Annotated in this window: 47 protein-coding genes and 1 tRNA gene (1 of these 48 cut by a window edge); 31 read left to right on the forward strand and 17 right to left on the reverse strand. The window is 62.2% G+C overall.

Going from position 1 to position 48,125, the window contains the following annotated elements:
* Window positions 1-248: the 3' portion of a hotdog family protein gene (locus DOD19_RS13190; protein ID WP_112185920.1), read on the forward strand. It extends 214 nt beyond the left edge of the window; only the last 248 of its 462 coding nucleotides appear in the window; the start codon falls outside the window, past its left edge; it ends in the stop codon at window positions 246-248.
* Window positions 245-532 carry a hypothetical protein gene (locus DOD19_RS13195; RefSeq protein ID WP_239498000.1) on the forward strand — a complete coding sequence of 96 codons (288 nt, stop codon included), beginning with the start codon at window positions 245-247 and terminating at the stop codon, window positions 530-532. Before DOD19_RS13190 ends, DOD19_RS13195 begins: the two co-directional genes overlap by 4 nt.
* Before the next feature lie 174 nt (window positions 533-706).
* Here DOD19_RS13195 and DOD19_RS27930 read toward each other — a convergent pair whose 3' ends face one another.
* The gene (locus tag DOD19_RS27930) at window positions 707-976 is read right to left on the reverse strand and encodes a DUF6471 domain-containing protein (protein WP_112185922.1); all 270 of its coding nucleotides are present in this window, start codon (window positions 974-976) and stop codon (window positions 707-709) included.
* Window positions 977-1,685: 709 nt separating this feature from the next.
* Between DOD19_RS27930 and DOD19_RS27935 the strand changes: the two genes are divergently transcribed.
* Both DOD19_RS27935 and DOD19_RS13210 read left to right on the forward strand, forming a co-directional pair.
* A complete protein-coding gene (locus DOD19_RS27935; RefSeq protein WP_112185924.1) occupies window positions 1,686-2,933 on the forward strand; it encodes a site-specific integrase in 1,248 nt (415 codons plus the stop codon).
* Window positions 2,930-3,469: a hypothetical protein gene (locus tag DOD19_RS13210; protein ID WP_112185926.1), complete on the forward strand. Its 540-nt coding sequence runs from the start codon at window positions 2,930-2,932 to the stop codon at window positions 3,467-3,469. Before DOD19_RS27935 ends, DOD19_RS13210 begins: the two co-directional genes overlap by 4 nt.
* Window positions 3,470-3,803: 334 nt before the next feature.
* Here DOD19_RS13210 and DOD19_RS28235 read toward each other — a convergent pair whose 3' ends face one another.
* The 4 genes from DOD19_RS28235 to DOD19_RS13230 all read right to left on the reverse strand — a co-directional run bounded on the left by DOD19_RS28235 (window position 3,804) and on the right by DOD19_RS13230 (window position 9,099).
* Window positions 3,804-4,145, reverse strand: a complete 342-nt coding sequence (locus tag DOD19_RS28235) for a hypothetical protein (RefSeq protein ID WP_343226175.1) — start codon at window positions 4,143-4,145, stop codon at window positions 3,804-3,806.
* A gap of 381 nt (window positions 4,146-4,526) precedes the next feature.
* Window positions 4,527-6,920, reverse strand: a complete 2,394-nt coding sequence (locus tag DOD19_RS13220) for a hypothetical protein (RefSeq protein WP_112185928.1) — start codon at window positions 6,918-6,920, stop codon at window positions 4,527-4,529.
* 407 nt (window positions 6,921-7,327) lie between these two features.
* Window positions 7,328-7,885 carry a single-stranded DNA-binding protein gene (locus DOD19_RS13225; RefSeq protein WP_112185929.1) on the reverse strand — a complete coding sequence of 186 codons (558 nt, stop codon included), beginning with the start codon at window positions 7,883-7,885 and terminating at the stop codon, window positions 7,328-7,330.
* Window positions 7,886-7,935: 50 nt separating this feature from the next.
* A complete protein-coding gene (locus DOD19_RS13230) occupies window positions 7,936-9,099 on the reverse strand; it encodes an MFS transporter (protein ID WP_204360061.1) in 1,164 nt (387 codons plus the stop codon).
* 243 nt (window positions 9,100-9,342) lie between these two features.
* Between DOD19_RS13230 and uvrA the strand changes: the two genes are divergently transcribed.
* Entirely contained in the window at window positions 9,343-12,207 is a 2,865-nt protein-coding gene (uvrA, locus tag DOD19_RS13235) for an excinuclease ABC subunit UvrA (RefSeq protein WP_112185933.1), read from the forward strand.
* A gap of 64 nt (window positions 12,208-12,271) precedes the next feature.
* Here the strand turns inward: uvrA and DOD19_RS13240 are convergent, their stop codons facing one another.
* From DOD19_RS13240 to DOD19_RS13250, 3 genes are all read right to left on the reverse strand, one after another.
* Window positions 12,272-13,948, reverse strand: coding sequence for a Na/Pi cotransporter family protein (locus tag DOD19_RS13240; RefSeq protein ID WP_024976703.1), 1,677 nt, complete (start codon window positions 13,946-13,948; stop codon window positions 12,272-12,274).
* A 19-nt stretch (window positions 13,949-13,967) separates the two neighbouring features.
* Window positions 13,968-14,588 (reverse strand): LysE family translocator, encoded by a 621-nt coding sequence (locus tag DOD19_RS13245; protein WP_112185935.1) that lies wholly within the window; start codon window positions 14,586-14,588, stop codon window positions 13,968-13,970.
* A 124-nt stretch (window positions 14,589-14,712) separates the two neighbouring features.
* Window positions 14,713-15,321, reverse strand: coding sequence for an adenine phosphoribosyltransferase (locus DOD19_RS13250; RefSeq protein WP_045202521.1), 609 nt, complete (start codon window positions 15,319-15,321; stop codon window positions 14,713-14,715).
* Between the two features lie 107 nt (window positions 15,322-15,428).
* Here DOD19_RS13250 and DOD19_RS13255 point away from each other — a divergent pair, with 107 nt between their 5' ends.
* Together DOD19_RS13255 and DOD19_RS13260 are read left to right on the forward strand one after the other, a co-directional pair.
* Window positions 15,429-16,007 (forward strand): DJ-1/PfpI family protein, encoded by a 579-nt coding sequence (locus DOD19_RS13255; RefSeq protein WP_024976706.1) that lies wholly within the window; start codon window positions 15,429-15,431, stop codon window positions 16,005-16,007.
* A 41-nt stretch (window positions 16,008-16,048) separates the two neighbouring features.
* Entirely contained in the window at window positions 16,049-16,453 is a 405-nt protein-coding gene (locus DOD19_RS13260; RefSeq protein ID WP_024976707.1) for a ribbon-helix-helix domain-containing protein, read from the forward strand.
* A gap of 9 nt (window positions 16,454-16,462) precedes the next feature.
* On the opposite strand, the gene DOD19_RS13265 is transcribed toward DOD19_RS13260, so the two are convergent.
* Window positions 16,463-18,442: a monovalent cation:proton antiporter family protein gene (locus tag DOD19_RS13265; RefSeq protein WP_024976708.1), complete on the reverse strand. Its 1,980-nt coding sequence runs from the start codon at window positions 18,440-18,442 to the stop codon at window positions 16,463-16,465.
* A 310-nt stretch (window positions 18,443-18,752) separates the two neighbouring features.
* Between DOD19_RS13265 and DOD19_RS13270 the strand changes: the two genes are divergently transcribed.
* The 12 genes from DOD19_RS13270 to DOD19_RS13325 all read left to right on the forward strand — a co-directional run bounded on the left by DOD19_RS13270 (window position 18,753) and on the right by DOD19_RS13325 (window position 28,582).
* On the forward strand, window positions 18,753-19,736 hold the full coding sequence (locus DOD19_RS13270; protein WP_112185937.1) for a KpsF/GutQ family sugar-phosphate isomerase: 984 nt from the start codon (window positions 18,753-18,755) through the stop codon (window positions 19,734-19,736).
* A 16-nt stretch (window positions 19,737-19,752) separates the two neighbouring features.
* Complete coding sequence (locus DOD19_RS13275; protein ID WP_112185939.1) at window positions 19,753-20,349, forward strand: HAD family hydrolase; 597 nt, start codon at window positions 19,753-19,755, stop codon at window positions 20,347-20,349.
* 4 nt (window positions 20,350-20,353) lie between these two features.
* The gene (lptC, locus tag DOD19_RS13280) at window positions 20,354-20,986 is read left to right on the forward strand and encodes an LPS export ABC transporter periplasmic protein LptC (RefSeq protein WP_024976711.1); all 633 of its coding nucleotides are present in this window, start codon (window positions 20,354-20,356) and stop codon (window positions 20,984-20,986) included.
* 58 nt (window positions 20,987-21,044) lie between these two features.
* Entirely contained in the window at window positions 21,045-21,632 is a 588-nt protein-coding gene (gene lptA / locus DOD19_RS13285; RefSeq protein WP_112185941.1) for a lipopolysaccharide transport periplasmic protein LptA, read from the forward strand.
* Window positions 21,633-21,662: 30 nt separating this feature from the next.
* The gene (gene lptB, locus DOD19_RS13290; protein ID WP_004633384.1) at window positions 21,663-22,451 is read left to right on the forward strand and encodes an LPS export ABC transporter ATP-binding protein; all 789 of its coding nucleotides are present in this window, start codon (window positions 21,663-21,665) and stop codon (window positions 22,449-22,451) included.
* 96 nt (window positions 22,452-22,547) lie between these two features.
* Complete coding sequence (locus DOD19_RS13295) at window positions 22,548-24,059, forward strand: RNA polymerase factor sigma-54 (protein WP_024976713.1); 1,512 nt, start codon at window positions 22,548-22,550, stop codon at window positions 24,057-24,059.
* A 50-nt stretch (window positions 24,060-24,109) separates the two neighbouring features.
* The gene (gene raiA, locus DOD19_RS13300) at window positions 24,110-24,463 is read left to right on the forward strand and encodes a ribosome-associated translation inhibitor RaiA (protein WP_024976714.1); all 354 of its coding nucleotides are present in this window, start codon (window positions 24,110-24,112) and stop codon (window positions 24,461-24,463) included.
* Window positions 24,464-24,809: 346 nt separating this feature from the next.
* Entirely contained in the window at window positions 24,810-25,265 is a 456-nt protein-coding gene (gene ptsN, locus DOD19_RS13305; protein WP_024976715.1) for a PTS IIA-like nitrogen regulatory protein PtsN, read from the forward strand.
* Window positions 25,266-25,338: 73 nt separating this feature from the next.
* On the forward strand, window positions 25,339-26,313 hold the full coding sequence (gene hprK, locus DOD19_RS13310) for an HPr(Ser) kinase/phosphatase (RefSeq protein WP_004633393.1): 975 nt from the start codon (window positions 25,339-25,341) through the stop codon (window positions 26,311-26,313).
* Window positions 26,314-26,498: 185 nt separating this feature from the next.
* Entirely contained in the window at window positions 26,499-26,840 is a 342-nt protein-coding gene (locus DOD19_RS13315; RefSeq protein ID WP_112185943.1) for a PsiF family protein, read from the forward strand.
* A gap of 93 nt (window positions 26,841-26,933) precedes the next feature.
* Window positions 26,934-27,827: an RNase adapter RapZ gene (gene rapZ / locus DOD19_RS13320; RefSeq protein ID WP_024976717.1), complete on the forward strand. Its 894-nt coding sequence runs from the start codon at window positions 26,934-26,936 to the stop codon at window positions 27,825-27,827.
* A 101-nt stretch (window positions 27,828-27,928) separates the two neighbouring features.
* Window positions 27,929-28,582, forward strand: coding sequence for an LON peptidase substrate-binding domain-containing protein (locus DOD19_RS13325; protein ID WP_024976718.1), 654 nt, complete (start codon window positions 27,929-27,931; stop codon window positions 28,580-28,582).
* Between the two features lie 30 nt (window positions 28,583-28,612).
* On the opposite strand, the gene mutY is transcribed toward DOD19_RS13325, so the two are convergent.
* The 3 genes from mutY to mutM all read right to left on the reverse strand — a co-directional run bounded on the left by mutY (window position 28,613) and on the right by mutM (window position 32,970).
* Window positions 28,613-29,761 carry an A/G-specific adenine glycosylase gene (mutY, locus tag DOD19_RS13330; RefSeq protein WP_112185945.1) on the reverse strand — a complete coding sequence of 383 codons (1,149 nt, stop codon included), beginning with the start codon at window positions 29,759-29,761 and terminating at the stop codon, window positions 28,613-28,615.
* A 103-nt stretch (window positions 29,762-29,864) separates the two neighbouring features.
* The gene (locus DOD19_RS13335) at window positions 29,865-31,808 is read right to left on the reverse strand and encodes a dynamin-like GTPase family protein (RefSeq protein ID WP_112185947.1); all 1,944 of its coding nucleotides are present in this window, start codon (window positions 31,806-31,808) and stop codon (window positions 29,865-29,867) included.
* Between the two features lie 286 nt (window positions 31,809-32,094).
* A complete protein-coding gene (mutM, locus tag DOD19_RS13340; RefSeq protein WP_112185949.1) occupies window positions 32,095-32,970 on the reverse strand; it encodes a bifunctional DNA-formamidopyrimidine glycosylase/DNA-(apurinic or apyrimidinic site) lyase in 876 nt (291 codons plus the stop codon).
* A gap of 101 nt (window positions 32,971-33,071) precedes the next feature.
* On the opposite strand from mutM, the gene DOD19_RS13345 reads away from it, so the two are divergent.
* From DOD19_RS13345 to DOD19_RS13380, 8 genes are all read left to right on the forward strand, one after another.
* On the forward strand, window positions 33,072-35,009 hold the full coding sequence (locus DOD19_RS13345) for a tetratricopeptide repeat protein (RefSeq protein WP_112185951.1): 1,938 nt from the start codon (window positions 33,072-33,074) through the stop codon (window positions 35,007-35,009).
* Window positions 35,009-35,632: a lipoprotein insertase outer membrane protein LolB gene (lolB, locus tag DOD19_RS13350; RefSeq protein ID WP_112185953.1), complete on the forward strand. Its 624-nt coding sequence runs from the start codon at window positions 35,009-35,011 to the stop codon at window positions 35,630-35,632. The genes DOD19_RS13345 and lolB overlap by 1 nt, the downstream gene beginning before the upstream one ends.
* 13 nt (window positions 35,633-35,645) lie before the next feature.
* Window positions 35,646-36,515 (forward strand): 4-(cytidine 5'-diphospho)-2-C-methyl-D-erythritol kinase, encoded by an 870-nt coding sequence (gene ispE / locus DOD19_RS13355; RefSeq protein WP_112185955.1) that lies wholly within the window; start codon window positions 35,646-35,648, stop codon window positions 36,513-36,515.
* Window positions 36,516-36,565: 50 nt separating this feature from the next.
* A tRNA-Gln gene (locus DOD19_RS13360) sits at window positions 36,566-36,642 on the forward strand.
* Between the two features lie 82 nt (window positions 36,643-36,724).
* Complete coding sequence (locus DOD19_RS13365; protein WP_004633415.1) at window positions 36,725-37,675, forward strand: ribose-phosphate pyrophosphokinase; 951 nt, start codon at window positions 36,725-36,727, stop codon at window positions 37,673-37,675.
* A gap of 152 nt (window positions 37,676-37,827) precedes the next feature.
* Complete coding sequence (locus DOD19_RS13370) at window positions 37,828-38,451, forward strand: 50S ribosomal protein L25/general stress protein Ctc (protein ID WP_024976725.1); 624 nt, start codon at window positions 37,828-37,830, stop codon at window positions 38,449-38,451.
* 169 nt (window positions 38,452-38,620) lie between these two features.
* On the forward strand, window positions 38,621-39,223 hold the full coding sequence (gene pth, locus DOD19_RS13375; protein WP_012761087.1) for an aminoacyl-tRNA hydrolase: 603 nt from the start codon (window positions 38,621-38,623) through the stop codon (window positions 39,221-39,223).
* Between the two features lie 24 nt (window positions 39,224-39,247).
* Window positions 39,248-39,895, forward strand: coding sequence for a DUF4124 domain-containing protein (locus tag DOD19_RS13380; protein ID WP_112185957.1), 648 nt, complete (start codon window positions 39,248-39,250; stop codon window positions 39,893-39,895).
* A 67-nt stretch (window positions 39,896-39,962) separates the two neighbouring features.
* Here DOD19_RS13380 and DOD19_RS13385 read toward each other — a convergent pair whose 3' ends face one another.
* From DOD19_RS13385 to DOD19_RS13405, 5 genes are all read right to left on the reverse strand, one after another.
* Window positions 39,963-40,226, reverse strand: a complete 264-nt coding sequence (locus DOD19_RS13385; protein ID WP_004633424.1) for a YfhL family 4Fe-4S dicluster ferredoxin — start codon at window positions 40,224-40,226, stop codon at window positions 39,963-39,965.
* 50 nt (window positions 40,227-40,276) lie between these two features.
* The gene (coaD, locus tag DOD19_RS13390; RefSeq protein ID WP_004633426.1) at window positions 40,277-40,780 is read right to left on the reverse strand and encodes a pantetheine-phosphate adenylyltransferase; all 504 of its coding nucleotides are present in this window, start codon (window positions 40,778-40,780) and stop codon (window positions 40,277-40,279) included.
* 197 nt (window positions 40,781-40,977) lie between these two features.
* Window positions 40,978-41,628, reverse strand: coding sequence for a 16S rRNA (guanine(966)-N(2))-methyltransferase RsmD (gene rsmD, locus DOD19_RS13395; protein ID WP_112185959.1), 651 nt, complete (start codon window positions 41,626-41,628; stop codon window positions 40,978-40,980).
* 76 nt (window positions 41,629-41,704) lie between these two features.
* Window positions 41,705-43,057 carry a pitrilysin family protein gene (locus tag DOD19_RS13400; protein ID WP_112185961.1) on the reverse strand — a complete coding sequence of 451 codons (1,353 nt, stop codon included), beginning with the start codon at window positions 43,055-43,057 and terminating at the stop codon, window positions 41,705-41,707.
* A complete protein-coding gene (locus DOD19_RS13405) occupies window positions 43,057-44,553 on the reverse strand; it encodes a pitrilysin family protein (RefSeq protein WP_204360054.1) in 1,497 nt (498 codons plus the stop codon). Before DOD19_RS13405 ends, DOD19_RS13400 begins: the two co-directional genes overlap by 1 nt.
* A gap of 60 nt (window positions 44,554-44,613) precedes the next feature.
* On the opposite strand from DOD19_RS13405, the gene ftsY reads away from it, so the two are divergent.
* The 4 genes from ftsY to DOD19_RS13425 all read left to right on the forward strand — a co-directional run bounded on the left by ftsY (window position 44,614) and on the right by DOD19_RS13425 (window position 47,833).
* Entirely contained in the window at window positions 44,614-45,798 is a 1,185-nt protein-coding gene (gene ftsY / locus DOD19_RS13410) for a signal recognition particle-docking protein FtsY (protein ID WP_112185965.1), read from the forward strand.
* A gap of 253 nt (window positions 45,799-46,051) precedes the next feature.
* Window positions 46,052-46,414, forward strand: coding sequence for a PAAR domain-containing protein (locus DOD19_RS13415; protein WP_112185967.1), 363 nt, complete (start codon window positions 46,052-46,054; stop codon window positions 46,412-46,414).
* An 11-nt stretch (window positions 46,415-46,425) separates the two neighbouring features.
* On the forward strand, window positions 46,426-47,418 hold the full coding sequence (locus DOD19_RS13420) for a M35 family metallo-endopeptidase (RefSeq protein ID WP_239498001.1): 993 nt from the start codon (window positions 46,426-46,428) through the stop codon (window positions 47,416-47,418).
* Window positions 47,399-47,833 (forward strand): hypothetical protein, encoded by a 435-nt coding sequence (locus DOD19_RS13425; protein WP_162634368.1) that lies wholly within the window; start codon window positions 47,399-47,401, stop codon window positions 47,831-47,833. Before DOD19_RS13420 ends, DOD19_RS13425 begins: the two co-directional genes overlap by 20 nt.
* Window positions 47,834-48,125: the final 292 nt, after the last annotated feature.

The raw sequence follows: 48,125 nt of genomic DNA on the forward strand, positions 1-48,125 counted from the left end.
CGATGGCCGTGCATGGCGCCCTGTGCGATGCTGCGCAAGCCCGGCCGCGCGCCGGTTTTCTCGCCAGCGTGCGCAGCGTTGAAGCGCACGTCCCGCGCCTCGACACCATCGACTCGCCGCTCGACATCGAAGCCGAACGCATTGGCGGCGACGGCAACAACGTGCTGTACCGATTCACCGTGCGCAGTGGCGCACGCATCCTGTTGACCGGCCGCGCCGCTGTGGTGCTCGACGCGTCCGTTGCATGAACCTGTTTGTGAGGATTCCCACCGTGAAAGGTCGTCTACTTTTGATCCCTGCGCTGCTGCTGGCGCTGCTCAGCCCCCTGGCCCATGCCGACTTGTCCGAGACCAAGGAGAACATCAAGCAGGACACGAAGGAAGCGGCGCGCAAGACCGGCCATGCGGCGAAGGAAGCCGGGCATGCGACGGCCAACGCAGCACGAGCGGTTGGCCATGGCGTTAAGAATGCGGCGCATGCAACCAAATGCGGCGTGAAACACGTCTTCAAGAAGCCGTGTGGGAGTAACTAGAACGGCCGCATGTCTGCGCGCTGAAGGCAGCAAAAAACCCGGCATCCTTGGCGGACTGCCGGGTTTTTGTTGTCTGGTGAGACGGACTTAGAAGGGTCAAAAAGGAAGCGGGCACCTGTGAGATGGGAAGTTCGCAGAGGAAGATTTCCTCGCGAAGCCCCGTACCGTAAGGCTCTACGCCCCATTCCCCAGCAAGGTCCGGACCGATACTGTAACCGTATCCGCCCCCATGGCCTCCAAGCACTCGAACAGGAACGCGGCCTGAAACGAGCCGCGCCCCATCTTCAGTTTGATTGTTGTCTCGGTCTCCGCACCCGGACGACGCTCATTCAACAGCTCGGCAAGCGCCTTATAAGTGAGCCCTCGTTGAGCGAGCTCAGAACGCAGCAACGCTGAGGCGGCGCGTCGGTAGCGGTCCTTTGACGCAGAACTTGCATCCGGCATGTTCTTCCTGTAGCTTAGGTATCGTGTGAAGATACTTATGTATCGTATGACGAAGCCTTTGAATCAAGATGGATGTGCTGATATGTGGGTTGGCCACCATCACACGCGGAGTATAGCAACGGGCCCGCGCTCGTCTGGTGCCGTTGGCGTGACCAAGGGCGGGCGGTTCTGCACTCGCGCCGCAGGGTGCTCGGCACCTTGCCATCAGGGAGCCGCTCATGGCGCGGCCAAGGTGCGGCCTCTTGCGCGTAGCCATCAGTTGGTTCAACTGACGACTCTCGATGAGTTGTCAAAGCGCTTTAACGAGAAATTCTCTTTTCTATTTAATAGAAAAATTTCTAATTCCGCCCAATACAGCCAATCTGTTTTCAATTCATTCGAACCCCAAATCCTATTGCAACACGGAATTTCCGTGTTAGGATTCGCATCAATCTAAATTGCTCATCTCATTTAACGAGGAGGCATCTCACTAAGACGCATACGCAAACGACAAACATCTACGGGGAATCCCGTTAGCGTCCAACAAAAAAACAAGGGCGCTAACGGGATTCCCCCGATAGCGCCCTTGCGCCGACAGCCCATAGGACCGACGGACCTCAGAAACCGCAGTGTCCTATGGAACTCCCCCGGTGTCAAGGCTGACTTCATTCGCCCATCGTTTTTGCGAGGGGCGAATGAATAACATCGCCCATATCAGCAGACTCGCGGAATGAGTGACATTAAAAGCGGCACCTCAGAACAAATCCCACATCAGGCTGGTACGCCCCCTTCCACCGAGCAGGAACGGTACCACGTTAAGCAGTTTATTCTGCAGCGAGGCGCCAATCATGGGGAGCGCATATCCATACTCATCGACAGAAACACGGGGGTCCCGGTGACCCTACCGAACGAGCATATGCTATGCGGCAAACGCTTAATGCTCTCCCCCAATAGTTATTTCAACAACCTATCCGGAATAGCAATTATATACAGGTGGGCTGAAAAAAACGGAAAACTGGTATCCGAGAGATTATTCGGAGGCACTGGCTTTGCTGACCATGAGGTGGCTTCCATTTTCACAACCGCCCGTCGACGTCAAAGACGGAGCCGGAAAGGCGCCACTATTGTCGGAAAGTCAGAGCTGCGGGCCCGCATGACTGCCATTAAGGATTTCGTGATTGACGGCATGCGGAGTGCGGCTTTTAAACTCGACCCGCGAACCGACGCCGATAAGTTGAATGCGCTCGAGTATCGCATTGAAACAACGCGTGCGCTATTTGAGCAAAACACCCCGAAAAAGGAATCTGGGTCGATGAGGAAGGGCCTCACTCCCAAGGACGTACAGCTCCTGGTGGAAACGATTGCCCCTGAAAGTGAGAAGAACCCCTGGAAGGAGCCACTCGTCCGGCACCGAAACGCCATCCTTGTCCTCCTTTTTCTTGTTACCGGTGGTCGGCGAGGGGATTTGGGCAAACTCAAGGTGTCAGACATTGTCGGTGGCCCAGCGCCATATGTCCGTTTTTGCGCGCACGTTAACGACCCGAAGGACAGGCGGGTCGCCGAGCCCCGGCTGAAAACCCTACCGCGCGACTATCCCGTCCATCCAGCGATTGCTGCTGCTGTTACTCGATACGTTGAGGGGCACCGCGCAGCAATCCCTAACGCAGACCGCAGCGAGTATTTGTTTCTTGAGACCGGCGAGGGACGCGAGTTGGCCTTGCGGACAATCAACGCAATTTTCGAGACCCTGCAGCGGGTCATTCCTGAGCTGACACCCCACGTCCTGCGTCACACCGAAACGGAAGAAGTGCTGCAAAACGCGGAGGCACTTGGACTGACCGATGCCCAAATTCTCTCGACCGTCATGTGGCTTAACGGCTGGCGTACTGACAACGTGAGGACGTACACGGCGCGCAAGCGCGAACAAACGGCGCGTACGGTAGCAACCGCTCGACAAGAGGAGTTCTTCACTAAATGACCAATCAGGCCAACCTCCGCGACGTCTATGGCAACCCAGTTATCGTCGAGCCTCATCGATGGGTCATCGCTACCTCAAGTGGCACTAAGGAGTTGCGATGGAACGCGTTTGATAGCGCTGGCGAGCTCCTCGCCTCACTCTGTCGGGAATATGTGAGCAATCGCCTGCTCACGGCGTCCCCCATCGAGGCGTACAACGCGTACTCGGACCTCCTCGGCTTCGCTCGGTTCCATGGGTCCACGCATGGTGCGTCAGTGCACACGTCGGTACTGGCATATCTCGCACGCCACACATCCAAAGGCTCTCGCTGGCGCTGGGCTCGAGTGCGCGCGTTCTACAATTTTTTTGCTGAACGGCGGCATCCGGCGTTTGACCAGAGAGTTCTGGTCGACATCAATCGGATGGTTATCAGTGGCAACCCTAAAGGCCTCGCGGTTAGGACCGGCGACCCAGTCAAAAGGCGTATGGCGCGCAAGCGCGAAGAAGCGGCACGCACTGTTGCCATGGCCCGACAAGAGGAGCGTCTGCCCAAATGACCAATCAAGCCGACCTTCTCGACGTCTATGGCAACCGAGTTATCGTCGAGCCCCATCGATGGGTCATCGCTACGTCAAGTGGGATTCAAGAGCTGCCTTGGAAAACGATTGATAGCGCTGGGGAGCTCCTCGCCTCGCTCTGTCGGGAATACGTACGAAATCGTCTGCTCATGGAGTCCCCCATTGAGGCGTACAACCTGCACAAAGACCTCGTCGCGTTCGCTCGGTTCTATGCCTCTATGCCCGGCGCGGCGATGCATCTGGTGGTACTGGCATATCTTGCACGCCTCACATCCAAGGGCCACCGCTGGCGCTGGGCACGGATTCGCGGCTTTTATAGATTTTTTGCAGAACGACGGCACCCGCATTTCGACCAACGAGCTCTGGCCGACATCAATCGGGTAGTCGTGGGCGGCAACCCTAAAGGGGTGGCGGTCAAAACCGGCGACCCTATCAAAGGGCCTATGTCGCGCGAGGAAACCGGTTTATGGAGGGACGCAATCCTTGGCGACGACGACGATAGGACCACTTCAACGCTTGGGTACGGCTCAAGCAGTCCATTGAGGACGGCTGCGTATTCGAACAACTGAATGTGGCCGGGGTCGCTGCTGACAATGCCCTTGTGCGTCCGATACGCATCCCCTCGATGCAACACCCCGTCATAGTCGACAAACACGACGCAGCGTGTTGATGTCCACGGCCGCTCTATCCGGGAAGGCGGTGGCTCAGATGGTGTAGCACGGACACTCAACGTTTAGATTCCAGCGTCATCGAACGACTTGGATACGGACGTTGTGGACATATTGGGGCACGCCGTTGTCACGGAACACACACGTTGCTCGAATTTCGTCGCCATCGAGAACCGTTGTCTGTGTGACAGGCCTGGTTGCGTCACACACGTAGGGCACCAATGCCGCCACCAAATCAGGACTCTGCGGGAATATTTGCAAGGTCGCGCCAGCGCCACACGAATAGTCCTGCCCTTGTGGGTTTCTACCGCCTGAAACCAATAAACCCTCATAGCCCGGTTTGGAGTGAACGAAACATTGGCTCTTGTTCACTCCGACAGCAGATTGCTCTCCGCAGTGAGCAAAGCAGTGATGTAGCCCGCTGCGACATTAGCGTCGTTGAGATTGCACCGGAATAGTCGATACAACCGGCGCATGCCCAGTGCGGCGTCGCCATACTGCAGCTCAGCCAGGGCCACCCTTCGAACCACTTGAGGAGCGCCGCTCAGCTCCAAAGGAGCCTCGCTGAATGCCCTCCGGAGTTCTGCAGGTCTCAGCGTCCGCAAGGCCACGTGGTACCAAAAGTCCCAAGCACTCGCACTAGTCGGACGACGGTCCCTATGTCGTAAGGCAAGCGGCTCCAACCGGGGCCAATCATTCGCCTGCTGCGCCGCGAAGATTGCTGTGGCGACGAACGCATCGTCGTCAAACCAGGAAGGTGGCGCACCGTCGACAATAGCCCGCGCTTTTGCTCGATAGCCGCCTTTGGCATAGGCATCTAGCAGACGCGTTTGCAACTCTCGGCTCTGTCCGATGCCAGGAATGGATACCAGCAGAGCGATTGCCGCCGGGTAGTCTTTAAGCGTGGCGAACGTGTCAGCCGCTTGAATCTTCAAAGGTGTCGCCGATGAGGCCGTCACGATTGTTGCAATCTTTGCTCCAATCGCCGCCGCCTTCTCCACGCTCCCTATCGCTTGGTATATCCGTGCAGCGGTGTTGAGCACGACCAGCGTAGCTTCGGACTCGAAATCATATGCATCGAGGGATGCAGTCACAGCAGCAATTTCGCCTTTTCCGCGAAGCGCAACCCACGTCAACGCCTGTAGAGTGCCCTTCGCTTCAAGGTCAGTGGCAACAGAGGGCAGTTCCGCGACGTGGCCTACCAAGTCCACCCTTCCAAGGATAGCCGCCGCCTCCGCCACCATCATCTGCGCCGAGATGTGCATGTCCGCCAAATGCGGTGCCCCGACGTCTACGACATGTTGGTGGTCATTCAACGCGTGGTATGCGTACACGCGCGGCATGGTGAAATTCTTTGACGAGTCGCCGTGAGCCTCAGCTTCGTCGCAAATGGCTAAGCAGGCATATGCGTCTCCCAGCAACAAGCGTCCTACGGCCAGGTTCACAGCTACATCGCCGACAATCGGGCCGCCCTCCACGGGCCACAGTTTCTCGTCACGAGGCTCGAAGCGTCCACACGCCTCGCTGAGCGTGTACTTAACTTCAGGCGGCAGCAGCTCTAAGGAGGCTAGAAACGGAACTTTGCCAGCGAAGTCCGTTGCTATGAACAGCACGTTGCTCCAGGCGTAAAAGCCAGCGCCGTCAGCGCAGAGGGCGCGGTCCGCATAGGCAAGCGACAGCGCTTGGTCACCAGCATCGTGAAAATTGACAGCCATCATCTGCAAGGCGTCGGCATCAGCCTGGAACTTCGATGGCAAATCGGTTTCTACGAGATACCGTGCGAGCTTGATTTTCGTGTTGGCCCAAGCGAGCCACACCTGAATAGAATCCGGGAAACGCGATATCGCTCTCTCAGCGATATCGAATGCTTGGTCAGCATGGTTAGCAAGCAACAACCCCCGTATTTTTCCGGCACAGATTCTGTCGTCTTCTGGGTAAGTATCGTAGGCAGTATCAAACTTCCGCACCGCACTACTCGCGTCCCCCGTATGCCAATCAACAATACCAGAGAGCAAATACCATCTTGCTTGCTGATGTGCGTCTAAAGTAGAAAACTCATCAAAAACCACGGACAGCAGTGCCTTCGCACGTGAAAAACCCATCTCCTTGACGAACTGAACGACCTTGTCCAGCTGCCTAGATATTACCGAGCTCTCATTTGTAGACAGCGAGGCAATAAAACCAGGCCCACCAACTTGCGAGGCCAACGAGTCAATTTTCGCTGCAAGCGCACTTACTCGCTCAAGAGCCGCTACCGAATTAGCTCGAGTTTCCTCTGTTGACGTCCTGACTTCGTCAAAAACGCCGCCCGGAGCATTGGGGCTATATTTCTGCTGGAGAATCGAGTAGCGATTAATCTGATTACAGATATCATTCCAGAACTCGATACTCACTTTAAATTTGCCAGTTTCAGCGCGGGAATCCGACAAATCCTGAACATACTTTACAAGCTTAGAATCGCTCGGAGTAGTCGTTGCGACAATGAGCTCGTTAATGCTCCAGCCCGCCGCATCAGCGGCCTTGACCTCGTCACTAACGAGACTCTCGGTAATTTTAGTTTCATAGTAGCGCTTGCATTGAATGCCTTTGCGCCCACCTGAACGAGGCTCAACAAAGATATCAACCCCGCCCTGAGACTGCCCACTGCGGCCATTTTTTTTGGGCGTGGGGTCTTCAAAAACCACCGAGTAAATCTCGGCGCAATAGTCTTCGAAATCCTCAGCATCTTTCGGCTTCGAGATTTCCAAGGTGAAGGTGCGCATATTGAGTGCTTTTTCGTTATCCGAAACTGCTACGCGAAACTGGCAAGCTGGCAACGCCAATGCAGGCGACCTCAGTAACCAGCGGACCCGAACTGAAAAATTCTAACGTGAAGCCAATGTGGAGCGGCGCTACCCCTCTACCAGAGCATTATCGCCGCCCACCGAACCCGTGAAGGAAGAGGAAGATGCAGTACTTTCCCCAGGGAGCAAGAGGCAGCGCCTGAGAAGTTTTTTCTCTTCTTGCTCAAAGGCTTAGCTGCTCTCTGCTGCTGCCAATCTTCCTGCTTCACAACACTAAACTGCTGCATGAAAAAGGGCGTCCCTAGAGGACGCCCTAAAATCAACTTTTTCTCTTACCCATCAAGGAGTTAGGTGAAGAATCTTCCTTCCTCTAATGGGTATGCTCACTAGAACGGAATATCGTCGTCCATATCCTCAAAGCCATTCGACGGGGCTGGCTGACGACGTGCGCCACCGCCCTGGCCACCGCCACCTTCGCCGCCGCGCGAGTAACCGCCGCCTTGGCCTTGGCCTTGGCTTTGACCTTGGCTGCGGCCACCGCCGTAGCCACCGCCGCCTTCACCGCCGCGCGAGTAGCCAGCACCACCGCCACCGCTGCCGGCGCCCTCACCACCGCGGCCGCCGAGCATCTGCATTTGTTCTGCGACGATTTCGGTGCTGTATTGCTTCTGGCCGTCCTTTTCCCATTGGCGGGTCTTGAGGCGACCTTCGATGTAGACCGACGAGCCTTTCTTCAGGTATTCGCCGGCGATTTCAGCCAGGCGGCCGAAGAAGGCGATGCGGTGCCACTCGGTGGCTTCCTTCATTTCGCCGCTGGCCTTGTCCTTGTAGCGGTCGGTGGTTGCCACGCGAATGTTGGTGACAGCGTCGCCGCTGGGCATGTAACGCGTTTCAGGATCGGCGCCGAGATTGCCGACGATGATGACTTTGTTGACGGACGCCATGATGAGTTTCCGAAGGTAAAAAATGAAGTGATGCCGCCGTGTTGCCCGGATTAGTGTCGGCGCAGCGCCGGCATTTGCATGGGGCTCGCAATTATAAGCCAGGCAAAAACCAGCGCAGCGCAGCTTAGGAATACCGCATGCTGCCCCGCGTGCAGCAGAATCCAACCGCCGCCAGCCCCGCCCGTAAACAGGCCCAGCGCCTGCGTCGTGTTGTACACGCCCATGGCCGCGCCCTTGCGCACGCCCGGCGCGTACTTCGATACCAGCGACGGCTGCGACGCCTCCAGCACATTGAAACCGAGGAAGTAGACCAGCAGCGCAATCGCCAGCGCGGCGAGCGTCGGATTGACCTCGCCCAGCGCCAGTTGCGCCACCATCACCAGCGCCACAGCCGACAGCAGCACGATCTTCATCTTGCCGCGCTTCTCGGCGGCAATGATGGCCGGCACCATCAGCACGAACGACACGCCCATCACCGGCAGGTAGATCTTCCAGTGCGAATCGACAGGCAGGCCGGCGGCTTCCAGCATGTGCGGCAGCACGACGAACAACGCCGTCTGCGTGGCATGCAGGGCGAACACGCCAAAGTTCAGGCGCAGCAGTTCGGGGTTGCGCAGGACTTCGCGGAACGGCGCCTTCACATGCTCGGGCGGACGCGGCGGGTTGGGCACAACCCACAGCACCACGCCGATGGCGACGATGGCCAGCACACCAATCGCCGTGAACATGCTTGGCATGCCGACCCAGCGGAAGATGACCGGAGCACTCACGATGGCCACGGCAAACGACAGGCCGATGCTGCCGCCGATCATGGCCATGGCCTTGGTGCGATGCTCCTCGCGCGTGAGGTCGGCCACGAAGGCGATCACCGCCGACGAGATCGCCCCCGCGCCCTGGATAGCCCGCCCCACGGCGATGCCCGCGACGCTGTGCGAAAACGCCGCCACTAGGCTTCCCACCGCAAAGATCACCAGGCCCGTGACGATGACGGGCTTGCGTCCGAAGCGATCCGATAGCCAGCCGTAGGGGATATACAGCAACGCCTGCGTGAGGCCATACACGCCGATGGCGAAGGCGACGAGTTGGGTATTGTTGCCGTCGGGCAGCGTTTTCGCGAACACCGCGAAGACCGGCATGATCATGAACAAACCCAACATGCGCAGCGCAAAGATGCCGGCCAGCGAGGCGGCCGCGCGCAGCTCAAGACCGTTCATACGGCCGGAAGCGGAAGTCATGGATGGGGAGGCGGAGGACATGGTGCGGAAACCGCCGCGAAAACCAGAAAGAAAAAGCGGCGACAAGGACACTTGAACGGTTTCACGGATTGCCCCATCTGGGAGCAGATACCAGCAAAACCGAAGTTCGGTATATTAGCAGGCTTACCCTTTTCCACCCTCCCGCCGATTGCCGCAGGCGGTCCGCACTCCGACGCCGCATTCAGCAGCACTCAGCCGCACATGGACGAAATCAAGATTCGTGGGGCCCGTACCCACAACCTGAAGAACATCAACCTCGATCTGCCGCGTAACCGGTTGATCGTGATCACCGGGCTTTCGGGGTCGGGCAAGTCGTCGCTCGCGTTCGACACGCTGTATGCGGAGGGGCAGCGTCGCTATGTGGAATCGCTGTCGGCGTATGCCCGGCAATTCCTGCAACTGATGGAAAAACCCGACGTTGACCTGATCGAAGGTCTGTCGCCGGCCATTTCCATCGAGCAGAAGGCCACTAGCCACAACCCACGCTCCACAGTCGGCACCGTTACCGAGATTCACGACTACCTGCGTCTGCTGTATGCGCGCGCCGGCACGCCCTACTGTCCAGACCACGGTCAGCCGCTGGAAGCGCAAAACGTGTCGCAGATGGTGGATGCCGTGCTGGCGCTGCCGGCCGACACCAAACTGATGATCCTGGCGCCCGTGGTGGCCAACCGCAAGGGCGAGCACGTCGACCTGTTTGAAGCGATGCAGGCGCAGGGTTTCGTGCGCTTTCGCATCCGCTCGGGCGGCGGTACCGCGCACGAGGCTGAAGCCAAGGTCTACGAAGTCGACAACCTGCCCAAGCTCAAGAAGAACGACAAGCACTCGATCGAGGTCGTGGTCGACCGCGTGAAAGTGAACCCGGAACTCAAGCAGCGCTTGGCCGAGTCGTTCGAAACCGCGCTGCGCCTGGCCGACGGCCGCGCCATCGCGCTGGAAATGGACACGGGCAAGGAACATGGCTTCAGCTCCAAGTTCGCCTGCCCGATCTGCTCGTATTCGCTGCAGGAGCTGGAGCCGCGGCTGTTCTCGTTCAACAACCCGATGGGCGCTTGCCCACACTGCGACGGCCTGGGCCAGATCACGTTCTTCGATCCGAAGCGCGTGGTGGCCTTTCCGAATCTGTCGCTGGCGTCTGGCGCGATCAAAGGTTGGGACCGCCGCAACCAGTTCTACTTCCAGATGCTGCAGAGCCTGGCGGCGTTCTACGACGTCGACATCGACGTCGCGTTTGAAGACCTGCCGCCCGAGACCCAGCAGATCGTGCTGCACGGCTCGGGCAAGCAACAGATTCCGTTCACGTACATCAACGAGCGCGGCAAGACCACGGTGCGCGAGCACGCGTTCGAGGGGATCATCCCCAACTTGGAGCGGCGCTACAAAGAGACCGACTCCATCGCCGTGCGCGAGGAATTGGCCAAGTACCAGAACAACCAGCCGTGCCCGGAGTGCCACGGCACCCGCCTGCGCCGCGAAGCGCGCTTCGTCAAGATTGGCGAGGCCGACCAGGCACGCGGCATTTACGAGATCAACGGCTGGCCGCTGCGCGATGCGCTCACGTATTTCCTGACGCTGAACATGCACGGCGCCAAGCGCGAGATTGCCGACAAGATCGTCCAGGAGATCACCGCGCGGCTGAACTTCCTGAACAACGTCGGGCTCGATTACCTGTCGCTGGAGCGCAGTGCCGATACGCTCTCGGGCGGCGAAGCGCAGCGCATCCGGCTGGCGTCGCAGATCGGCTCGGGGCTGACCGGCGTGATGTACGTGCTGGACGAGCCGTCCATCGGACTGCACCAGCGCGACAACGATCGGCTGATCGGCACGCTCAAGCACCTGCGCGATCTCGGCAACTCGGTGCTGGTGGTAGAGCACGATGAAGACATGATCCGCGCGTCGGACTACGTGGTCGACATCGGCCCCGGTGCCGGGGTGCACGGTGGCCAGATCATCGCGGAGGGCACGCCCCAGCAAGTCGAGCAATCGCCGGCGTCGCTGACGGGCGACTACTTGTCGGGCAAGCGCCGCATCGAGGTGCCCAAGCAGCGCACGGCGCCCGATGAAGAGCGCTGGCTGCGCATCATCAACGCCAGCGGCAACAACTTGAAGAATGTGTCGGCGGACATTCCGGTGGGGCTGCTGACGTGCATCACGGGCGTGTCGGGTTCGGGCAAGTCGACGCTGATCAACGACACGCTTTACCACGCGGTGGCACGCCATCTGTACGGCTCGACGCCGGAGCCCGCAGCGCACGATCGCATCGATGGGCTGGAGCATTTCGACAAGGTCATCAACGTCGACCAGTCGCCGATTGGCCGCACGCCGCGCTCGAACCCGGCCACCTACACGGGCCTGTTCACGCCGATCCGCGAGCTGTTTGCCGGCGTGCCGTCGGCCAAGGAGCGCGGGTATGACCCTGGCCGCTTCTCGTTCAACGTCAAGGGCGGCCGCTGCGAGGCATGCCAGGGCGACGGCGTGCTGAAGGTCGAGATGCACTTCCTGCCCGACGTGTACGTGCCGTGCGACGTGTGCCACGGCAAGCGCTATAACCGTGAAACACTGGAAGTGCTTTACAAGGGCAAGAACATCACCGAAGTGCTGGAGATGACGGTGGAGCAGGCGCACGAATTCTTTGCGCCCGTGCCCGTGGTGCGCCGCAAGCTGCAAACGCTGCTGGATGTGGGCCTGGGCTACATCCGCCTGGGTCAATCGGCGACCACGCTGTCGGGCGGCGAGGCGCAGCGTGTGAAGCTGTCGCTGGAGCTATCGAAGCGCGACACAGGCCGCACGCTCTACATCCTGGATGAGCCGACCACTGGCCTGCACTTCCACGATATCGAGCTGCTACTCAAAGTCATCTACAAGCTGCGCGATCACGGCAATACGATCGTGATCATTGAGCACAACCTCGACGTGATCAAAACGGCGGACTGGCTGCTCGATCTCGGGCCCGAAGGCGGTGCGGGCGGTGGGCAGATCATCGCCAAGGGCACCCCCGAAGATGTGGCGAAGAGCAAGGCGAGCTTTACCGGCAAATACCTCGCGCCGCTGCTCAAGCGAAAGTAAGCGCGGTCATCCGGCAACAAAAAAGCGCAGCTTCGGCTGCGCTTTTTTTCGACAATGCCGGGCGTCAGTGGCCGGCTGGTGCCGTCTCGGTCACCACCTCATCCGCGTCTTTCATACGGCTGCGGTTCAACGCCCCTGCTTCGTCCAGCACGGAATACGCGGCGGCGCAGAACAACGAATTCAACCGTTTGAAATCGCTGATGATGTCCAGATGCAATGAGCTGGTCTCGATGCTCTCGGCCGTCTGGGCGGACACCCGTGTGAGGTGACTGCGCGAGTAGCGCTTTTCCAGATCGCGGAAGTGGGCCTTTTCCAGCATCAGCTTCTGCGCGCTGCGCAGGTCGCCCGTCAGGAACACCGACAGCGACAGCTTCAGGTTCGTGACGAGGCGTGCGTGCATGTCTTCCAACTCTTCCATGCCGGCCTCGGAAAAGGCCAGCTTGTGTGCGATCTTCTTCTCGCGTACGTCCTGGAGCAGGCGGTCGAGAATATCGCCAGCGTGCTCCAGGTTGATGGTGAGCGAGATGATGTCTGCCCAGCGCTTGCCCTCGCGCGCGTCCAGCGCTTCGTGGCTCAGCTGCGTGAGATAAAGCTTGATGGCGGTGTAGAGCGCATCCACCTCGTCATCGATGGCGCGGGTGGTTTGCAGCAGGCGCACGTCGTTGGTCTTGAGCACGCGCAGGGTGTTGTCGAGCATGTGCTCAACGCGATCTCCGATGCGCAGCACTTCGCGCGCCGCGTTGCCCAGCGCCAACGTTGGCGTGGCCAGCGCGGAAGGATCGAGATAGCGCGGCGCAACGAGATCGTCGATATGCGCGCCGCCCGGCAGGATGCGCGCGCACAGCCGCGCCATCGTATCGGTAAAGCCGATCAGCAGCACCGCCAGCGCCACGTTGAACACCACGTGAAACGCCACGACCACGTGCTGCGGCGCGACGCCCGCGTGCGGCGCCCACTCCGCCAGCTTGTCCAGAAAGGGCAGCGCCAGCGCGGCGCCAAGCATGCGCGAAAGCAGGTTCCCGAGCGTTGCGCGGCGTGCGGCCTGGCTTGATGACGGCGTGGTCGCCAACGCCGCCACGGCACTCCCGATATTTGCGCCCAGCACAATCGCAAATGCCACCTTGACCGACACCGCCGCCGACGTCGCCAGCGTCGCGCAGAACAGCACCACCGCCAGGCTCGAATAGCACAGCAGCGTGAGCACTGCGCCAATCAGCATGTTCAGGCCGGTGTCTGACGAGAAGGAACTCAGCAGCACGCGCAGCGCATTGGCTTCCACCATGGGGCTCGACGCGACCGAGATCAGCTCCAGCGCCATCATGATCAGCCCCAGGCCGATCAGCACCCGCCCGAAGTGCCCCACTGCATTGCCCTTGCGCGACAGATGCAGGATCACGCCAAAGAAGATCAGCAGCGGCGACAGCCACGACAAGTCCAACGCAAATACCTGCGCCATGATGGCCGTGCCCACGTTGGCACCCAGCAGAATCGCCAGCGCCGACGACACGCCCATCAGTCCTTGAGCAACAAACGCCCCGACGATGGTGGCCGTCGCGTTACTGCTCTGCACCAGGCACGTCACGCCAATGCCGGCCAGCAGCGCAGAGAATCGGTTCGATACGCTGCGCGACAACAGGCGGCGCAAGTCCGCGCCGTAGAGGCGCAACATGCCGACCTTGACGGTCTGCGTGCCCCATACCAACAGGGCGACGCCGGAAAGCAGCTTGAGCAGGGTGATCATTGTTGCCGTGCAGTCTTGCTTATTTGGTCAGGGCGACCCGCAGGCCCAGCCCGATGAAAATGCAGCCGCTCACCCGGTCGAGCCACAGAGAGGCGCGCGGCGTGCGGCGCATCCAACCGCCCAGCGCGGCCGCGCACCAGCCGTAGATGCCGAACACAACGATGGTCTGCGCCATGAACACGCCGCCCAGCAGCAACATCTGCAGCGCCGCATGGCCGGCCTGCGCATCCACAAACTGCGGCAGGAACACCACGAAGAACAACGTCACCTTCGGGTTGAGCAGATTGGCAAAGACGCTCTGGCGATACACCTGCCACAAGTCTGGCACCGCCTGCGGTCCAGCATGATTCGGGCCGATGCCGCCCTTGCTGCGCAGTGCCCGAATGCCTAGCCAGATCAGGTACGCCGCGCCCAGCCAGCGGATCGCCTGGAACGCCACCGGGGACGATTGCAGCACTGCGGCCAGCCCGAGCGCCGCCAGCGTCGTATGAAACAGGCAGCCCGACGCGAACCCCGCTGCCGCCGACAGACCCGCCTGACGGCCCTGGCTTGCGCCGCGTGCAATGACTTGCAGGTTGTCCGGCCCCGGCATCGCCGTGATGGCAATCGAGGTCAGCAGGAACAGCAATACGTGGGGCATCGACATCTCCCGGGGCGCGGGGGAATGAAAAGAATCATGCTACTGCGCGCGGCAGTAGAACGTCATATTTTTGTCACATGAGCGTATGCGGCTGGCGCATCACGCAAAGGCAGCGGGTGACTGCTCAGTGCCCATCAAAGCGGCAGACCGTGAAGAGCGGCAGCCCGCCGTCGATCAGCAATTGCGAGCCGCCCAATTCGGGCAGGTCAACAATCGCCGCGCCCTCTACCACCGTCGCGCCCAGCCGTTCAAGCAAGCGCTTGCCGGCCATCATGGTGCCGCCGGTGGCGATCAGGTCGTCGATCAACAGGACGCGATCGCCGGGCTTGCAGGCATCGGCGTGGATTTCCACCGTCGCGCTTCCGTATTCGAGCATGTACTCCTCGGCCACCGTGTTGAACGGCAGCTTGCCTTTCTTGCGGATCGGCACAAAGCCGAGGTTCAGCTCATACGCCACGATCGAGCCGAGGATGAATCCGCGCGCATCGATGCCCGCCACCAGATTCAGCCCCTGCCCCATGTAGCGATGGACGAACACGTCCACCAGCACGCGCAGGCTCTTCGGGTCCTGCAGCAGCGGCGTGATATCGCGAAACATGACCCCGGCCTGCGGCCAATCCGGCACCGTGCGGATGCGGTCGCGCAGGTAACGCGATACATCGCCCAATTCGGTGGAAGCGGGAATGGACGACGGCGTCAGCAGCGCCGCCTGGTGAGGAGGAACTTGGTTCATGGCAAAAACAGGAAAGCAGGAACGTGGTCTGCGGTAATGGGCTACCACCCGGGCCGAATGGCGCCGAACCACAATGGGCAAACCCCAACCATACAGGAGACGCGGCGATGGCAAAGAAAATTCTGATGCTGGTCGGCGACTACGTGGAGGACTACGAAGTCATGGTCCCCTTCCAGGCGCTGCAGATGGTCGGCCACACGGTGCACGCCGTCTGTCCGGACAAGCGCGCTGGCGATTCCGTCGCGACCGCCGTTCACGATTTCGAAGGCGCGCAGACGTACTCCGAAAAACCCGGCCATCGCTTCACCGTCAACGCCACCTTCGCCGACATCGACCCGGCAGCGTATGACGCACTTGTCGTGCCCGGCGGCCGCGCGCCCGAATACCTGCGACTGAACGCCGGCGTGCTTGATGTCGTGCGGCACTTCGCCCATGCGGACAAACCCATCGCGGCCATCTGCCACGGTGCACAGCTGCTATCGGCGGCGGGTGTGCTGGAAGGCAAGGCGTGCTCGGCATATCCGGCATGTGGCCCCGAAGTCACGGCGGCGGGCGGCACCTTCAAGGACATCCCCGTCGACCAGGCCCACACCGACGGCAAGCTGGTCACGGCGCCCGCCTGGCCGGCACATCCGGCGTGGTTGGCACAGTTTCTTGAAGTCCTGGGCACGCGGGTTCTACACTGATTCGGTTGCCCGCACGCCGGGCGCCCCAGGAGCCCCCGGCCATGTGCGAAATCTTCATCCGCGCCAATCCCCATTCCTACGACAGCCTCGCGCGTTCGCTACGCCTGCACGGCGTGGCGACCAGCGTGCGGCTGGAGTGCCTGTTCTGGGAGGTGCTCGAAGAGATTGGCCAGCGCGATGGCCTGACGGTCAACCAGCTCATCAGCAAGCTTTACGACGAGTTGTTCGAGCGTCGCGGCGAGGTGGCGAACTTCGCGTCGTTCCTACGCGTCTGCTGCCTGCGCTATCTCATGCTGAAGCAGGAGGGGCGCATTCCGGCCGATACGCGGGTGTCGATCAGCTCGCTCGATGCCGCGGCGGTGCTGGATGGCCTGCCGGCCAACATGGCCGATGCCCCACCGCCGCGCCGCTCGCGCGGGCCGCTACTGGAAACGTTCATCAAGTAAGCGCTGGCATCAACGCGGCGAGAGCCGCTCCTCGGCCATCTGCAGCCCCTCGGGTGTGCCGCGCAGCACAACGATATCGCCCAGCTCCAGCACCGTATCTGGATCGGGATCGAGCGCGCGAATGCCCTGGCGCCGAATCGCCGTGACCGACGTCTTGAACGTTTCCAGCCCCATCGTGCCGAGCTTATGGCCGATGGCAGGCGAGCCTTTGACCAACGGCACCGAGTGCAGGCGCACGGCGTCGCGCTCGAGCATGTCCTCCTCGTCATCCTGACCATGGAAGTAGCCGCGCAGCAGGCTGTAGCGTGCATCGCGCATCTCCTGCGCACGGCGCACCACGCGGCGCAGCGGCACGCCCAGCAGCACCAGCGCGTGTGAGGCCAGCATCAGGCTCCCTTCGATGATCTCGGGGACGACCTCGGTGGCGCCGGCTTGCTGCAGGCGATCCAGGTCGGCATCGTCGATGGTGCGCACGATCACGGGCAGGGTCGGCTCCAGCGCCTGCACGTGGTGCAGCACCTTCAATGCTGAAGCCGTATCGGCATAGGTAATGGCGACCGCCGCTGCGCGGTGGATACCGGCGGCCACCAGCGACTCGCGCCGCGCCGCGTCGCCATAGACGACGTGCTCGCCCGCGGCCGCAGCCTCGCGCACGCGGTCGGGGTCCAGATCGAGCGCGACATAGCCGATGCCCTCCTGCTCCACCATATGCGCCAGATTCTGGCCGCTGCGCCCGTAGCCGCAGATGATGACGTGGCGCTCGGTGGCAATGCTCTGCGCGGCAATCTTGGTCATGGCCAGCGATTGCATCAGCCAGTCCGTGCGCGACAGCCGCATGGCAATCACGTCGCTGTACTGGATCAGGAACGGCGCCAGCAGCATCGACAAAAGCATCGCCGCCAGGATCGCCTGGCCGAGCAGCGGGTCGATCAGTCTCATGCCGTCAATCTGGTTCAGCAGCACGAAGCCGAACTCACCGGCCTGCGCCAGCCCCAGGGCCGTACGGATCGCCGCACCGCCACCTGAACCGAAGGCCCGCGCCAGCAGCGCAATCAACACAAACTTGAACAGCACCGGCGCCATCACCAGCCCCAACACCAGCGCCCAGTGCTCGAAGACCACGCGCGGGTCCAGCAGCATACCGACCGTCACGAAGAACAGCCCCAGCAGCACGTCGCGGAACGGCTTGATGTCTTCTTCCACCTGCAGCTTGTACGGCGTTTCCGACACCAGCATGCCGGCCAGGAATGCGCCTAGCGCCATCGAGAGGCCCAGCCGCTCCGTCAGCGCCGCCATGCCCAGCGTGACCAGCAGCAGGTTCAGCATGAACAGCTCCTGCGAGCGCCGCGCCGCCACGAGGTGGAACCAGCGCGACAGCAGCTTCTGCCCCAGAAACAGGATCAGCACCAGCGCGACGGTGATCTTGAGCGCGGCAATGGACAGCGCTAGCACAAGGTCCGTTGGGTTCTTGCCCAATGACGGCACCACGATCAGCAACAGCACGACCGCCAGATCCTGGAACAGCAACACGCTGATGATGTTGCGGCCGTGCTCGGTCTCGAGCTGCAGACGCTCTGCCAGCATTTTTGAGACGATGGCCGTGGACGACATGGCCAACGCGCCGCCCAGTGCCAGGCCTGCCTGCCAGGACAGCGGGTACCAGTGGGACAGCACCATCGAAACGGGAATCGTGAGCAGGATGGTCAGTCCCACCTGCGACGCCCCGAGCCCCAGCACCAGCCGCCGCATCGAACGCAGCTTGGAGAGGTTGAACTCCAGCCCGATCGAGAACATCAGGAAGACCACCCCGAATTCCGCCAGGTAGCGCGTCTGCGCCGTATCGGATTCCAGCCCTGTCGCCTTCGGCCCGATGAGGACACCCACCACGAGGTACGCCAGCATCGGCGGCAATTGCAGCATCCGGAACAGCACCACGCCGATCACGGCGGCGGCCAGCAACACGAGGGTGAGTTCCAGCGGCGAATGCATGCGACGCGAAAAAACCAATCGAAAGGGGTTGGACAGGAGGGCCGGATGCCGCGCATCAAGACGGTGCGTGCGCAAGCGAGCACGCAGGCGCTGCAAGACCGATGCCAGGATATAAACGAAGAACGCGATACGCGAGACGCCGCAGAGCAAAAAATGACGGCGTGGCGACGGGAAGAAAGTGATTTGGAAGCCGAATGCCGCGGCGCAGCAAAACGGAGCGCCCGCACGCTCCGCCCACTCCCCGCAAGTCAAGTCCCAACGCGCCGCCAGCGGCCGAGGACTGTGTCAATCGTTGTTATACTTCGCCGCCATGATAGCGAATTTCAATCCGGACCGAGCGCTTGCGCTGGCGCAGCAAACCTTCGACATCGAAGCGCAAGCCGTACTCGGTCTCAAAACCCAGGTGTCCGCCGACTTTGCGCGCGCGGTCGAAATGGTGCTCGGCTGCACCGGCCGTGTCGTCGTGTCCGGCATGGGCAAATCGGGCCACGTGGCGCGCAAGATTGCCGCCACGCTGGCCTCGACCGGCACGCCGGCCTTCTTCGTGCACCCGGCCGAAGCCAGCCATGGCGATCTCGGCATGGTCACCCACGACGACGTTTTCATCGGCTTTTCCAATTCCGGCGAAGTGTCGGAGCTGAACGTCATCCTGCCGCTGGTCAAGCGGATGGGCGCCAAGCTGATCGCCATCACGGGCAACCCGGAGTCCTCGCTCGGCAAGCACGCCGACGTGGTGCTCAACTCGCATGTCGATGTCGAAGCCTGCCCGCTGAACCTTGCTCCCACCGCCAGCACCACCGCGCAGATCGCGCTGGGCGATGCGCTGGCCGTGGCCGTGCTCGACGCACGCGGCTTCGGTGCAGAAGACTTCGCACGCTCGCATCCGGGCGGATCGCTCGGCCGCAAGCTGCTGACGCACGTGCGTGACGTCATGCGCGCCGGCGACGCCATCCCCCGCGTGGACCAAGACACGTCGCTGTCGCAGGCGCTGATGGAAATCACCCGCAAGGGCATGGCGATGACCGCCGTGGTCGATGCCCAAGGCCGCGCCGTGGGCGTGTTCACCGACGGCGACCTGCGCCGCCTGCTCGAAACCCCGCGCGACTGGCGCACCGTGCCCATCCACGAGGTCATGCACAGCAACCCGCGCTCGGTCGGCCCCGACCAGCTCGCCGTTGAAGCCGTCGAAGTCATGGAAACGCACCGCATCAACCAGTTGCTGGTGGTCGATGCCGCCGGCCTGCTGGTCGGCGCGCTGCACATCCACGACCTGACGCGGGCCAAGGTCATCTGACCCGCCCACGCCACTGATGATCACTCCGGCCCCATTTCCCACCGACAGCGTCCACAGCAACATCGACGCACGCTTTCCGCAGGCAATGGAACGCGCCGCGCGCGTGCGTCTGATGGTGTTCGATGTGGATGGCGTGCTGACCGACGGCCGCCTGCTTGTCGGCCCTGAGGGTGAAATCAGCAAGGCGTTCGACACGCTCGACGGCCACGGCATCAAGCTGCTGGCACAGGCCGGCGTCACCACGGCCATCATCTCCGGACGGCAATCCGAAATCGTGGCCTGGCGCGCCGGGGAACTCGGCATCGAACATCTGTACCAAGGCGTAGCCGACAAGCGCGAGGCATTTGCCCGCCTGCTGGCTGCCACGCAACTTCAGGCCACCGACGCCGGCTACATGGGCGACGACTGGCCCGACCTGCCGGTAATGACGATGATGGGCTTTACCGCCTGCCCCGCCCAGGCCCATGCCGAACTGCGCAGCCGCGCCCACTACGTCGCCCAGGCTACGGGAGGACGTGGCGCCGTGCGGGAAGTGGCCGACCTGATCCTCAAGGCTCAAGGCGCCTATGACGCCCTGCTTGCGCAACTGCTGCAGGCCCCGCAATCCTTCTGACTCCATGGCCAGCGAACGCTCCCAACGCCTCGTCTCCACCGTGCTGCAGGTCATGCTGCGCGGGCTGCCGATCCTGCTGATGGCGATCGTCTGCGGCGTCACGTTCCTGCTCGTGCAGGTCAATACGCCACAAACCGACGAAGCCGCCACCCAGCCCAAGCGCCACATCGCTGACTACACCATGGACGGCATCTCGGCCACTGCCCTGGACGAGACCGGCACGACCAAATACCGCTTCACCGGCGTCCACATGAATCACTATGAGGACGACCTGACCTACGACGTCACGTATCCCGCACTGCGCGTTTATGCGCCCGATCGCCCGCAGGTCACCGCCCGTGCAGACCTTGGCAAGATGAACGGCGACGGCACCATCGTTGATCTGTACAACAACGCCAAGGTCATCCGCGCGCAGGGCCCCGACGCCCGCCAGGACCCGCTGATGACGGCCGATTCGACGTACTTCCAAGTGCTGCTCAACGACGACATCGTGCGTACCGACAAGCCGGTCGAGCTGCACCGAGGGCCGTCGATCATGAACGCCAACGGCCTCACCTTCAACAACGTGACGCGCCAAGTACAATTGCTGGGCAACGTGCGCGGCCGAATCGAAGGGCTGGGGGCGCCGAAGCAGTAAACTCTGCCCCCGAACCTGACAACGCCCACCGACCGCGCCCTTCTCCGACGTGATCCCCATGACTGACTCCCTCCGTGCTGCCGGCCTCGCCATCGTCGCTGCGCTGCTGTTACCGGCCCTGCCCGCGCACGCCGAGCGCGCCGACCGCGACAAGCCGCTCGTGCTCGAGGCCGACAACGCCAGCTACGACGATCTGAAGCAGGTCTATCACTTGACCGGCAACGTAGTGCTGACCAAGGGCACCATGGTGCTGCGCTCCGACGAGGCCGATCTGCGGACCGATCCCGAGGGCTACAACTACGCCGTCGCCACATCCAAGCCCGGCAATCTCGCCTTCATTCGCCAGAAGCGGGACAACGTCGACGAATACATCCAGGGTTGGGGCGAGCGCATCGAATACGACGGCAAGCAAGAGATTTCCAAGCTGATCACCCGCGCACGCATGGAGCGCCTGCAAGGCGCGACGCAGCTCGACGAGATCCGCGGCGCGGTCATCACGTACGATGGACAGAAGGAGTTCTACACGGCCTCGGGCGGCGCGGAAAACGCCACCTCCGCCAATCCGTCGGGCCGCGTGCGCGCCGTTCTCGCACCGCGCACAAGCACACCTGCCGCGCCGGCATCTACCCCGGCCGCCAAGCCCTGATCTGTACTGCCTGTCTTTTCTGTTTCGCTTATGTCTGCCACCACCCTCGCCCCCAAAACTGCAGCGCCGCAGGCCACGACGTCCAGCACGCTGGTCGTCCGCCATCTGAAGAAGCGCTACGGCACGCGCACGGTGGTCAAGGACGTGTCGCTTGACGTGAAAAGTGGCGAGGTGGTCGGCCTGCTCGGCCCCAACGGCGCGGGCAAGACGACCTCTTTCTACATGATCGTCGGCCTGGTGGCGCTGGACGCCGGCGACATCGTGCTCGACGGCGAACACATCAGCCGCCTGCCGATCCACCAGCGTGCGCGCATGGGCCTGTCGTATCTGCCGCAGGAAGCGTCGGTGTTCCGCAAGCTCAACGTGCAGGAAAACATCCGCGCGGTGCTCGAGCTGCAGGAACAGAACGGCAAGAAGCTCTCGCAAGACGAAGTCAACCGCCGCCTTGACGGCCTGCTCGACGACTTGCAGATCGCCCACCTGCGCGACAACCCTGCGCTGTCCCTATCGGGTGGTGAACGCCGCCGCGTGGAGATTGCCCGCGCGCTGGCCTCATCGCCGCGCTTCATCCTGCTCGATGAACCGTTTGCCGGCGTCGATCCGATCGCGGTGGGCGAGATTCAACGCATCGTCAGCTTCCTGAAAGACCGCAATATCGGCGTGCTGATCACCGATCACAACGTGCGAGAAACGCTGGGCATCTGCGATCACGCCTATATCATCAGCGAAGGCACCGTGCTGGCTGCGGGCATGCCGGAACAGATCATCGAGAACGAGGATGTACGCAAGGTGTATCTGGGCGATAACTTCCGGATGTAAGCCACACCGCACGCCTACGCCTTAAGGACGTGGCAAAGCCGCACCTTAAAGCAAAATCCGTTCCATCGACCGAGTGTTGGGCATAGAATAGCCCGCATGAAACAGTCGCTCCAGCTCCGTCTCTCTCAGCATCTCGCGCTCACGCCGCAGTTGCAGCAATCGATCAGGCTGCTGCAGCTGTCGACCATCGAACTGCAACAAGAAGTTGAGCAGGCCCTGACCGAAAACCCGCTGCTGGAGCGGGAAAACGAGTGGCTTGACACGTCCGCTCGCATTGGCTCAGACGGTTCCGTCAACGCGCTGCAAAGCAACACCGCCACGCCCCTGCCCACCGAATCGCCCCCGCCCGCACCCAACGGTGCCGACAGCAGCGACAGCTCGGACAGCAGCTACGAGAACGGTCACGACAGCGGCGCCGATTTCGACAGCGATTACGGCTCCGACCGCTCCGACTGGAGCCTTGACGACTTCGCCCGCAAACCGCAATCCGACGAAGACGACCGCGCCCCGCTGCAGTTGCGCGAAGCCGAACAAAGCCTGCGCGAATTCCTTATGGAACAACTCGCGCCGCTCAAGCTGTCGATGCTCGACAAAGGCCTCGTCATCTTTCTGATCGAATCGCTCGACGACGAAGGTTATCTCTCGGGCACGCTCGACGAAATCCTCGCGGATCTGCCCGCCGAACTCGAAGTCGAACTGGACGAACTGCAAGCCGCGCTGCGCATGCTGCAGAGCTTTGATCCGCCCGGTGTCGGCGCGCGCTCAGCCGCCGAGTGCCTGTCACTGCAATTGCACCGGCTCGATTCGCCTGCGAAAGCGCTGGCGCTCATCATCGTCAATCAGCATCTCGAACTGCTGGCCGCGCGCGACTACACGCGTCTGAAGAAGGCACTGTCCGTCGACGAACCAGCATTGAAGGCAGCGCATGAGCTGATTCGTTCACTGGCGCCGTTCCCGGGTCATGCATTCGGCCGCGCGGAAGCTGATTTCGTGGTGCCTGACGTGATCGTGCGCAAGACAAGCGCAGGCTGGATGGCGCAACTGAACCCCGACGTCATGCCGCGCCTGCGCATCAACGACATGTACGCGCAGATCCTGCGCAGCAGCCGCGGTGAATCGGGCGCCGCCAATCTGCAGCAGAAGCTGCAGGAAGCCCGTTGGCTGATCAAGAACATTCAGCAGCGCTTCGATACGATCCTGCGTGTCTCGCAAGCCATTGTCGAGCGTCAAAAGAGCTTCTTCACGCACGGCGAAATCGCCATGCGCCCCTTGGTTTTGCGGGAAATAGCCGATACACTGGGTCTACACGAGTCCACGATCTCCCGTGTGACAACCAACAAATACATGGCGACCCCGATGGGGACGTTCGAGTTGAAGTACTTCTTCGGCAGCCATGTATCGACGGAAACCGGCGGGGCCGCGTCATCCACCGCGATACGCGCGCTCATCAAGCAACTTGTAGGAGCCGAAGACCCGAAGAATCCTCTGTCCGATAGCAGAATTGCCGAGCTGTTAGGCGAACAAGGATTCGTGGTGGCCCGTCGGACGGTGGCCAAATACCGCGAAGCCCTCAAGATCCCTGCAGTGAATTTGCGCAAGTCTTTATAGCCGCATCGCGGGCAGTTCCGGTGCGGCTCATCTTGAGAAGGAGAACCGCTATGAACTTCAAACTCAGTGGACACCACCTGGACATCACGCCCGCTTTGCGTGAGTACGTGGAAACGAAACTGGAGCGTGTGATCAGGCACTTCGATCAGGTGATTGGCGTCAGCGTGTTGCTATCGGTCGATAACCACAAGGAGAAGGATCGGCGTCAGTACGCGGAAATCAACCTGCACCTCAAGGGTAAGGATGTCTTCGTCGAATCACACCATGAAGATCTTTATGCGGCCATCGACCTACTCGTCGATAAACTGGACAGGCAAGTGATCAAGTACAAGGACCGCGTGCAGGGGCACGACCGTGACAGCATGAAGCACCAAGCCCTCCAGGCCGTGCAGATGCAGCAATAGCAGGACGGCACCGCAAAAACCGCGCCCCGAGTTGGCGCGGTTTTTTTATGCCGTGGTGCATTCGTGACGAATCCGATTGCAACGGATTTAAGTCGGGCTAAAATCTGACGAAAGTATGAATGCTGGCGTGGCGCGGCTTTTGACGCGATGCTGGCAAAAACAGGGTCGATGCCGTGCACACATTGCCGGCACCGGCTGATTGCAGCCCTGGGGGATTCGCTTCTCTGCCCTGCGTGGTGCACCGCTGGTGCGCCGCACAAAGCCGCGCGACACGTGGTCTATAATGATCTCATTGTCCGCGCGCCATCTTGGTGCAGAAGGATGCCGCTCATTTCACGCATTGCACATGAATCGCTTGGCCAAACTGCTGCCGCCCGGGAACATCGCCCTCGACGTCAGCGTAACCAGCAAAAAGCGGGTATTTGAACAGGCTGGCCTGCTGTTCGAGAACAACCACGGCATGACGCGCGCAGTCGTCACCGACAACCTGTTTGCGCGCGAGTCGCTTGGCTCCACAGGCCTGGGAGCCGGCGTGGCCATTCCGCATGGCCGTATTAAGGGGCTCAAGCAACCGCTGGCTGCATTCATGCGTCTGTCCGAGCCGGTGCCTTTTGAGTCACCGGACGGCAAACCAGTCTCGCTGCTGATCTTTCTGCTGGTACCCGAACAGGCCACCCAGCAGCATCTGGAAATCCTCTCTGAAATCGCCCAACTGCTGTCCGACCGTGACATGCGCGAAGGCCTCGCCACCCTGCCGTCGCCCGAGGCGATTCACCAGCTACTGACCGAGTGGCGGCCCTGATCGCAGCGCAATCGGTGGCAAGCGCAACCGATTGCGAGCGCGCTATGCCCCGTCGGCACCACTGTGCCCTGCTATGGAACTGACCGGCGTCATCGCCCAATCGATCTTTGACGACAACGCAGCCGATCTGAAGCTGTCGTGGGTCGCCGGCCTGGAGGGCGCGGACCGCGCGTTCGACGTGGATTTCGCCAAGGAAGCGACATCTGCGGCGGACCTGGTCGGGCACTTGAACCTCATCCACCCGAATCGCATCCAGGTGCTCGGCAAACCCGAGATCACCTACTACCAGCGCCTATCGGAAGAAAACCGCAAGCGCCAGATGGGCGAGCTGATCCTGCTGGAGCCGCCCTTTCTGGTCGTGGCCGATGGCGTGGATCCGCCGCCGGACCTGGAGCTGCGCTGCACCCGCTCGTCCACGCCGCTGTTCACGTCACCGATTTCGTCGGCCGCGGTCATTGATCATCTGCGTTTGTATCTGTCGCGCATCTCTGCGCCGCGCGTGACGATGCACGGGGTATTTCTCGACATTCTCGGCATGGGCGTGCTGATCATGGGCGATTCGGGCCTGGGCAAAAGCGAACTGGGCCTGGAGCTGATCTCGCGCGGTCACGGTCTGGTGGCCGATGACGCAGTCGATTTCGTGCGCCTAGGGCCGGATTTCATTGAAGGCCGCTGCCCGCCGCTGCTGCAGAATCTGCTGGAAGTGCGCGGTCTGGGCCTGCTCGACATCAAGACGATCTTCGGTGAGACGGCTGTGCGCCGGAAGATGAAGATCAAGCTGATCGTCCAGCTCGTGCGCCGCAACGATGGCGAGTTCGAGCGCCTGCCGCTCGATTCGCAGTACCTCGATGTGCTCGGTTTGCCTATCCACATGGTGAAGATCCAGGTGGCTGCCGGCCGCAACTTGGCCGTGCTGGTCGAAGCCGCCGTACGCAACACGATCCTGCGCCTGCGCGGCATCGATACGTTGCGCGACTTCATGGACCGCCAGCGCGCCGCCATGCAGGCCGAAGCCGCCTCGCACTCGCCTCAGGGTCGCCTGCTTTAACAAAGTCGCCACAAAGTTTCGCCGTCGGGCCGGTTTACCCTAGTTTTTGGTGCGAAACGTCAACCCGACATGCGGCCTCTCCGTTGTGGGAGGGAATGCGCCGAGCACGCACGCGGCGGCGTTCATCGCGAGCGCGGTGGCTGTCTTCGCCCGCTCTTCTGACGGTACCCAAGGAGAACACGACGATGAAACAACTGATTGCCGCTTGCGCCCTGGCGCTCCCATTCCTGGCCGGCCAGGCTTTCGCCCAAGGCAGCGCACCGGCAGCTGCGCCGGCCGCACCTGCTGCCGCTCCGGCAGCCAAGAATTCGCAGCAAGAAAAGATGAAGCAATGCAACATGGACGCCGCCGGCAAGAAGGGCGACGAGCGCAAGGCTTTCATGAAAGGCTGCCTCTCTGACAAGCCGGCTGCCGCCGCCAAACCGATGACGCAGCAGGAAAAGATGGCCGCCTGCTCCAAGGCCAACAAGGGCAAGAAGGGTGACGCCTACAAGAACGCCCAGAAGGAGTGCCTCTCGAAGGGCTGAGCATCCCTTTAGCTTCGTTTAAAAAAGGCGGCCAGATCGGTCGCCTTTTTTACTGGTCGCTGCTTTGCAATACAGGGATGCTATCCTCGCGGCATGCGGATCATTCTCATCACCGGTATGTCGGGTTCAGGGAAATCGGTCGCCCTGAACGTGCTCGAAGACGCAGGATACTATTGCGTCGACAACCTGCCCGCGCAGTTCATCCCCGAACTGGCGCGCTATCTGTCGGACCAGGGTTATACGCATCTGGGTGTGGCCACTGACATCCGCAGCCGTGAATCGCTGCGCAAGGTGCCTGAGACGGTCACCGTGCTGCGCAAGGAACACGACGTGCGCATGCTGTTCCTGACAGCGAGTACGAACGCGCTGGTGCAGCGCTATTCCGAGACGCGCCGTCGGCATCCGCTGTCGATCCGTAACGGCCGCCCTGATACCGCCGCCAATGTGCAGGCGGCTGCCAAGGGCCTCGACACCTCGCTCATCGAAGCGATCGAAATGGAGCGCGAGCTGCTCAGCCCGCTGGCCGATCCGGCGCATCGCATCGACACCAGCACGCTGCGCACGAACGCCCTGCGCGCGTACATCAAAGAGTTCATCAGCGACGAGCCGCATGACATCACGTTGATGTTCGAATCGTTCGGCTTCAAGCATGGCGTGCCGACCGATGCTGATCTCGTCTTCGACGTGCGTTCGCTGCCCAACCCTTACTACGACACGCAACTGCGCCCACTCACCGGGCGCGACCAGCCCGTCATCGATTTCCTGCAAAGCCAGCCGATGGTGCTTGCGATGGCAGAGGACATTCGCGCCTACGTGGAAAAGTGGCTGCCGAGTTTCATCGCCGACAACCGCAGCTACCTGACCGTCGCGATCGGCTGCACGGGCGGCCAGCATCGTTCCGTGTACATCGCGGAACGGCTTGCCACGTACTTTCGCGCGCATGGTAATGTGTTGGTCCGCCACCGCGAATTGGCCGTAGACGGCTGAACCGCGCGCCAGACACAGCCCGCGCGCCGGCCAGCCTCATTTGGATGCGGCTTCTTGCGCGGCACCACGCGAAAATCTTGCCGCCTGCTCAAAGTCCGTCCATGCAAGAAGACATCGCTCTCTCACCGTTCTCGCCGCTGCCGCCGCTGCCCACCGAGCTGTCGCTGTTTCCGTTGCATACGGTGCTGTTTCCCGGCGGCCTTCTCCCGCTGCGCATTTTCGAAGCCCGCTACATCGATATGGTGCGCACGTGCCTGCGCGACAAGACGCCGTTCGGCGTCTGCCTGATCGAGCGCGGCAACGAAGTGGCCACCACAGACGGCACGACCGTACCGGTCGACGTGGGCTGCATCGCCCACATCGTCGAGTGCGACATGGAGCAGCTCGGCCTGCTGATGATCAAGGTGCGCGGCACGCAGCGCTTCAAGGTGCTGTCGTTCGAGACTACGCCCGACGGCCTCATGCGCGGCACGGTCGAGCCCATCGGCGCAGACGTGGAAGACTGCAAGGGCGAACTTTTCGACGATTGCGTGGGTGCCCTGCGCCGCATCATCACCACACTCGGATCACGCGAAGATGGCAACGTCCCGATGGCGGAACCCTATGAGTGGTCCAGCCCGAGCTGGGTCGCGAATCGATTGTGCGAACTGCTGCCGGTGCCGCTCAAGGCCAAGCAGAAGCTGATGGAACTGATGGACGCCGGCATGCGCATCGAGATCGTCCATCGCTACATGAAGCAGCATCACATTCTGTGATGCTGCTTCAGCCGAGCCAGATCAGTCTGGCTAGATCAGACTTGGCTGCACCAGCGTCTCCAGCGCCAACTTCACCGGCGCAGGCAATCCCACTGAATTGAGTTGCGCGAGCGGTACCCAACGCCAGTCGTCATTGAGCGCGTCGGGTGTGGCGATCTCCGCGCGCAGCAAGTGCATATGCAGGCGGAAATGCGTGAAGGTGTGCGTGAGCGCGCCAGCCATTTCCACGGTCGAGACCGCGCCATATGCCTGCGCGGCACGACGCACGGTGCCCACCTCCAACGGATGCGCGTCGAGCACGTCGTCCATCTCGCCCACCAGCGGCAAAGACCACAACCCACCCCAGATGCCGCGTTGCGGACGACGCTGCAGCAGGACCGCGTCGGCGTGTAGGGCGATAACAAGTGTCGCGGCACGCTCGGGTATCGTCTTGCGCGGACGCGGCACGGGCAGTTCCATCACGCGATCAGTACTGCGCGCTTCGCATAGCGATTCGAGCGGACAGGGCCGTTCGCCGGTCAGGCATGCCGGTTTGCCGCGCGTGCAAACGGTGGCCCCCAGGTCCATCAAACCCTGTGTGTACGGCTGAATGCCTTCGGCCGGCGGCAGCACGGCTTCGGCGATGCGCCACATCGTGTCTTCCACGCGCTTGTCGCCAGGAAAGCCATCGATGCCAAACACACGCGCAAACACGCGCTTGACGTTGCCGTCCAGAATGGCCGCGCGCACGCCGTACGAAAACGCTGCGATGGCCGCCGCGGTCGAGCGGCCGATGCCCGGCAGCGTCGCCAACACGTCGGGATCGCGCGGGAAGATGCCGTCGTGCTCCGCCACCACGATCTGCGCGCAGCGATGGAGGTTTCGCGCACGCGTGTAGTAACCGAGACCGGCCCACGCAGCCATCACATCGTCTGCAGGCGCAGCGGCCAGCGCCTGCACGGTGGGGAAGCGCTCGATGAAGCGTGCGTAGTAGCCCAGCACCGCGCTCACCTGCGTCTGCTGCAGCATGATCTCTGACAGCCACGTGCGATACGCGTCGCCAGTGTTCTGCCACGGCAAATGGTGGCGGCCATGACGCTGCTGCCATGCGATGACGCGCACGGCAAAATCATCGGGGAGCGAAGGCAATACGGCAGCAGGTTGCGCGGCGCGGCGCGTGCGGCGAGGGGTGGCGGTCATGCGTGTGATGAGGAAACGGCGAGCCGAAGATGCGCGCTGGCGGCGATCCTACCAGAACGAAAAAAGCGCCCACAGGCGCTTTCTCCATGAACAACGCTATGCGTCAAGCCGCGAACGACTGCCGCTCCAGAATCGTTCCGGCCGCGAGAATGCGATCGGTGTATTGGGCGATCGTGCCGCTGCGCTTATCCAGCGTATTGAGCAGCGCTTCGAGTTCGGTGATGCGCGCTTCCAGCGTATCGGTCGCCTCATGAATGCGCTCGATCGAATCGACGCGCTTGCGCAGTTGCTTCTGATGATCGCGCACCTGCGCTTCGAGCGGCGTCATGACCGACTTCAGCCAGATCTCGATGTCGCGGTTCATGTCCTGGAAGGTATCCAACACGCGGCTGGCCACCGTCGAGAATGCGCCGTGCACGAGTTGCGGCTTCGGACGCGTCAGGAAGCTGAACGCGCCAAAGTGGTTGTGCGCGAGCATCAGCGTCTCTTTCAGATCGGCGTCGTAGCGCGTGCCCAGGAAGCGCAGCGGCGGCGACAGCGTGAAGCCGTGCTCGGCGTTGAACTTCTTGTACATGCCATCCACCATCTGGTGCAGTTGGTCGATGCGGTTAGCGGCATCGCGCACCAGGCCCGTCAGGTGGCCGAAGAGCTTGTCCATGTCGTCGCGCAGACCGCGCGAGAACACGCGCTCCTTCATCTTCTCGCGTGCTTCGCGCATCGTCGAGCGGATCTGCTTGAGCTGCACACTCTTGATGATCTCTGCGCTGTGCCGGCCGAACACCGTACGCAGCGCCTGAAACTTGGCGATGCTCTGCTCGAACTCTTCCTTCTCGCCCTGCACGCGCATCAGCATGTGCTTGACCATCGTGTGGTTCTTGCCGCGCAGGCCGCGCAGCTCGAACAACTGCTCGACGATGTCGCGGCGGCGCATCTGCAGCAGTTGCTGCGCGCCGGTGGCCATGTCCTTCACGGCCAGTTGAACCTGCTCGGTCACGATCTCGCGACGCTGCGGAATCAACTGATCCGATAGCACCGACTCCAGCTCCGGCAACCGGCTCTTGGCCAGCAGCTCATGGTCATGGCTGACCTTGGCCACCAGCCCCTTCTGCGCCGACACCGGATACACGCGCTCGACATCGATATCGAGCACCTGCGCCGTCGTCATGATCTGGCGGCTGACTTCGCTCTCGACTTCCTCTTCGGACTTGAGCGGATCCCACAGGCCGTCGACCTTGTTGAGCACCGCGATGCAACCCTTGCGCTGGCCACCGCCCACGTGCGAGCGCCACAGTTCCAGGTCGCTCTTGGTCACGCCGGCATCCGCTGCCAGCACGAACACGACGACATGCGCATCCGGAATCAGGCGCAGCGTCAGTTCCGGCTCGGTACCGATGGCGTTCAGGCCCGGCGTATCCAGGATCACCAGTCCCTGCTTGAGCATCGGGTGCGGGAAATTGATGATCGCGTGACGCCACTTCGACACTTCGACCGTGCCGGCGGCATCCACCGAGAACGCGGCGTCAGGATCGGCGTCGTTATAGAGACCCAACTGCTCGGCTTCTTCCTTGGGCACGCGCACGGTTTCCACCACGTGGCGGAATGCTTCGAGCATGCCCTCGGGCGACGACGGATCGAGCGGCACCGACAGCCAGTGGCTGCCCGCATCGCGAAAATCGGCCGTCGATGCGTCATGCAGACGCGTCTCGATCGGCAGCAGGCGGATCGACGGCGGATAGCTTTCGTCGTACATCAGCTCGGTCGGACACATCGTGGTCCGGCCCGCCGACGATGGCAGGATGCGGCGGCCAAAGTCCGCAAAGAAGATGGCGTTGATCAGCTCACTCTTGCCGCGCGAGAACTCGGCAATAAAGGCGACCTTGAGCTTGTCGCTGCGCAGGACGCCGCGGATGCGCTGTGCGCGCATGTCAGCTTGCGCGTCGTACAGCTCCTGGGCTTGCAGCCAGTCCTGGAATTCCCCCACCGACTGCAGTACCGAAGCGCGCCAGGCGCTGTACTGCTCGAACTGTGTGCTCAGTGTGTTGTTCATCGTTCTGTCTTATTGTGTGCGCGACCCGACCGCGAAAAATGCGCGCGCCCCTCGACATTGCTGTTCCGCCCAATTACGGCACAGAAATGCACAAATTTAGGTGGAACGATACAGCGAACCGCCAGCTTCCGGGCGAACTTTCCACAAGGTTCCCCAGCCCGGGCAGTCAAGTGTTGCGGGATGCCATCGGCGGCCGGACACCCCACTTCAAAAACCTTGCGAAATGGCGGCCAGATCGCTCCAGCGCCACGTTTTCAGGCGGCTTTCGATGCCCTTGGCAGACCGATCAGCGCTGGCAGGTCGGACAGTAGAAAGTGGAGCGCTGCCCCTGCACGATCTGCCGGATTGGCGTGCCGCACACTCGGCACGGCAGACCAGCGCGGTCGTACACGAAGGCTTCGAGCTGGAAGTAGCCGCTTTGTCCGTCTGACCCGACAAAGTCGCGCAGCGTGCTGCCGCCACGCGCGATGGCATCGGCCAGCGTAGCGCGAATGGCCTCGGCGAGCACCGCATAGCGTGACCGGCTGATGCGGCCCGCCGCAGTGGTCGGCCGGATACCGGCGCGAAACAAGCTCTCCGAACAATAGATATTGCCCACACCGACCACGATGTCGCCGGCCAACAGCGCCGACTTGATGGCAACCCGGCGCCCGCGCGTGCGGGCGAACATCCAGTCGCCGTCGAATCGCGCGTCGAACGGCTCAATGCCGAGATTGCGCAGCAGCGGGTGTTCGGCCAACCCGGCTTCGTCCCCAGCGTGCCAGAGCACGGCACCAAAGCGGCGCGGGTCTCGATAGCGCAGTGTGATGGATACGCCGGTTGCATCGGCGAGTTCGATATCGACGTGATCGTGTGGGCCGGGCGGCACGGGCACCTCCAGCACACGCAAGGTGCCCGTCATACCAAGATGGATGAGCAACCAGCCGCCCGCGGTGCCGGCGCGGCGGCCGGATTGCTCCACCGCGGGCATGCATTCGATGAGCAGGTATTTGCCCCGGCGCAGCAAGCGCGTGACAGTCAAGCCCGCGAGCAACTCCGGCAACGCCGGATCGATGGGCCAGCGCAAGCTGTGATGGCGCACCACGGCGCGCACGATACGTCGCCCCGTAATATGCGGTAGCAAACCCAGGCGAGTGACCTCGACCTCCGGCAACTCAGGCATCGAACCTCCATCCCATGTGCTGCTCCAACCTTTTTTACGATGCGGGCGATTGTAGCGGTCAGGCTACAATGCCCCGAACCCCCATCCGGAGCTTCGAGACCATGCCTCACGCCCTCTCCCGTTCGCCCGCGACGCAACGCCCGCGGCGATTCCTGCGCAGCCGAACGGCCCTTCTGGCCGCGCTGGTGGCGGGAGGGCTGACGAGCCTGCCGGCCTGGTCGTCGCAGTCGGTTGCTGGCGCCCCGCTCCTTGCCCAGGCGGCACAGGAAGGCGGTACGGGCGGCCGCGCAGCCATCCAGATTGAACGCTCCCGCCCGCGCACGGGCGTGCTGAGTTCGGAGCGCACCGATCTGCCGCGCGTCGCGCTTACTGAAGACATCATGTACCGCGTGCTGGCATCGGAAGTGTCGCTGCAGCGTGGGCTGGTCGAACCGGCGTACCGCACTTACCTCGCGCTCGCACAGGACACGCGCGACCCCCGCTTTGCCCAGCGCGCCACGGAAATCGCGTTTCTGACGCGCTCCCCCGCACAAGCGCTGACCGCCTCGCGCCTGTGGGTGGAACTGTCGCCAACGTCCATGCCGGCACGCCAGGTGCAGCAGCTCTTGCTGGTGGCGACGGGCCAGTGGTCGGAAGTCGAGCCGATGCTGCAGGCGCAGTTGAACAAGGTCTCGCCCGGCCAGCGTGCCGATGCCCTACTGCAGTTGCAGCAGCAGATGTCCAAGAGCAGCGATCCGGCGGGTGCCGTAGGCGCGCTGCAGCGCATCGCCTCGCATGACATGCAGCGCCCCGAAACGCATCTGGCCTTGGCCCGCGCGAAGGTTGCCGCCAAGGATATTCCCGGCGCACTGACGGAACTGGACACCGCGCTCAAGCTGCGCCCCGGTTATGAAGACGCCGCCATCCTCGCTGCCGAACTGCGTGCCGACGGCGACCCCGATGCCGCCATCGCCGGCCTGCGCAGTTTCCTGAAAGCCGCGCCAGCCTCAATCGATGGCCACCTGGCGCTCGCACGCATGTACCTCGTGCGCAATCAGCAGGACAAGGCGCGCGCTGAATTCGAAACGCTCAAGAAGATCGCGCCCAACGATGCGCGCATCACGCTTGCACTGGGCCTGCTGAACCTGCAGCAGCGCCAGTACGATGACGCCGAGCGTTACCTGAAGGAATACGTCACCGCCACCGCCAAGTCGCCCACCCTGAGCCCCGAACCTGGCTACCAGGGCCTCGCCCAGTTGGCCGAGGAAAAACGCGACTACGCCGGCGCGCTGGGCTGGGTCGACAAGATCACTGGTTCCGCCAACGGCGACGCCGATGGCCAGACCGCGCTGGCAGCCGGCATCAAGCGCGGCCAGTTGCTCGGCAAGCTGCGCCGCATCGACGAGGCACAACAGACCTTCGACGAGCTCGTCGCCGATTCCGAAGACGTGCCCGACGGCCCGCGCCGCCAGGCCCTGATGGACGGCATCCGCCAGGCAGAAATTGGCATGCTGATGGACGCCAAGGCTTACGGCCGCGCCCGGGCCCGCGTCAACGAACTGCTCAAGAGCGACCCGGACAACGTCGAGTACACGTACCAACTGGCGATGCTCGAAGAGCACGACGGGCACTACGACAACATGGAAACGCTGCTGCGCAAGGTGATCGACCTGCGCCCCGGCCAGGCCATCGGCTACAACGCGCTCGGCTATTCGCTGGCCGATCGCAACGTGCGCCTGCAGGAAGCGCAGGAGTTGCTGGAGAAAGCGGTGTCGCTGGCGCCGGATGATCCCTACATCGCCGACAGCCTGGGCTGGGTCAAATACCGTCGCGGCGATCTGCCCGCCGCCACAGACATCCTGCGCAAGGCGTGGGCTGCCGCCCCGCAAGCCGAAATCGGCGCGCACCTGGGCGAAGTGCTGTGGCAATCGGGCAAGCAGGACGACGCGCGCCAGATCTGGACTGAAGCGTCCAAGCTCGACGTGAACGACACCACGCTGCGCGACACGCTGCGCCGTTTCGGTCAGCCGGTGCCCAATGTTCCCGTGAGTGCAAATTGATGGCGATGCGGTTCACGCGCGCGCTTGGCGCGCTGATGCTCGGCGCTGGCTGCGCGCTGTTCAGCGGCTGCGCAAGCTTGCGGCCAGCTAACGATCTCTTCGCCGGCACGCAAGACGCCGATGCCTCCATCACGCGCTATCAGGGTCGCTTCTCAGCCCGTTACACGCAGAACAACGCCGAGCAAAGCGCCGTCGGCAACTTCCTCTGGCGTGAGCGCGGACCCGACGTGCAGCTTGAGCTGATGTCGCCGCTGGGCCAGACGCTGGCCATCGTCAGCCAGAGCAACCAGGGCGCCACGCTTGAGCTGCCGAACCAGCCGCCGCGCCGCGCCCCCGAAGTCGACACGCTGATGCAGGATGCGCTCGGCTTTTCGCTGCCTGTCTCCGGCCTGCGCGACTGGCTGCGCGCCCGCCCCGCTCCCGGCACACCGGCACGCGTGGCACGTGATGCGCAATCGCGCCCCGAAACCATCGAGCAGAACGGCTGGACTGTCCACTACGTCGCCTGGACTGACGACGGAAACAATTCCGACGGCGCCAAGGTCAGCATCCGCCGACTCGACCTTGATCGCCCGCAGGGCACCAATGGCCCGCTCTCGGTGCGGCTCGTGCTCGACCAGTAACGCCTCGCTCGTCATGTCTTCCGCACCCGCCGAGCTGCGTGATTGCCCAGCGCCCGCCAAGCTCAACCTCTTCCTGCACGTGGTCGGCCGCCGGCCCGATGGCTACCATTTGCTGCAAACTGTCTTCCAGTTGATCGACTGGTGCGACACGCTCCATTTCACGCGCCGCACCGACGGCCGCCTCGTGCGCATCACCGATATTCCGGGCGTGCCCGCCGATGATGACCTCGTCATCCGCGCCGCGCGTCTGCTGCAAGCGGAAACCGGCTGCACCTACGGCGTCGACATCGCCATCGAGAAACGTCTGCCGATGGGTGGTGGCATTGGCGGTGGCTCGTCCGATGCAGCCACCACGCTGCTCGCGCTCAATCGCCTCTGGGGCCTCGATCTGCCACGCACGCAACTGATGGCGATCGGCCTCAAGCTCGGCGCCGACGTGCCCTTCTTTGTGTTCGGCCAGAACGCCTTCGCCGAGGGCATCGGCGAAGAACTCACGCCCGTCACGCTGCCGCCGGCTGCCTTCGTGGTGATTCACCCACGCGTGCATGTGCCCACCCCCGCAATTTTTTCCGATGAAGGGTTGACACGCGATACGCCACTCACCATAATTACGGACTTTCCTGACCAACAAATTGTTTTCGCTTACGGTCGCAACGACCTACAAGCGGTGGCGGAAAGGAAATACGGCGAAATCGCCCGAGCACTTGTCTGGCTGCGTCAATTCAGCCCTCTGGCAAGAATGACCGGATCCGGCGCCTGCGTATTTGCTCCGTTCGACAACGTCGAGCATGCGCAAGCGGTAGCGGATCAGGTGCCTTCCGAATGGGAAGGTCGGTATGCGGCAGGTCTGACGCATCACCCGCTCGCAGGATTTGCTGTGTAAGGTTTGCAGTTATCGCCTCTGCAATGGAGGCGGTAACCAATAGGTTGTGTAGGGGCGTCGCCAAGCTGGTTAAGGCACCGGATTTTGATTCCGGCATGCGTAGGTTCGAATCCTTCCGCCCCTGCCATTTTCTTCCTCATGTTTCCAGCAATAGCCCGGTTGGTGCTTTAACTAACCGGCGCGTCTGAAGTCGAAAAACAGGTGCCCCGATGAGCAGCGAAGGCTTGATGGTTTTTACCGGCAACGCCAACCCGAAACTCGCCGAAGCTGTCGTCAAGCACCTAGGCATTCCCCTAGGCAAGGCCCTCGTCGGCCGATTCTCCGATGGTGAAGTCCAGGTCGAGATTCAGGAGAACGTGCGCGGCAAGCACGTGTTCATCCTGCAATCCACCTGCGCCCCGACCAACGACAATCTGATGGAACTGATGGTGATGGTCGATGCGCTCAAGCGCGCGTCTGCCCGCCGCATCACGGCCGCCATTCCCTATTTCGGCTATGCCCGCCAGGACCGTCGCCCGCGTTCGGCGCGTGTGGCGATCACGGCAAAGGTCGTGGCCAACATGCTGGAAGTCGCCGGCGTCGAGCGCGTACTGACGATGGACCTCCACGCTGACCAAATTCAAGGCTTCTTCGATATCCCGGTCGACAACATCTACGCGTCGCCGATCCTGCTCGAAGACCTGCGCAAGAAGAACTACGAAGACCTGCTGGTGGTGTCGCCTGACGTCGGTGGCGTGGTGCGCGCACGTGCACTCGCCAAGCAACTCGGCGTGGATCTGGCGATCATCGACAAGCGTCGCCCGAAGGCCAACGTCGCTGAGGTGATGAACATCATCGGTGAAGTCGACGGCCGCAACTGCGTGATCATGGACGACATGATCGATACCGGCGGCACGCTGTGCAAGGCCGCGCAGGTCCTCAAGGAGCGCGGCGCCAAGCAAGTGTTTTCGTATTGCACGCATCCGGTGCTGTCGGGTGGCGCAGCTGCCCGCATCGCAGACTCGGCGCTCGACGAAGTGGTCGTGACCGATACCATTCCGCTGCGCGAAGACGCCATCAAGTGCGGCAAGATCCGCCAGCTCTCGACGGCGCCGCTGCTGGCCGAAACCTTCACCCGCATCGTGCGCGGTGACTCGATCATGTCGCTGTTTGCGGAATGATTCAGCACCCGAGCGGCTTACTGTTATAATTCAAGGCTTTACTGCAGAAAACGTCGACTAGACGGCACTTCTGCGGTGTCTGCGGGGCGCAATATGGCGCCCCGTTCACCAGACGGCTTGGTCGCGAGTCGTCTTTTTCGTTTGGAGCAATCATGAAAGTTGTCGCTTTCGAGCGTAGCGTTCAGGGCACTGGTGCGAGCCGCCGCCTGCGCAATTCCGGCAAGACGCCGGCCATCATTTACGGCGCTGGCGCCGAGCCGAAGCTGATCGAACTCGATCACAACGCGCTGTACCACGCGCTGAAGAAGGAAGCCTTCCACTCGTCGATCCTCGACATCGAAGTGGCTGGCAAGGTGGAAAAGGCGCTGCTGCGTGACTTCCAACTGCACCCGTTCAAGCAACTGGTTCTGCACGTCGACTTCCAGCGCGTGTCGGCCAAGGAAAAGATCCACGTCAAGGTGCCCCTGCACTTCATGAATCAGGAAACTGCTCCTGGCGTGAAGCTGGGCCACGGTATCGTGAACCACATCCTGAACGACGTTGAAGTGTCGTGCCTGCCGGCCGACCTGCCCGAGTTCATCGAAGTGGATCTGGGTACGCTGGAAATCGGCCAGACCCTGCACATCGCTGACCTGAAGCTGCCGAAGGGCGTGACCATCCTCACCCACGGTGGCGATGAGAACCCGGCTGTTGCCAACATCAGCGTGCCGGCCGGCGAGAAGTCCGCTGCCGCCGAAGAAGGCGCTGCTGCAGGCGAAGACAAGCCGGCAGCCTAAGTTGCCGCACCTCGCACTTCGGTGCGAGCGAAAGAAGCCCGCCGAGCCTGTCTCGCCGGGCTTTTTTTCCGCCTGAGCGGCGCGCGCCGCACCGCCTCCAGGCTGCGGAAAGCAGCTATGCTTGTACGATCAAGGGGCGCTTCCTGCACCTCAACCTGATACGAATCGCATGATCAAACTCATCGTCGGCCTCGGCAATCCGGGGGCCGAATATGCGGCGACGCGACACAACGCCGGCTTCTGGCTGGTCGACCAACTCGCGCGCATGGGCAACGTGACGCTGCGCAACGAGACGCGCTTTCACGGCTATGCAGCGCGCGCCAACCTTTGGGGCAACGAGGTGTGGCTGCTGCAGCCGCAAACCTTCATGAACCGCTCGGGCCTGGCCACCGTGGCGCTTGCCCGCTTCTACAAAGTGATGCCCGATGAAATCCTGGTCGTGCATGACGAACTGGATTTGCCACCCGGCGCTGTCAAGCTCAAGCTCGGTGGCGGTTCCGGTGGCCATAACGGCTTGAAGGACATTGCGGCACATCTGACCACGCAACAGTTCTGGCGGCTGCGGCTGGGCATCGGCCACCCGCGCAACCTGTTGCCGCCGGGCACCGCAGCGTCCGGCCAGCATGACGTTGCCAACTTCGTGCTCAAGGCGCCTCGCAAGGAAGAGCAGGACCTAATCGATCGCGCCATCGATCAGAGCCTGGATGCGCTGCCCGAGCTGATTGCCGGCAACGCCGAGAAAGCCATGATGCGCCTGCACACCGCACGCTGATCCGCCAACACCGAGGACACCGCCATGACACGGTTCGCCATACTGACCTCACGCGCCGCCGTGCTGGCGGGTCTGGCGCTCGGCCTGGCGGCTAGTCTGCCGGCGCAAGCGCAGGTGTATCGCTGCAGCGAAAACGGCCAGACGACCTATTCCGACCACCCCTGCGGTACGCGCGCGCAGCCCGTGCCGATGATCGACAACACGCCCAGCGCCGCCGATCAAAAGGCTGCCCGCGAACGCGCTAGCGCCGAAGCCGCCGAAGTGCAGCAGATGGAATCGGCACGCCGAAAAGCGCAGGCAGCGGAAGATGCCCGCCAAGCCCAGATGGCCGCACAGGCTGCCGAACAGGCGCGCCGCGAGCAAGGACAGAAAGTGGTGGTTGCGCAGGAAGGCGTTCGCTACTGCCATCGCGTCTACGTGGGGCCGTTACCGTACCCGGCGCCATACCCGCAACCCTATCCGACGCCGATGCCGGTGATCCGCCAACCTCCCGCGCCGGCTGCTGGCGCGCTACGCCAACCTGGCAATGGCCCGAAGCCGTTCGCGCAAGCACCGTTGGCGCCCACACCCATCGTGCCGCGCCCACTGCATCCGCATTACCCGCATTACCGCATCGTCTGCGAACCGGGCTATGCGTACGAAGGGCCGGAAGATCTGCTGCCGATCCAGTAAACGTAATGCCCACGAACGGTAGGTACCAATGAAAAGAGACGGCCAAAGCCGTCTCTTTTTTGTGTGCTCACGCTGCGCGTGGTGGTGCTGAGGTGAGCTGAGTGTACTTCTGCATCAACTGCTCGTGCGTTTCCTCATGGGCCGGGTCCTTGGGAATGCAATCCACCGGACAGACCTGCTGGCACTGAGGCTCGTCAAAGTGGCCGACGCATTCGGTACATTTGCCCGGGTCGATCACGTAGATCTCCGGGCCCATCGAAATCGCGCCGTTGGGGCACTCAGGCTCGCATACGTCGCAATTGATGCACTCATCGGTGATTATGAGCGCCATGATGCCTTCCTTGAAATGGCCGGCGAGCCAGCGCTCGCCAAAGCGTCATTTTATTCCGATTTCCCCGACCCTTCCGTCTTGCCGGTCTTTTCCTTGAGCCACTTTTCGACCGACGGGAACACGAACTTGCTCACATCACCGCCAAGCACGGCGATTTCGCGCACAAACGTGCCCGAGATGAACTGGTACTGATCCGACGGCGTGAGGAACATGGTTTCCACGTCCGGCAGCAGGTAGCGGTTCATGCCGGCCATCTGGAATTCGTACTCGAAATCCGACACGGCACGCAGGCCCCGCACGATGACGCGTGCGCCGTTCTTGCGCACGAAATCCTTCAAGAGGCCGGAAAACCCTTCCACCCGCACGTTGGGGTAATGGCCGAGCACTTCACGGGCGATCTCGATGCGCTCTTCCAGCGCGAAGAACGGCCGCTTGTTCGGGCTCTGCGCCACCCCGACGATCAGCTCGTCGAAGATATTGGACGCACGCCGCACGAGGTCTTCGTGGCCGCGCGTGAACGGATCGAAAGTGCCGGGATAAACCGCGATCACCATGGTTCCTCCACCAAGGGGAAAAGAGCATCCGCAAGCGTCGGCGTGGGACATGGCCGCGCCGGTACTGCATTCGGACACCATTGCGTTATCGAGCGCGGCAGGTCCCGAGCCTGCCGCCTGGGCCACCGATACCGACCGAGGGCACCGGCGTTGCGGGTGCCGCTCGATGCTCATGCATCGGTTGCGAGCGGCGTAGTTTAACCGTTTTTGCGGAGCAGCAAATGTGCATGCACCGCACCGGCGCGCAGGTGTTTGTGAAGCACCAGATCGGCAGGCAACGCGATACCGGCGGTCGGCTCGTCGCCATGTGAATCAGTACTCACATCCACCAACGCCTGTGCCGCTTCAACGTAGATCACGCCTCCTGGCTTGACCACCCGGGTTGCGGCTTCCAATGCCCGTAACGTCCAGTCCTGTGCAAACGGCGGATCGATGAACACCGCATCGAGCGCAGCATCGGGCTGGCGAGCGAGCCAGGCAAAGGCGTCGCCGGAGACGATGTCGACCATACGTGCGCCCAGCTTGTCGCGGATGGCGTGCAACGCGCGCACGGCCGGGGCGTGGTTTTCGATGAGCGTCACGTGCGCAGCGCCGCGCGAAGCCGCCTCAAAGCCGAGCGCGCCAGTGCCGGCAAAGATATCTGCGCAGCGCCAGCCGGTCAGGTCTTGACCGAGCCAGTTGAAAACGGTTTCGCGGACGCGGTCGCTGGTCGGGCGCAAGCCGTCGGCGTCGACCACCGGGAGCGGCGTGCGCTTGTATTGCCCGCCGATGATGCGAACCTGCTGCGGTGCGCGCGCATGCGACGTGGTGGTCTTGGCCTTAGGGCCTTTTGAGGTACGAGGTGCCATGGGCGCGATTGTAGTGCCAGCGCAAACAAAAACCGGCGGGAGATGCCGCCGGTTTTTCGGATTCAGCCGCCGTGCGTCAGTTCGCAGCGACTTTCCCCGGACCGCCCACCACGATCGTCGCCATGGTCTGCGGTTGCAGCGCGCGCTGGAATGCCGCACGCACCTGGTCACGCGTGACAGCCGCGATGCGCTGCGTCCACGTGTCCAAGTAGTCGAGCGGCAGGTTGTACCAGCCGATGTTGGCCACGTTGTCCAGCAGCTTGCGGTTGCTGTCCAGGCGTAGCGGGAAACCGTTGACGAGGTTGTCCTTGGCGGCCTTCAGTTCCGCGTCGGTCGGGCCATCGGCGACGAACTTGGCAACGGTGTCACGCACGACGCCCAACGCTTCTTCGGTCTGGTCCTTGCGCGTCTGCAGCGCCAACTCGAACGGACCGGGCTGCGCGGCGGGCGCAAAGTAGCTGCCGATGCTGTACGTCAGGCCGCGCTTCTCGCGCACTTCGTTGGTCAGGCGCGCACTGAAACCGCCACCACCGAGCACGTAATTACCGACCAGCAGCGGAAAATAATCCTTATCGCCGCGCGCAATGCCCGGTTGGCCGAGGATGATGGTCGCCTGCTGCGCCGGATGCGGAATGCGGATCGTCTCGGCCTTCGCCAGTGGCATCTTCACATCGGGCAGCACCGGCGGCGTGGCGCCGTCAGCAGGCAGGCCGCGCGTGATCTGCTCGGCGATGGCCTCGGCTTCCTTACGGCTGATCGCACCGATCAGCGTCACCACTGCGCGCTTGGCCGTGTAGTTGGCCTGGTAGTAGTGCACGATGTCGTCACGCGTGATGCTCTCCACCGTTTCCGGCGAAGCGGTCTGCCCGTACGGATGCGTGCCGTAGATGGCTTTGCCGAACGCGCGCTCGGCCAGCACCGACGGCTTGGTCAGCGATTCGCGGATGGCCGCCACAAGGCGCTGCTTGTCCCGCGCGAGCACGGCGTCGGGGAAGGTCGGCGCCGAGATGATCTGCGTCATCAGCGCGATGGCCGGGCCTCGCTCGTTCGGGTCGGACAGCGTGCGCAGACGCAGGCTTGTGCGATCGCCGCCCGCACCGCCACCAAAGCTCGCACCCACATCGGCAAACGCATCGGCAATTGCCGCTTCATCGCGCGCGGGCGCGTTGCCCTGCGCGGCGACGCCCTTGTCGAGCATGCCGGCCGTCAGCGAGGCGAGGCCAACCTTCGCCGCTGGCTCGTAGCGCGAACCCGCATCCACGTCGAGATTGATGTCGAGCATCGGGATCGACGGGCTCGGCACGAAAAACACGCGCGCGCCGGTCGGGGCCGTCCAGTGTTCGATGGGCAGCGCGGCCAGAGCACTCTGCGCCGCCGCGGCAACAATGGCGACCAGCGCCGTCTTCAGGGTCAGAGACATGGCGCGCATCAACGCAGCCCTCCTTCTTCGCGCATGCCAGGAACAGGCTTGCGCGCCGGTTTGTTGGGATCGATCGGTTGCGGCAGCAGCGTGGCGACGACGAGGTTGTCTTCGCTGAAATACGTCTGCGCCACGTGCTGGATCTGCGCCGACGTCACGGCCTTGATCTTCTCAAGCTGGCGATCAATGGACCGCCACGACAGACCGCTCATCTCGTTCATCCCGATCTCCATGCCCTGGCCGAACACCGAGTCGCGCTTGTAGATCTGGGCGGCCACAACCTGCGCCTTGACGCGCTTCAGTTCGGCATCGGTCACGCCCTCCTTGGCGATGCGCTCGATCTGCGCGCGCAGGGCCTGTTCGATCTCGGCGGTGGTGTGGCCGTCGGCGGGCGTGCCGTCCATCAGGAAGATCGAGGGGCCGCGGTTCAGGCCGTCGTAGCCGGCGTTGACGTCGTCGGCGATACGCTTTTCACCCTTGACGAGCTGGCTCGATAGGCGCGCGTTGTCATAGCCATCGAGCACGGCCGACAGGACTTCCAGCGCGTACGGGTCGACGTCCTTTTCCACATCGATCAAACGCGGCACCTTGTATGCCAGCACAACATACGGGTTCTCGGCAGGCGCCTTCACCCAGATGCGCTTCACGCCAATCTGCTTGGGCTCTTCCTGCGCGTAGCGGCGCGGCAGCGCATGCGGCTTGAGCTTGCCGTAGGTGCGCTGTGCGAGGCGGAAGACTTCATCGGGGTTGACATCGCCCGCGACGATCACGGTGACGTTGTTAGGCGTGTACCAGGCGTGGTACCAGTTCTGCGCGTCCTGCACCGTCATCGTGTCGAGATCGCCCGGCCAGCCAATGGTCGGGTTCCGGTACGGCGCGGCGTTGAACAGCGTGGCGAGCATCTGCTCGTAGACGGTGGAACGGGCGGAGTCGTCGATGCGCATGCGGCGCTCCTCCTTCACCACGTTCATCTCCGGCTTGAACTCCTTGTCGGTCAGCTGGAGATTGGCCATGCGATCGGCTTCAAGCCCCATCACATCGGCCAAGTGCGACTTCTCGATCTGCTGGAAATACATCGTGAAGTCGCGCGTGGTCATGGCGTTTTCACGGCCGCCCAGGGCTGCCACGCGGCGAGAGAACTCGCCGGCGCCGACAGCCTTGGTGCCCTTGAACATCATGTGCTCAAGCATGTGGGCGACACCCGTGGTGCCGTTGTGCTCGTCGATGCTGCCGGCGTGATACCAGACCATGTGCGCCACGGTGGGGGCTCGGTGGTCTTCCTTGACGATCAGTTGGAGCCCGTTGGGCAGCTTGTATTCGTGCGTGTCGGACTGGCTGGCACCCACCTTGGCGCCGCTGGCGGTGGCCACCGGGCGCCCGGGCGCAGCAGCAAGTTCCTGCGCGCCAACATGGCCGGCCAGCAGGCCTGCCGCCAGGGCCGTCGCAGCCAATTGCCAGACTCGCGACCGAGCCCGGTTTGAAACGATTCGCATGGAAGAGCGCATAAGGGCTGTCTGATAAAATTCGACGCTTGATTCTAACGGCGAAATAGACTGCCTTTTACGATGTTTAGTTTCTGGAAGAAGCGCAAGGCAGAGCCCCAACCGGCCGCCGAACCCACGCCCGCAGCGGCGCCTGAAGCCGCGCAGGCACCTGCCCCGGCTGCCATCCCTGCCCCCGCGCCCGTACCCGCCCCGGTTGCAGCCCCCCAGCCCGTCGCTGCGCCTGCTCCCGTACCTGTCGCCCTCCCGGCTCACATTGCCGTGCCGGACGCACCTGCCGTGCAGCCTGCACTCGACGTGCAAGCCGACGATGTCGAGACCGTGCCCACGCCCGCCGTGATCGAACAGGCCCGCAAGGGCTGGATGTCGCGCCTGCGCTCCGGCCTGTCGAAGACGAGCAAGGGCCTGACCACGCTGTTCGTTGGCGTGAAGGTGGACGAAGCGCTGTTCGAAGAACTGGAGACCGCGCTGCTGATGGCCGACGCTGGTGTCGACGCCACCGAATACCTGCTGGGCGAACTGCGCCGCCGCATCAAAGCTCAGCGCATCGAAACCGCCGAAGGCGTGAAGACCGCCCTGCGCGACTTGCTGGTCGAGCTACTGCACCCCTTGGAAAAAACCATGGTGCTCGGCCGCGAACAGCCGATGGTGATCATGATCGCGGGCGTCAACGGCGCCGGCAAGACGACCAGCATCGGCAAGCTGTGCAAGCACTTCCAGACCTACGGCCAATCGGTGCTGCTGGCCGCGGGTGACACGTTCCGCGCCGCCGCGCGAGAGCAACTCGTGATCTGGGGTCAGCGCAACAACGTCACGGTGGTGGCGCAGGAATCGGGCGACCCGGCCGCCGTGATCTTCGATGCGGTGAACGCCGCACGCGCACGCGGCATCGACATCGTCATGGCCGACACCGCCGGCCGCCTGCCGACGCAGTTGCACCTGATGGAAGAACTCAAGAAGGTGCGCCGCGTGACCGCCAAGGCGATGGCCACGGCGCCGCACGAAACGCTGCTGGTGATCGATGGCAACACGGGGCAGAACGCCCTCGCGCAAGTCAAAGCCTTTGATGAAGCGCTGGGCCTCACGGGCCTGATCGTCACCAAGCTGGATGGCACTGCCAAGGGCGGCATCCTGGCCGCCATCGCACGGCAGCGTCCGGTGCCGGTGTACTTCATCGGCGTGGGTGAGCAGGTTGAAGACCTGCAGCCGTTCTCTGCGCGGGAATTTGCTGACGCGTTGTTGGGATAACGTCCTGCGAAACCTTGTTACACAGAAACGCCCTGAATTGCTCAGGGCGTTTCTATTTGCGGTCGAACTTATCGGTGCTCAGCATTTACCAGCACATCGCGTGTATTAAGGCTCAACTGGTAGCCCTCCGATCAGCATGCCCCCTGCGCTGATTTCAAACACCCACCGAATTGGAATTGTCTGATTGAGATTCAGTGCTTGGCGCTGCTCCAATGGAGCACTTCAGCGAAGTGCTCTCATGTGGAGATGGCAGATGCAAGACACACAATCCGGCAAGGTCTACGTTGCGGCGTTCAACGGCGCGAAGACAGCCAACGGCGGCGAAATCGCTCAGGGCTCCAGCAGCATTCGTGATAGCGGACACACGCTCTTGCTTGTAGGCGATGAAGCTGTCTACCCAGACGGCAGCACGGCCGTCATTACTGCGGGTGCAGGCATTGCACTAGTGGACGATAACCGGCCTGCTGCCATCATTGGGAGCCCACTGAGCAACGGCGACACCATTGTTTCGTCACCAATCACGGCCCTGACTTTCGATGAACCGGCGGACACCCCCATCATCGGCCTGCTTGACCCGGCGTACCGTCCGGAGCCGGCGACCGACAGCGTGATCTGAGGGGGTCGATCATGGAAGACATGCGCCCCGGCCTCAGACATGGTGACTTAACAACGACGGGTGGCGCCATCATTGCCACCGGCAGAATGCGGTTCCACGGCAAAGAGGTGGCTGCGGAAGGTGATCTGGCAACTTGCCCAGCCTGCAAATCCGTGGGCTACCTAGTCAACGACGCCTACCCAGCGTTTGGGCTTCCGGGCGGCCGTCAGCTCGCCATTCAAGGTGCGTGGATCTTCTGCAAATGCGCCAGTCCCCCTCGCGCGATTGCTTCGACGGATCAGTTTCGGGTTGCGGTGAATCGAGCGGGCAGTGGAATGCCTGTTTCGGTCAGTGCGAAATCAGCCTTCACCGCGCCGCTGGGAGGCCATAACCGGGTGCCGTTGCCCTCATCGTCGCTCAAAGAGACAGATCAGAAATCGACGCTTGAAGACGATCCCCAATTGATCTGCCCCAACATGAGCAACGCGGAGTTCGCTCGAATGGTCATGCTGCGACGAGACAAAGCTGTTTCGCTTATCGATAAGCGCGTAACTGAATTAACAGAATGGTCTCCCGCCGCTCAGGTTCGCGTCGCACAGTGGTTCGGTAATAGCGGCAATGCAACGCGGGACTATCTAGCTGGCGGACTTTCCCGCATACGTCACGTCCTGTCTGGGCTAACTCCGAGCAGTTTTGTTCGCTATTCCGAGACAGCCATGACGCATGTCGGCTGCGTTTCAGCCTCAAAGAAAAAACTCGGGGTTGTCGCAGAGGTATGCGCACCAGATACGGCAACGCATACGATCGCCATTCATTTGGATTTCTGCGAGCTACGAGACTTCGCCTACAGCATGGACTCGCAGGTATCTACGCTAATTCATGAGGTATCGCACTTCCACGACACCATGAACACCGGAGATCCTGTTTACTTCATGAGGAAGTGCCGAGACCTTGCGAAATCCAACCCGGAGATCACGCTCCATAACGCCGATAGCATCGCCGGTTATGTCATCTATGAAGATTAGAAATACGCTGGCGGCGTTTCTGCTCTTGAGTGCCGGCGTCACGTATGCCTGCATGCCGGGTCAGAATTTTGATGTGTACTTTTCTTCGGATTCCGCTGCGGTATCTTCGTCGGAAATACTTCGCCTAGCGAATTGGATGGTAGATCAGCGCATCAAGTATCCGACGCAAGAGGTGCTTCAGGTCGATGGGCGGGCAGAAGACCATGAGCGTAACGCGCGTGCGTTGGCAAAAGCACGCTTACAAGCCGTCGTGTCCATCCTGAAAACCCAACACTTCAACCAAGTGCCGGTGGATGAACACTACGGCGTCTACCGGTCAGATGATGTAGGAAACGGACGGCGAGTCGAGATCTCGATCTTGCCTGCGTGCCCCAATCCGTGCTGCTCTGAAGGCGACATGCCTACCAAGAGATAAGCGACATTGGCTGTCCTCAATGCACAAGCTCCTCTCCTCCGCGCTCCTGCATGTAGCGGCCGCATCCACGGCTGACTGCGTGACAAGAGGGGCGTTCTTGCCGACCTATCGCGTCGGGAGCAACACTCGAGTCCGCGCAAGGCGCGCTTCGGAGGCACGACTTTTCACAACCGGCGTTTATGATGCATCTCACTAAAATAATCGCACCAATCCTGGTAACCGTATCGGGCTTCGCTTTTTCGGCTTCGGATAAAAAATCCGATTGCCTGAAACATCTTGGGTGGGGTGGGGG

It is taken from the genome of Ralstonia sp. GX3-BWBA (genome assembly GCF_003290055.1).
GTDB classification, from domain to species: domain Bacteria; phylum Pseudomonadota; class Gammaproteobacteria; order Burkholderiales; family Burkholderiaceae; genus Ralstonia; species Ralstonia holmesii.

What these genes read in the sequence shown, in the direction of transcription:
- DOD19_RS13195 (WP_239498000.1), top strand. Translation starts at nt 245, where the DNA reads ATGAACCTGTTTGTGAGGATTCCCACCGTGAAAGGTCGTCTACTTTTG.
- DOD19_RS27930 (WP_112185922.1), bottom strand. Translation starts at nt 976, where the DNA reads ATGCCGGATGCAAGTTCTGCGTCAAAGGACCGCTACCGACGCGCCGCC.
- DOD19_RS27935 (WP_112185924.1), top strand. Translation starts at nt 1,686, where the DNA reads ATGAGTGACATTAAAAGCGGCACCTCAGAACAAATCCCACATCAGGCT.
- DOD19_RS13210 (WP_112185926.1), top strand. Translation starts at nt 2,930, where the DNA reads ATGACCAATCAGGCCAACCTCCGCGACGTCTATGGCAACCCAGTTATC.
- DOD19_RS13220 (WP_112185928.1), bottom strand. Translation starts at nt 6,920, where the DNA reads ATGCGCACCTTCACCTTGGAAATCTCGAAGCCGAAAGATGCTGAGGAT.
- DOD19_RS13225 (WP_112185929.1), bottom strand. Translation starts at nt 7,885, where the DNA reads ATGGCGTCCGTCAACAAAGTCATCATCGTCGGCAATCTCGGCGCCGAT.
- DOD19_RS13230 (WP_204360061.1), bottom strand. Translation starts at nt 9,099, where the DNA reads ATGAACGGTCTTGAGCTGCGCGCGGCCGCCTCGCTGGCCGGCATCTTT.
- uvrA (WP_112185933.1), top strand. Translation starts at nt 9,343, where the DNA reads ATGGACGAAATCAAGATTCGTGGGGCCCGTACCCACAACCTGAAGAAC.
- DOD19_RS13240 (WP_024976703.1), bottom strand. Translation starts at nt 13,948, where the DNA reads ATGATCACCCTGCTCAAGCTGCTTTCCGGCGTCGCCCTGTTGGTATGG.
- DOD19_RS13245 (WP_112185935.1), bottom strand. Translation starts at nt 14,588, where the DNA reads ATGCCCCACGTATTGCTGTTCCTGCTGACCTCGATTGCCATCACGGCG.
- DOD19_RS13250 (WP_045202521.1), bottom strand. Translation starts at nt 15,321, where the DNA reads ATGAACCAAGTTCCTCCTCACCAGGCGGCGCTGCTGACGCCGTCGTCC.
- DOD19_RS13255 (WP_024976706.1), top strand. Translation starts at nt 15,429, where the DNA reads ATGGCAAAGAAAATTCTGATGCTGGTCGGCGACTACGTGGAGGACTAC.
- DOD19_RS13260 (WP_024976707.1), top strand. Translation starts at nt 16,049, where the DNA reads ATGTGCGAAATCTTCATCCGCGCCAATCCCCATTCCTACGACAGCCTC.
- DOD19_RS13265 (WP_024976708.1), bottom strand. Translation starts at nt 18,442, where the DNA reads ATGCATTCGCCGCTGGAACTCACCCTCGTGTTGCTGGCCGCCGCCGTG.
- DOD19_RS13270 (WP_112185937.1), top strand. Translation starts at nt 18,753, where the DNA reads ATGATAGCGAATTTCAATCCGGACCGAGCGCTTGCGCTGGCGCAGCAA.
- DOD19_RS13275 (WP_112185939.1), top strand. Translation starts at nt 19,753, where the DNA reads ATGATCACTCCGGCCCCATTTCCCACCGACAGCGTCCACAGCAACATC.
- lptC (WP_024976711.1), top strand. Translation starts at nt 20,354, where the DNA reads ATGGCCAGCGAACGCTCCCAACGCCTCGTCTCCACCGTGCTGCAGGTC.
- lptA (WP_112185941.1), top strand. Translation starts at nt 21,045, where the DNA reads ATGACTGACTCCCTCCGTGCTGCCGGCCTCGCCATCGTCGCTGCGCTG.
- lptB (WP_004633384.1), top strand. Translation starts at nt 21,663, where the DNA reads ATGTCTGCCACCACCCTCGCCCCCAAAACTGCAGCGCCGCAGGCCACG.
- DOD19_RS13295 (WP_024976713.1), top strand. Translation starts at nt 22,548, where the DNA reads ATGAAACAGTCGCTCCAGCTCCGTCTCTCTCAGCATCTCGCGCTCACG.
- raiA (WP_024976714.1), top strand. Translation starts at nt 24,110, where the DNA reads ATGAACTTCAAACTCAGTGGACACCACCTGGACATCACGCCCGCTTTG.
- ptsN (WP_024976715.1), top strand. Translation starts at nt 24,810, where the DNA reads ATGAATCGCTTGGCCAAACTGCTGCCGCCCGGGAACATCGCCCTCGAC.
- hprK (WP_004633393.1), top strand. Translation starts at nt 25,339, where the DNA reads ATGGAACTGACCGGCGTCATCGCCCAATCGATCTTTGACGACAACGCA.
- DOD19_RS13315 (WP_112185943.1), top strand. Translation starts at nt 26,499, where the DNA reads ATGAAACAACTGATTGCCGCTTGCGCCCTGGCGCTCCCATTCCTGGCC.
- rapZ (WP_024976717.1), top strand. Translation starts at nt 26,934, where the DNA reads ATGCGGATCATTCTCATCACCGGTATGTCGGGTTCAGGGAAATCGGTC.
- DOD19_RS13325 (WP_024976718.1), top strand. Translation starts at nt 27,929, where the DNA reads ATGCAAGAAGACATCGCTCTCTCACCGTTCTCGCCGCTGCCGCCGCTG.
- mutY (WP_112185945.1), bottom strand. Translation starts at nt 29,761, where the DNA reads ATGACCGCCACCCCTCGCCGCACGCGCCGCGCCGCGCAACCTGCTGCC.
- DOD19_RS13335 (WP_112185947.1), bottom strand. Translation starts at nt 31,808, where the DNA reads ATGAACAACACACTGAGCACACAGTTCGAGCAGTACAGCGCCTGGCGC.
- mutM (WP_112185949.1), bottom strand. Translation starts at nt 32,970, where the DNA reads ATGCCTGAGTTGCCGGAGGTCGAGGTCACTCGCCTGGGTTTGCTACCG.
- DOD19_RS13345 (WP_112185951.1), top strand. Translation starts at nt 33,072, where the DNA reads ATGCCTCACGCCCTCTCCCGTTCGCCCGCGACGCAACGCCCGCGGCGA.
- lolB (WP_112185953.1), top strand. Translation starts at nt 35,009, where the DNA reads ATGGCGATGCGGTTCACGCGCGCGCTTGGCGCGCTGATGCTCGGCGCT.
- ispE (WP_112185955.1), top strand. Translation starts at nt 35,646, where the DNA reads ATGTCTTCCGCACCCGCCGAGCTGCGTGATTGCCCAGCGCCCGCCAAG.
- DOD19_RS13365 (WP_004633415.1), top strand. Translation starts at nt 36,725, where the DNA reads ATGAGCAGCGAAGGCTTGATGGTTTTTACCGGCAACGCCAACCCGAAA.
- DOD19_RS13370 (WP_024976725.1), top strand. Translation starts at nt 37,828, where the DNA reads ATGAAAGTTGTCGCTTTCGAGCGTAGCGTTCAGGGCACTGGTGCGAGC.
- pth (WP_012761087.1), top strand. Translation starts at nt 38,621, where the DNA reads ATGATCAAACTCATCGTCGGCCTCGGCAATCCGGGGGCCGAATATGCG.
- DOD19_RS13380 (WP_112185957.1), top strand. Translation starts at nt 39,248, where the DNA reads ATGACACGGTTCGCCATACTGACCTCACGCGCCGCCGTGCTGGCGGGT.
- DOD19_RS13385 (WP_004633424.1), bottom strand. Translation starts at nt 40,226, where the DNA reads ATGGCGCTCATAATCACCGATGAGTGCATCAATTGCGACGTATGCGAG.
- coaD (WP_004633426.1), bottom strand. Translation starts at nt 40,780, where the DNA reads ATGGTGATCGCGGTTTATCCCGGCACTTTCGATCCGTTCACGCGCGGC.
- rsmD (WP_112185959.1), bottom strand. Translation starts at nt 41,628, where the DNA reads ATGGCACCTCGTACCTCAAAAGGCCCTAAGGCCAAGACCACCACGTCG.
- DOD19_RS13400 (WP_112185961.1), bottom strand. Translation starts at nt 43,057, where the DNA reads ATGCGCGCCATGTCTCTGACCCTGAAGACGGCGCTGGTCGCCATTGTT.
- DOD19_RS13405 (WP_204360054.1), bottom strand. Translation starts at nt 44,553, where the DNA reads ATGCGCTCTTCCATGCGAATCGTTTCAAACCGGGCTCGGTCGCGAGTC.
- ftsY (WP_112185965.1), top strand. Translation starts at nt 44,614, where the DNA reads ATGTTTAGTTTCTGGAAGAAGCGCAAGGCAGAGCCCCAACCGGCCGCC.
- DOD19_RS13415 (WP_112185967.1), top strand. Translation starts at nt 46,052, where the DNA reads ATGCAAGACACACAATCCGGCAAGGTCTACGTTGCGGCGTTCAACGGC.
- DOD19_RS13420 (WP_239498001.1), top strand. Translation starts at nt 46,426, where the DNA reads ATGGAAGACATGCGCCCCGGCCTCAGACATGGTGACTTAACAACGACG.
- DOD19_RS13425 (WP_162634368.1), top strand. Translation starts at nt 47,399, where the DNA reads ATGTCATCTATGAAGATTAGAAATACGCTGGCGGCGTTTCTGCTCTTG.